The following is a 48,220-nucleotide window of genomic DNA, read 5'->3' on the forward strand; positions in this document are numbered from 1 at the left end:
TCCAAATAATACAAACCTGTCTTCTAAATATAATGGCTTAATAAAGTAAAAATGGCTTAACACCTGAATTAAATCTGCAAAGTTGCTATTTTCTACCAGTTCGGCAAACATTCCCCATTCCCTGTTTTCTCCTTTAAGCGACCTCTTATACCGAATCAATGTTTCAGGAAAATCGTCCTTGTCCGACGGCTCAAGCGAATCAAATATTGCCCTTACTTGGGAAAATACTGCATACTGATAAATAGAAATAAACTCTTTTATAGCTAAAGCATCCATCTATTGTAATTTATTTGTAAATGTGTTGTGTACTTTGTTTGTCGGCATTTCCTCCGGTTTTACCATTTCGATAACGTTTACCGGAGTAAACCCTTTTGATCCATTTTGCTGGAAAAATATCACTGCATGTGTCACCGTCTTATTAAGTTTTGCGGACGCCTGTGAAGCATCCTGATAGTAAGCATTCCATCCCCCTACAACAAATGTTGCTGGATCAGCTTTTGAGAGGTTGAAAAACTGAAAATTGGCCATCTCACTCTCTGATGCGTAATAAATCCCAACGGTCCCTGGACGCATTGATCCCGTTCTGGAATTATTCCCACGAGCAAAACGAACTACCTGTTGATAATCCTTCTGACCAAGCCCTGCCTCAACCATCATCATTTCATCTTCTTGCCATTTCGCATCAGTTAAATCACCTACCAATAAAGGATCCTGTCCATATGTTTGCTGGTAAACGGTTAACATCATTCCTAAAATACTGGTTGCAGCCCCAAATTTATGCCAAAGAGATGTAAAGCCTTTTCCAGTATGTAATTGTTGCGGCAACGCAATGCCTATCTTGTTCTCCTGATTCAGGTGGTGCATATGTAGTATTTGTCCCTTAAAATCTCTGAACGCTGTAAACTGGTCCACAAATATTTTATCAGCAACCGGTGATAAACCATTATCCAAAGCATATTTGTTTGAATTACTCCAGATGATTGATGGATCATTATTACGAACCTGATCCCAATACCAGGAAGGATTATCAAGTATACCATTTGCCCTAGTTTGCGTATACTTTATTTTACCATTAGCTAATGTATGCTCCTTTGGCATCTTTGTCAGATCAACCTTCAACTTATTATAAATATACTTCTTACTACCGGGAGGCGTGCCTGTAGAGGCGCCATTCTCATCTATGAACCTAATAGGATTGTTTGACGCATATGAATAGGGACTGAGCCACGCAAATTTGTTCATGTAAGGATCTAACGAGGAAAACTTACCAATCCTAGGATCATAAATTCTCGCACCAAAATCGATCTGATTCCCTTCCCCCTTCACCTCATTATCATTCTCCTTCCCATTAAACCCATACCTATACCCTCCTAAACTCCACTTCCTATCCCCCATCCCCATCCCAAAAGGATAATAATCCCCCGCACTCATCACCTCCGCAACATAATGATCCCCTTCCGGAAGACCCTTATCACTCACCGTCACCAACACATTCCCCAAATGATTCACCAACTCATACCTCCTCACTCCCACCTTATTCCATGTCGAATCCACCTCTCCCCCTACTACCAATCCCGGCTCCCACAATCCCAATCTACTACTCCCATACAAATGCTGCTCCTTCCAGTACTGATCACTCCCTCCTCCAACATTCCCATACACTGCCAGCACATTCCCCGCCGCATCACGCACATACCATGTCTTATCCGTCACTCCGCCATGCGTATAACCCTTATACACCCTATTCCCGCCCGCATCATACCTATATTCCAAAGAACTCCCATCCCCCTTCATAATCCCACTTATCTTCCCATACACCGTCCACTTTATAGTAACTACACTATCCCTAACATTAGCAATCAGGTTACCAACATTATCATAAATATAATTATTTACCCCCTGACTTGAAACATCCTCCGTATATGGATCACCCGCAATACTATCCAACACCTGCGTTAATCTGTTACTACTCAAATACCCCTGACCATCCCGCGCATACACATACTTCAAACTATCCATCTGCAACTGCTTGCCGCCAGCTCCACTCCCATACCGCGTATACCGCAATATATTCCCATTCCCGTCATAACTGATATCCTCCTTATAAGCATTACCAACAGATAAAACATTCCAGCTGGCAGCTCCATTAACCAGCGAATGCTGACGCATCGCCGTCAAACGGTTCAACTGATCATACCGGTAAGAATACCCAACAGGATTCCCGGAATTGATTTTTGAAAGTGCTAATGTACTCCTGCTGATATTCCCATTATACAAATTACGCCCCATCACATCCCCCGTCTGTCCAACCCATTTCAAACCTAATGAATTCGTATCAACAATCGCCTTATAATCCCCCGCATAATAATCCAGGCTATATGCATACGCATCCCGCGCTATTGCCCCTCTTATGCCCCCTATCACCCCATCACGACCCATATCAGTACCTGCTGTCAGATAGTTCCCATTCACACCCTTTAACCACCCCTGCAAGGTATACGCATAATCTACCCCCTGCACCAGCTCCATATCCCCTAATTCCATCCTTGCCAATGGCCCATGCAGATAATAACGATACCCCGCATCTGTCTTCGGATTCATAATCTCCCAGCCATCTGCCGATACACTATCTATTCCACTACCCGCCTTCGTCAACCGGTTCTCCGCATCATACTGATAATTATAATAAAACCGATCTGCCCCACCACGCTGATAACGAACCTTATTCACCTTGCCACTTACAAGGTCATATTGATAATCTACCCGTTTCACCCCCAGATCCTGCACCTGCTGCCACAACGTCTTTACATTCCCTATCTGGTCGTAACTATAATAGCTCGCCTGCAATGGCGTACTTCCCGCATCCTGGTAAGTAGTGGCCGCCACACGCTTACGCAGGTTCTCCTGGTTCAACCCCGCTGCTGCATACGCCTCATCATAAAATGTTCTCGTTATCTGTGCATCACTTCCCGCACCCAAAAATACCTCCGGAGAAGACATAAATATCTCTGATCCTGTAAGGCTAGCTCCACTCTTCTCTCCTACCTCTATCACTCTCCCCTGTGCATCATACTTTGTATAACTATACCTCCCTGTAGCCCCACCATTCACAGCCACCACCTGCTCCGCATTCTGCGACGTCACCAACCTACCTAACCTATCATACCAGTAACTACTCACTCCCGCATCCGGCGTACGCTGTTGCGTGATACCATTCAACGACTGGTAACCATAAGACGTCGCCAGCGTATGCCCCGGATACACCGCCGAAAACTGCATCTCTACCGTACTGCCCCCTGCTCCAACAGCAGGCAGATTATAACGACCCCAATAACTTAACGACTTTGTAAGCACCGTATCATACGCCGGACTTAACCCCAGACAAGGTACCGCCGCATTCGCCGCTATCTCTGCCCCCGACAACAACCTATTGTATAACCGAAAATGCTTCAGCGTACTCAAATTCTCAGGATAGATAAACCCCGACCCCGTATTCGTCAACGTCCACCCACAACCACCTGCCGGGGCCCCTGCACTCAATGGACACAATACCCCATTCACATACACCGCCAGGTCTCCACTGTTCAAACCCTGACCCTGCAATACCACATGGGTCCACTGCCGTAACGGTAATATCGCCTGCAGATCTGCTACCAGGTGCTTTGATATCGCAAAATCTATAGTCGCTCCATCCACCGCCGGTGCCATCGTATAAATGGACATGTACAAATAACGACCACTGATACAGGTATTAAACAGGTATTTATTTCCCCCCGTCGTTGCCAGTACCTGGTTATTGTCCATAGCAGGATTATACAACCACCACTCCATTGCCGAATTGGTACCCGCCTGCAATACCGTACTTAACCTGTTTAAAATCGTATCCTTATTGGCCGCTACTACAGGACCGCTATACGTACACGCAGATGCTACATTATCCCGTGCATCCCATACCTGTTGCTGATAAGACGCATCCAGCAGGTGTACTCCCTCCGGTGGTATCGTGCGCACAAGGTTACCTGCCTGATCATAATAGTATAATGTAAAATGGTACAATTGCTGTAAAGCCGTCAGTTCCAACCTGGGCTTCACACTGCTGCAATAAGCGATGTACCCTTTCCTGAACTGCCGCTCTTCTTCTGCTATATATTCTTTATAAAGTACAATCCCACTTAATGCCGCATGATTGATCAGCTGCTTCATACAGCTATATGGATCCTGACTCACGGTCGAAAATACAGGCTGATTCGTTAATACAGCCGATGAATTCACCAGCAGCTTTGCCTCAAAATCCTTATAATCTGAATAAGACAAAGTGAACCCCCAACGGTGATTCAGATAAGTGGCATAAATGCTTTCATAATTAGCACTGGTCGTATCAAGGGACATCTCAGATTGCATGGCCGCTACTCCCTGTTGGTAACCAAAGCCGCTAACATAACCCTGTGCTCCAGGGTCCATAAACACGGGCAACTGTATCTCATCCGCCAGTAAGTAACGACAATTGTTACAGCTATTCTGCAAACTCATAAGTTCTGCCTCTGTCAGCGTCATCGCAGCACCAAACTTATTTACAAGGAACTGATAAAATCCGCCCGCTGCGTTATTATATTCCTGCGTCAGTGCTGCCAGCCTTGCACAGATACTACTATCTGTCTTTTGAACAGAGACATTCGTCGCCTGTAACTTTACATTGTATGGATAAGGTGCATCCAGTAACCACGGGTTACAAAGCATATCCAGCGAAGTAATACCCAATACCCCTTTGATCGCCTCTTTAAAGGATACATAACCGCCGGAAGGCGCCGATCCGGGTAAAGTACTCGCTCCATTCAGATGATCCACATCACCACCCGCCTTACATACCTGCAATAATTTTGTACGCAGTAAATCCGCCTTTGCAGCATAAGCTGCATTGCTGTTTAAACAACCCGCCAACTGTTGCATCCAGTAATCTGCCTGCGCTTCACAATTTTCACTTACAGACTGCGTAACCGCTGCTGATACCTGCGCCGCTAATGCGGTCGTATCTGTTGATACTCCTGCTGTACTGTAAGAAACACTGTTGATACGGGAAACTTTATTTTTTAAGGCAGCCGCACAATTGTTTGTGACAGGTGTAGCAGGGTTGGGATTACTACAGCCCGAACCTTCTATCGTTCCTCCCGCATCACTTACACTCTGCAATACATACGTCAGCGATTTTGTACTACCTGTAAAAACATAACTGTAAATCTTCGCACCCGGATTCTCATGAAATGAAAACTCCACGCCCGCTGTTACACTCGCCCCCGTCGGAATATCAGGCCCGGAATAATGCATGATACAATTCCAGTTGGCAATACCTGTGGCCGGATCATAGGTAGTATTATCCCGTTGAATGCTCAGCGTGAAGTTTGACAAACTCTTCGCCACATCACAATCAAATGTACTTCCACTGTCATCAGGACGACAGGAAATTCCCTTCACCTGAACGGAACCCGTGTTGATGGCACTTGAAATACAGATAGCTGCTTCCGTCTGACCAGCTGCAAATGCCACCGAATCCACCTGTGTCAATCCAGCATATTCGTCAGGATAATACAAAGACAAGGTAACTGCACTCGTCAGCCCCGCACCACTGTATGTAATTTTCAGGGATTGTAAATCAGTGCCACAGGTGGCAGTTCCCGCCTCTACATTAAAAGCAGACAACTCCGGACAGGTGGTTACGGCATAACTCAATGTATCGCCTACCACACATACTCCTCCACAATAAGCCGAAGTGCCCCGCGCTGTTGCGTAGTATCTTTCCTTCAACTCAAGATACTTATCACGATACATCCGCCACTCCAGGTCTGCTATCCGGCAACTGGTTACAGGCGAACAGGAAGACCAGTTATTTGCATTCGGTAACGGGTTATTATTTGTGTTCGTACTCCCTGTATTATCCGCACAATACAACAGGTAATCTACATAGTCCGGTAAATTTTTAACAGCATATCCCGAGGCATTAAAACCAACCACATTTTTGCTATAATCGGTAAGATCTGCTATAAAACTGGTCTTATAACTACTTAACACACCACTAAATGCGGTATCCTGTGCTACCAGCCAACTGATATTACTCTTATTATAAACAGCAGCTGGTAATACACCCGTAATACCTGCTACCGTCTGCACCTGCTTTATCTTATCATCCCACTGGTACGCCGTACTGTTATCATAACAAAACCTCAACGCACAATACTCCGGATGATATTTAATAAACCGTGCCGCCCATTCTGGCTTCCAATAACGCAATAACATCGTCAGCGTAAAATGCGCATCATAGGGAGACATCACCGAACCATCCTCCATCTCAAACTGCTCTTCAATATATTCACTACTGGTCGCACTCTTTATAGGGAACTCATCCCGCCAGTGATTATACAATACATTTATGGTTCTTTCCAATGCAGAATCTCCATCAAATAATGCATACTGCCCTCCCGGACTTACATCCAGTTTTAACGTATTTTCCAGATCTTCACACGGCGATGATTGACAAGAAACCTGCAAACGCTGACATTGTGCCAACAACGAATCATACAATGTATTGGACCAGGTATTAATCGCAGTACCCGTCACCCCATTCTGTGCTAATCTGGACACCACAGCAGCCGTAAAATCTGTCTTTGCACCCAATGATGTCAGGCAGGTACTGCAATCGCTAAAACATCCTGAAAAGTCCTGACCTTGCAAGGCCTGCTGTACAAACTGCCACTGCGTCTTCAGATTGGTATTCCTCTTTATAAAATCAGCCGTATAATTAGCGATGGCTGAATCATTCAGCCCTAATTCAAAAGACACGTAATACTCGCCGATCTGGTCAAAATTCAAATTGATTCCCCCTGTCAAAGCATTCACATCATTACAATTGCTGACCAGACTTCCAACAGGCCTTGCCCCTGCACTATCATACAAGATCCTGTTACAGTTGTCCGTAACCCGGATCTTTAAGTCATAATAACAGTTACTATATATTGTAACGCCACTCTCACTATAGGTTTTTATCAGCTTGTCTATATTATACCTGAGCGTAGCAGGACCAGGTACTGCCGATGAATAGGTCGTGGTTGCACTCAGCTTCAGCTTTGCAGGATCAAATGTATACTGACTGGATTCTATTAATAAAAATGTCTCTTCGGTAGAATCAGGCTTCGAAGGTAATCCATCCAAATTAGCAGGCGCCCCACCCGCCAGTGCCGTCGCTATCGTCTTACCCGCTGCGTTCAGGTAACTGACACTTACCTGTCCATTTCCATCCATTACCATGTTTTTCAGGTAATGAGATGCATAACCTACATCATTGCCAAACATCCTGTCTAATTCCCATTGTGCAGGTTTCCCATAATATAATTTCGTAGCTTTATTTCCCGGCTGAAACAACTCTCCTACTCCCCCCTGCACACTCATCCTTCCTGTATTATCAGGCGTATAAAGATTTACAGCAAATGGATACCCATTCGCATCCGGAATAAATTTATTCGTACTGTCACTTAAAAACGGATTCAAAGGAGAATAATAACGTGCCGCACCCGAATCATTACTCATCTTGCCTGGAACAGGAATACAGTCTGTCGTATTTCCATACACATTTGCATAAGTATAGTTTCCACCCCCTAATGCATGATGCATGCCCGGGTAATAATTCAACCTGCTCTGTGTAATTGGTGCCGGCAATATATTCACCAACGGACGCCCAAATTCATCATACAGGGTCTCCTGGATCATTGCCCGCTGATCGGAATTATTGACCGTTACTGTCTGCCGGGTACGAAGCGTACCATCAAAATAACTGACCACCTCCTTCTTCATTCCGCCCTCTGCATACACAGCACTATACTGCCAGTTCAAATCAGACCGGTGCCTGGCAGAATCCAGTAATATTACCGACGGTCCTGCAACCCCACCTTGTTTCAACTGGTAAAACCAGTCTCCTTCCTGCCTGAATCCGTCATCAGTATACTGAACAGGCCTTATCCTCACTGGTAAATACTGGGATATATGGATAAGTGAAATCTCAAAATACTCCCGCGGAATCGTTACCCGCGTGGCATTATTGCGGAACAAACCAGCCAGTGTAGCAGCAGTCACACTACTTCCCTGCTGCGCCAGCAACCTGCCATTATCTGATAACTCATCGATAAAAGTCCATTCCAGGTCATACTCCTCCGCTCCTGTATATTTCTCCCAGGTAAGCATCACGGCAGAAGTATCTACTGTAGCAACGGGTACAATTGTTTTGGTGAGATCCCAATCGTATGACCGCTCTACCACTACCTGCCCCATCAACCGGAATATGGTTGGCAATGTCGTTCCTAACTCCGCACTGGTGATGCTGTTGACCGTAAGTCTTACCTTATACCCGTTCAGGAATTTATATGTATCTGTCGCCCTGTAAGCAACTCCCTCCGTCGGCGTATATGTAACCTGCAATTTCACATGGTCATTCGTAATTGGATCCGTCTGACTGGGCTGCGACCAATATTCCACCTTCAGATCTATCTCACATTTGAAGGCTGAAACAGGCATAGTCCCCCCATCTCTATACAATCCAAACGTGATGATATTCGTCACTGTCCGGTTATGTATCTTTGTCCAGTCAACATTACTATTCAAAAACTTCTCATCTTTTATTTCCAGTACATCTCCCTGCTTTAAACCTCCCTGCAGCTGGTTCTGATAAGATTCAATCGCAGTAAAAGCCTTTGCTGTGTGCAAAGTGCATAACATGACTGCCAGTAACATGATCTTCTTAAAAGCGGAACCCATATAAAAAGATTAACGATCTTTAATTAATTCATACCCGGAAAGCGCCACAGCCAGGCCATTGCTGATTTTAATATAACGGTTGCTGTTCAGCAACTCCTTGCGCACTACACCCGGTTTACAACTACTGATGCGGATACCGATAAATTTATCTCTGGTGGTATCGATAGGATGAGCTTCATCCGTCACTCTCATATAAGTCTGCTTTATCCACCCTGTACTGTCAAATGTGATATCATAAGCACGGCAGGTAGGATGCCTGTGGTTTAATAAGGAAATATGTACGCCCGCTTCATTCACACTACGCGTGATTGCATACCCCTCCTCCGCCAGTAAGGTAGCTTCCTTCCCCACTGATAATTTCATCGGGTTCACTACCTCCCTCGGTGGTGAAAGGAATACCTTATGTATATCATGTGCCACTACGATATAGGCGTTCTGCAATGAGATCATCTCCTGCCGGCCAACCCGGTAATATGCTTCCTGCCCATTTCTGGTATAACAAAAAGTCGTCTCCATATTCCGCGTACTGTCTGCCAGATCCCTCGCCGTAATAGTTCCCTCTATCGTGAGCACGGTCAATGTGTCCATTTTATGTAATACAGTACTCAGCTCCTGCAAAACACCTGTCTGATCAGAAGCAACAGGTTTGCTTTCTGCATATGTAGCAGGTTTAATCATACCATAACCACCCGGTCTGATTACCGCATAACCAACAGCCCCCAATATCAATACAGGAATCACCAGCAATATTTTTACCTTCATAATCCAGCAATTAATTTTTTCTTAATGCAGAACGGTTTTCTTTAATAGTCATAATACCACGCTCGGTTTCCTTCTTCACGCGTATCAATGATCCTTCATCATCATACTCATAGAAGGTGGCATAGTTATTCTCATCTAACTCTGCCATCACCCGCATATTTTTATCATCATAAGTAAAAGTCTTCAGCTGTCCGTCATAAGGAAATATGCGGATGTCATCTATCGACACATTAGCACCACCGCTCAGTGTTACATCCACAGCAGCCATATCACCCGTACCTATCCAGGTGGGAATCTCCAGATTACCTTCTACCAGTTTCCAGCCTTCCACTACAGCTTTCTTTTTAAAGACGACTGTATTGTTATTCACTGTAAGCGTAATGCCCGCACTGGCACTTGCCGGTTGTCCATCTCTTACCCATGCTGTGAAAATATACCGGCGATTGGTTACAGGGCAGAACCCGCGCAGGCCCAGCCATCCTTCTGGTTTACGGAGATACTCTCCCCACTGGTTATTGTTCAGGTAAATACCTGGCGTATGCTCGTAGGTATATACATATGTTTTCAGGTTAATCGGGCTGCTTAATTTCAGGCTATAATTACCACTATGCGCATTGACACTATCCAGCCGGCTGACGTAATTATCGCCCAGGGCCTTGCGGATATCAAATTCATCCGGCTTACAGGGTAGCACATTCACACAGGATGCGTTGAATTTATAATCATCAAACCCATCGTAAAATATCTCTCGCTGTCGCATATTGGCACCTATAGCCACTGGCAGGGAAGATTTAAATCCAAAACGCACGGCACTATATATCCCAAGTGCATTCTTCGTTTCCTGCTCCTGTGCGTATTCATCATATAAACCAATTGTATTGGATACGACCCAACCATTATTGGTAGACATCCCCCAGCCATTGTTATAGAACCAGTAGGCACTAAACTGCTGATAGGCTCCATTATTCCGTATATCTGCCTTCACGGCATTATTTGCAGGTAACTCCTGCCCGGTGCGGGAGGTGAGCCATACCATTTCCTTCCAGGGAAGCCAGTTACCCAGGTAACCGGTTACATAAGGATTCAGTACCTGGCCATTAGGAATGGCAGGACAACCAGCCACACTATCACATAAGCTCACAGGTCCGCCTGAGCAGGTGAACCGCTGGGCTTCGATGACACCGTTCACATTTTTCACATAGGAGTTATATGGCTTGCCGGTCAGCAGATCATTGGTGGAGAAGATCCTGTTTAAATTGGGATAGTCTGTATTCAACTGCGCCAGCGTATTATTATATACTTCCACACCTACGGCATGCTGAGCAGCCGAATTATAGGCTTCGATGGTGATGATATGTTGTCCCTCCGAAAGATATACTGGCCGTACATTCCACAATACAAATGGTTTTGAATCTGTAGCACTTTCCATCAGCTCTTCCCGCCACAACATTCCATCAATATATATCCTCACCATATTATCCGCCCCATATCCTATATAGCACCATTTGCTTTCCGGTACTTTCAGACATGCTTCAACACCTATCCACTTCAGGTCATAAGCTTTACTTAACCAGATACCTGTCGCATTCAACATACCACAATAACCGGATGATCTTGCAGCGCTGGTCTCTACAGAGTCTTCTATTGCCGATGCACCGGTCACCTGACCTACCCTCGAAAAAGTATAGATCTGACAGCTATCGGTACCCCACATAGAACTTTTTCGCCGGGTATCTTCTGTCCCCGCTACGTTATAAAATACAGCTCCTTCTTTCGAATAAACACCCGTCTGGTTACCTTCTGCTACCAGCAAACCTGTATCGGCACTTACGGTGGTGGAGTTAGGTATACATGCCTGTCCATCTGCCGTATTGGTATAACCATCCGGACATGCACCCTTAGGTTTGAATCCACAGTTGGGCGTACCATCGCACATGGCAGGCGTCGCACCATTCGAACACCTGTAATTGACAGATTTTTTTCCGCCTGAAGGATCCAGGTAAAATGCCAGCAGGTTATTGTCAGTCGCAGCATTTTTAGTAGAGAAAAGAGTAATATTATTGAGCGCTGCGGCAGAGTTGACTGCCCGCAATGTAGCCGAATCCGTATTATAGATCTCTATAGCAGCAGCCTTCTGGTAGTACAGGTTCAACGCATCCATGCGGATCACATGCTTACCGGCGGGTAACTTTACCTGACGGATATTCCAGATCTGCTGGTTATTCTGATCCTCACCTGTAAACTCCTTGATCAACCTGCCGTCCACATAAATACGCATCAGGTCATCCCCGGCATGACCGATGTAATAATTCTTAGTGACCGGTACATCAATGCACTTTTCAATTCCCCACCAGGTATTATCCTTTGCCTGTTTTAGCCACACACCAGCCGTTTTAAGACGATTCTTCCAGGTAGTATCGCTAAGGATCAATTTCTGATTATTACTGGTGCTATCATACCAATAAGCCCCTTTAATGCCATAGGTTTTATAATAATCACCAGGTATAAAATCAAACCCACTTGCCGCAGGCGTAGCTGGCAACATACAATCCCCGTTCGGTCCCTCTATATACCCTTCCGGACAACTCTTTATATTACAATCAGCCGCCTGTCCCCACGCCTCTGCATACAGCATGGCAGAGGCATTTAATACCTTGTAGGCAGACAGGTCTTCATTACTTACCATCTTCAACACATTCCCTGAAACCGGGTTTTGTAAGGTGGTCATGCCTGCAGCCGATGCCCCCAGCAGGTTGCGATAGCCGGACCGGCATATCTTCACTGTTCCCCGGTAGTACTTCACAATTCTGCCGGAAGCCTCTATTACACGCAGCTTATTTACGGTGGAAGTATTTGTTGGTGAATTCACTACCCACATACGCATTCCTGTCATTACATCGATCAGTTCATCGCCGGGAGACAAATAATTTAAATAAGAAGAACCCGGGAGCGCATTTTCATCCGTTGTAAAACTATCCATCAGCAAACCGAGGTTCTGGTAAGCCATCCCCATCTGCTTATACATCCAATAAGCCGGAATATTGGTAGTATACACAGGATCATTGAACTCATTTTCACTTTGCGTCACCACCGGACCACCCGTATTCTTGTCGAACAAAACATTCACAGATGTAATACTTGATCCATTTATTCGCTTCACTACTTTCGATACCACTCCAGTATACTCGATCGTTTTTACAATAGATGCAGACCGGAACAACCTGTAATCATCATTCTTAGACCAGGGGAAATGCGGAAGTGGAACTACCCACGGTCCAAAAGGGATCACATCTATACCAAGATTAATACTCTTGCCTGTATTGTTCATCTCTGACTGACGCATATCTGCAAACATTTCTATCTCCCGTCCAATCACCTGATCTTTGGTGATCTTACCTGTTTCATCAACAACATCTACCACGTTTGATAAGCGCATAGTTCCACCTTCCTCAGTAGCATTATAATAATATTCAGTAGCGGAGATCTCCTGACCGGATTGGTTGAACACTCTTTCTGCCTTAGCCCTGCCATGCATGTCATTCAGGAAAATGGCATAGCCCTGTGACATAGTCAGTTCATAAATAGATTTACCACCAAAGAAATTGGCCCAGGTTTTAGGATTATTCAGCACCTGTTCCGGCATGGTCTGCTCTATTCTAACCGGGAATTCTTTTGCTGTATAGAATTCATAAGTTAGCCAACCGGTTTTATTCGCTTCGTCTGCCACACCATTCGCCCCGAGGCTTTTCACCTTCACTTCGCGGTATACCACCTGGGGCGCCGGGAAGAAAGATTCCCCCATCGGTTCTTCCAGGTAGAAATAATTATTAAGTCCCCACTTTACATCCTGGGTATATGCTACCGGCAGACGCATAGGGTTTTCATCGCCACCCACAGCCGGTTCATAAGAGGCTACACCACTACTGATGCGCTGACCATTCTGTATAGTCGTATATTCATATTCCTGCCCATAAGCAGCGGCTTGTTCTGCCCATTCGTCCTGCAGTTTAATCCGCTTTACACGAACACCACCTCCCAGTTTCGGTTTATCCTGTTTTGCAATTCGTACAAAACTTTTATTCAGGTTTATTTTAGCAGCAAACTTTTTCCGGTAAGCTTTCTTATTAAAATTCTCCCAGAGTTCAGAAAGGTTTTTAATGGAATTACCCAAGGCTTTTACCGCGGCAGTGACGGGTCTGTCATCATTGATACGATTATTATAACCTGGATAGGCATAACGTGGCAGCTCCAGCCGCATGCGCTGCCAGGCAGCACTGATAAAAGGATTAACACCAGGGTTGCCTTCTGTATCATTTTCCATCCCGATGATAGCGGTATTTCCGTCAAATTTTACGGAAGCTATCTTTCCATAGACAGGTACGAACTCAAACTTATTTTCTGTTGTTGCATTTACATCATCTGTCAGGTTAACATATACCTTCGCATAGAGATAACCAGAACCATTCAGGTATGTGTTGATAAACCACTGCTTTAATAGATCCGGATCATTCGCTACTGATACATCCGGTATCTTTGGAACAGTTAATTGAAACAACTTAGCATCCCGGAGTGAGGTGGTAGCATTATTATCACCATCCAACATTCCGGCTATTTTCACCATTTCCATCGCAAGCCGGTTCTGTACATAAGCATAATCATCTGATTCATAAGTGACCTTAATCACCCCTCCTGATGGTAGTTTGATTTCAGACAAATGCCACATGGAAGCATTTTGTGCTGCCCTGGCAGAATCCCGGGTAGTATAGGGGAATTCATCATTCGCTAACCCGGAAAAATTATCCAGGCTATTCGCGTTAGAAGGTTTTAAGGTTCCCCAGCGGTCTGACGACAGGTAGGCATATGTCTGGCCATCGTTGTAGTTAAAGGAGTATGCATTCTGTTCTCCTTTCCCTGAGCTGGCATATTTGAAATAAACTTTTTTAAGCGTCAGTTTTCCCCAGCCATGTATACTATTCGGTATGCCCTGACACAGAGATGAATCATATTCAAACACAACCGTTTTTACGGGGGTTTTCAAATTACTTCTCGCATACAGCCTGATCTCTTTCAGGTATTTCTGTTTGACGGTCGTATCCATATTTCCATACAGATCGCAGCCCAGGGCATCCATTCTGTCCGCTGTGATAAAATAGGCGATCATATTTTTTGTTTCAATGGAGTGCAGGTATCTCAGTTCTTTTTCTCCATATACAAAAGATGCCTTATCATCATCAGGATCCGCATTGAGCGAACGGTTGTAGTTGGCCGTTCTCGTGCCGTAGGGGGTACGCCAGTGAAAGTCCTTATTGACCTTTGAATAGTTAAACTTTATAGCAGTGCCCCTGTCATCCTCACTCACACCATCACCTGTTACGTCTACATAATCAGGAGACAGGATAGCCGTCAACAAATAGGATGTTGCATAAGCGGGCTGCACTTCTTTATGGAAATATTCATTGGTAAGCGATGACCCTCCGGATTTTGGTACATGACCTGGTTCTCCCTTTTCAACAGGGAATTTCACAATATTTTTGTCTGCCTGCAGTGAATCTTTATTGGTGGCAAATGAGTATTCCACCTGTTGTTTGTTATAAACCGGCAAGCCATATACCATTCGTTTTCCATCACCACCGGTAATCATCATTTCAGAAATATGATGATCCTTTCTGAATGAGTTCACTCTTTCTTCTTCAGTATACGATAGCTCACTACAGGACGCGGTGGCGAAACTATTATAAACGTTAAAAGCGTAATTCCTGATCTTCTTATCCAATGCAGCCTGCGCAGCTTCCCCGGCAGTCAGGTACATCACCGGTGCATTTCTGATCTGCCTGCCGGAACGTTTATAAGGTGCGGAAGGAGTAACTATCCCTGCACTGTCCCTCAGTTTTCCCTGTGCACTCTTCCCATCCAGTGGTACGCTGACAGCTCTTTCTCCCAGGATACGGTTAAAAAATGCCGGATCCTCCAACTGCTGTTCACCGGTATGTTTGAAATATGCTTCCTCCTCTCCTACATTACTTCTTTGTACAAAGTCGCCCTTCGCCAAAAAGTCATTTGCTGCCTGCCATTTACCATTGGTGCTGCTGATGTCCTGGTTATAAATAGAAACACCTCCATGAAAATAGGCCCCGGCACCGTATTCCACACTGGCAGATGTATTGTCTGTTACGTCCTGCGTGCGGTTATCAAAGAATACCCCGCTGTGGTTCCGGTACAGCCGGATCTGTCCACCACCAGCCTGACTGGTATAAGAGAAAAGATCAGGAGTAGCCACGGGTAAAGCCAGGTTATGCATAGATGTGTCCACCGGATTATCTTTTTCACGCATAAAATCCATCATGGCTGCTGGTACATCTTTTCCTTTTTCTGCGTATAAAAACCCATATGTCGGGTTGTATTGTAACTGGTTTTTAACTTCCCTTTTTGTTTTGTAGCCAGTCACACCTACACCGCCGTATACTCCCCATGCCGTGCCACCAATATCACCACTGAATGTATAATTGGCGGATTTAAAAGAGATTTCAGATTTAGGATAAAAAGGAGGAGTATTATAATTTTTGGTAACACCTCCTACATACATACTGGCACTTTGACCTTTTCCATCCTCGTCCTGATCTTCTTTGCTTCCTTTAAACGAAAAGGAAGAACCTAATGTCAATGATTTCAGTCCTTCCCGGGTATTATATCCCAGGTTCATGGAAAGCGAGGAGGATGTGGAACCATATCCTGCCATTCTGTGGGATAATGATAAGGATACGGAAGGAGTTACCGATACCCCATCGGATGTATTGGAATTCACACCCAGTCCAAGGCCAATTCCGGGGGTATAAGCAGAAGAATTTGTCAATGATAGGCTGAGACCAGCGTTAGCACCCACTTCTGCGCCTATCCCTGTATAGTTATCACTGAAGATACCGACAGATAAGGAGCCTTCCAGGCCTACAGAAGAGTTACCAAAGAGCTCTCCCCGCACCGTCAGCCGCGCACCCACCGTGATCTTGGGCTTCATATAATTTGAAGTCAACACACTGTCTCCATAGCTATCATCAGGCAGACCGCGCAGCTGTCTGTTTACCGCTCCTGTGTTCAGGTTCCACCCCAGCCCCACCCAGCTGGCTTCGTCATCCATCCCAATGCCTGACTGGTAATTGAGATTGATTGGATACCCCTCAACGTCCAGCAGCGGGATATTATATTTGAAGTTACCTGTTGAAAGGTCTACCATATCACTGGTACCTGCCTGCATAAATTGTTTGGCTTCCGGCTGTGCAGGACCAGAGGTCAATGCCCATGCAACAGAGGGGTATATGCTCTGTATGAAAAGCAAAGCGAGGAAAAAACAGGCGATTCTCTTACGGCTACTAGTATTGCTGATAATCATATCTGCTGATTGAATGAATCTACATGTGCAATAGCGCTACCCTCTAATGGGAAACTCATTAACTGATTGGTAAAAAGCCAGTCTTTAAATACCAACTCACAGTTTACCTGGGAAAAAGCATTGGGGCGGTTAAATAACAGCAGGTATTCAATCCCGTTCATATTCCCATTGGCCACCCTGATCACGTCTACCGGGTGCAGGGTATCTTTTACATTAACAAAAGAGAATAGGGTATCCAGGCCATAATTAAACCTGAGATGATCTGTATTTTTCAATGGAGAACCGTTACTGTTGTTAATATTCAACCTGAAACGAAGCAGGTCTTTGTCATCAGATGGCAAATACTGCAGGCTCAGTGAAAAGCCATTAATATTTTTTTCCTGAACCAACAGCTCTTTCTTTCCTTTTTTACAGGCACAGCATATCAGCAACAAGGCTGTGATGATCACTTTATTTCTCATTCTGCATTTTTGTAGATAAACCTTAATTGTTTTTCCTCTCCATCAGGCAACTTCACATTCATGATGTAGAAATAGCTATCAGTGAATGATTTATTATCAGAAAGATCAATCACCACCTGGTTTCTACCTCTTGTTACTTTTACCTTTGGCAGTTTTGTTACCTGTTGTTCTGGCTTAGTCAGGCAACGAATAGTGTATTGAAGAGTGGTCGCTTCATAAGTATTGTTAAATGCAAATAGCAACTCCCCTCTTGCTATATAAAAATTGCCTTTGGCTAAATCTTCTATGTTTCTGAATGCTTCTCTGGATGTACTTGTAGAATCTTTTTCGCAGTCAATATTGAAATCCCATATTTCAGATTCAGCAAGGATTAGATCATTCCTATAAGCGGCTACCTGCCATGCATATTTCTTTCCTTCCACCAGTTCATTCGTTATAGAAGGATATAATTGCAGGGGCATGGGAATGTTCCGTTGATTAATTATTGCGAGGTTGCTCCTGATAGCTTCTACGGGTTGCTGACCATCTTTCACTTCTACAAGGATCATTCTGTATTGCACACCGTTTATAGCTGGTATAAGAGGTTGCCAGGAAAAGGCCGGGCGTTTGTCACATATCTTATCACCATCATAGGGCTGAATGAGTTGCAGACTGCTGAATGGCTCCAGGTTATAGTTAAAGCATTGATCGCCTGATAAGGAACCATTATGAGATACACCTTCGTATAACTGAAAACAATAATCATAGTCTCCTGCCGGGAAAAAACCACTCTGACTAATGACAGTAGCCAGCTTATTATTGGCGAATGCTACCGATGCATTATAGGCCGCACTGGCAGGTATATTGTTGACACCTGGTAATAGTTCAAAAGGTGGTGTTTGAATGGTGAGCACAGTACCAGTAGATGCCTCTGTGATTATTATTTTGAGATTAACTGTTTGCCGGGCGCCATTATTGCCAATGCGTGCCTTCCAGACACCATCGATCGTGCGCCCCTGCACCTCCGGCATAAAGGCAATAGTCAGCTGTGCCTTTACGACTATACATAAGCAGGTAAACAATGCTGTGAATATTACTCTTTTCATGGTGCTAGTTTATCTGGTAATGCAAAGAGGTGGTCGTATTAAATCTGCCATAGTAGAAATTGGCAGGCGTATTCTTCAGGTTCTTTCTGCCATCTGCGGAAAGGGCAAGACTCCACCGTTTGAATAACTGTGCAGATACCTGCTGACGCAATCCTATTTGCCGGACTACATCCTTACTATCCATATAAATAAGCGCACTGCCACAGGAGATTTTTTTCATTAGTATATATTGATAACCTGCATCTATATTTAAAAGGTTATTATAAATAGCAGCATCATGTACATATCTGTTGTAATAGATATTTGTTATTACCATACCCGGTCCTGCCATAAAGGTGTGCATGCTGGATAGGTTTATAAACAGGCTCTTTAAATCCTGGTAATTCATTTGCTGGATGCCTAAAGAAGAATTATTTGTAAATGGTATGCCGCCTAATTTGCCATTTGCCTGAGACATGACAGAGAGTTTCCTGTTGAGAAATGCGGTCACTCCATTTTCCCGCAGTGTATTTTGTAGCAGGTTCATACTGATAGTCAGTTTGCGGGTAAAACGATAACGGGCGTCAGCAGAGAATTGCAGACTCCTGCGCCTGTCATCTGTCAGGGGCGAAACTGCCTGGTTTCTCATATCCATTCTTATGGTGGCGGCGGCTTTGTTTTTTAGCCAGTTGCGGCGCAACATCAAACCATATTGCAGTACGCCCCGGCTGCCAAAGGGGCTACCGGGATTTACATAGCCTAACCCTGAATAGTTCATATATACTTTTTGTGAAAGCCCCCATTTGCTCACATCTCCGGAGTATGCCAATCCAATAGAAGCGGTTGCCCAGAGGTCATCCATAAAATGTGAAGCAGCCGATTTTGATACAGCCGCAGCATCATTAAAACTGCTGGAGGATTTTGAAACGTCAATATCAATTTTACCCAGGCTGCCGAGATCACATTGTTTAGAAATGGATCCAACGAATACATTCCTGCTGATAACAGCCGTGTTAAATCCATTATTCGACTGGGCTTTTGCATTTGCATTCAGTACGGAGACATGGGTTTGTTTAGCGCCAACATCACCACGCCCCATTCGCAGGTATTGCATCGCATATGAACTATTCCCGGTAGATGATTGCATGCCCACATCCTGAATACCTAATTCGTTAGCTTTACCAGCCGCCAGCATAATAAACCTGTTATTTTTAAGGTAGGAACCGGCTGCCCCTGTCATAAATACATCTGACAAGGTGCCAATGCTTCCTGCTTTCAATTCTTTTACACTCATCATAAATCGCTGTAGCGAACTCATATTAAGTAGATCAGGTGCTATGCGGGATGCATTTTCAGGATGCTGTAATACAGATGCAATACGCTGCTGTGCTGCTTTTTGTGCACCTGCCAGCTGGTTCATTTCTTTCACATTTCCCAGTTGCTGTTTCAGTGCCATCACTTTTTCCTGATATGCCTGTGGGGTATGCTGTAATGCATTCACTAATTGTGAACTATCCAAAAACATCACCTGATCAGGAGATATATGCCCTTTCAGACTATCATAGGCAGAGAGCTGAGTGGTCAGGTAAGATTGAATGCTGCTTTTGATGTCGATATCATCAAGGAAATATTTGTTGAGGTCATAAGATTGCTGTAGTTGTTGATTGACTTTATCCAGGTAGGCCTGTTTGTCAAAATTCAGTTTCAAAAACTGTGCATCTTTTAGTCCGTCGTTATAACCAGAAATTGTAGAATAATTAAATTGCACCGGGATACTTCCTATAGTCACCTGATCCTGGATGATCCCTTCATTCCACCAGGGAGATAACATAGCAGTCGTATCGCTATAGATCGTTTGCCAGCTGATACCCTTGAGTGTATGCTGGGGTATACCCGGCAGATGTACGGGTGATTGAGATTTCAGCGCATAGAATCCCCTTAGTTTATTATCAATAAATCCGGCCAGCTTCAGGCTGTCATGAAAACCGGTGAACATTCGTTGCATCCGGTTAATGCCAGCTTTCCCATTGCCGCCATTCAGATATTGCATAAATTCCTGACGTGCACCTGGTTGAAGATTGTCCAATCCCAACCGGCTAAAGGGCAGGCTATCAGGAACAAACTGGTTATGTATACCAGCATATCTCGTATTCAATGAGTCCATCACTGCCTGCTTTAATACGACCCCTTTCAATGGATCGGGTAAGGTATCCGCAGCAATAGCACAGGTACTAATAAAAAGTACCAGCAGACTGACCTCTTTAGGGATCACATGCATAAGAAAAGATTTAATTCTCCTGAACGATTAAACCATTGATGTAAGAAAAAGAACCATAGGTGGCACTGGTTGGTGCATGCACAGACAATTTGATCACACCACTGGCATCAGGCGAAACACTTGACACGGTCGTTTCTCCTGTTGTATTTCCAAGAGCGTTTTGTAGTATTTCAGAACCTCCGTTTACTCTCCATGCACCATATCTTGGAGCAGAAGCAGTGGTATTGCGGGAAGCATACAATTTGATCGTATAAGTTTTGCTGGGGTTCAGACCTTTAATGAGCAGGTTGTCCATGCCCGCTGCATACTTCAGGCTGTAGTTATACCATAAACCCTGTAATACGATATCCGGAACGACACCGCTATTATTGCCTGTGGTAGAGCCATCTGTATTCGATGAGCTATTGCCGGCGTATGGTGCCCAATAAGTGGTGGCATCACTAACGTTATCAATCGTCCAGTTCGTGACAGTATCGGTAGCTATGATATGGGTACCAGCCACCTGGCCATACACATTAAACCAGCCGGGAATGCTGGATACGGCAGTTTTACTGAAGTGTACTCTAAGTGTCTTTTTGCCACCATTATTTGGGTATACCTTCACAGTAGCGTCTGTGCTCAATACTTTTCCGGAAGTATCAGTACCGGTAACCCTATAAATAAAGGTACCGTTGGTCAGACCAGAGATACTGGCGGTAGCGCTGGTAGTGGCTGCAATTGTAGAAGTATTAGGCCCTGATATCTGGCTCCAGTTAAACGAAGCGATGCTTGCTCCATTAATAGGATTCGCAGTAAGAGTGAGTGTACTGGCGGTTGTACTGGTATCTCTCAGTTTTATCTGGGGGATCAGTGGCAATGGGCCAACTACGCCAATATCAACGATACTAACGTGTGCAAATGTACTGGTGCCGCCTGTGCGGAGATTGATATCTAATGAATCCAGGCCGGAGATGTAATTAAAGGTGACTGCCCGGCTGTATTCACCTGTACCGGTAGTGGCATATTTAGTATCAACAGATTGAGCAGTGGTCCATGTTTCGGATCCCAGTTTCGCCTGCAATGTTCTTGGTGTAGACGCATCATCCAGTCTGGCACCCCATAATTTTATATAATAGGTATTGTTTTTTGCAAGGCCCTTTATTCTCATAATAATCCCATCCGGATTGACGGAAGAATGAATAAACATATTGTCATAAACAGCCTGGGATGGATAATCTCCAACTGCGACATTGAAACCGTTATAGTTGATGGATTTAGTATCAGAGGTTCCAAATGTACCCTGCGGTAATCCAATGATCTGCACGCTCATGGCAGTCGCCTCATTGGTAGTAGTTCTCAATGCATTGAATGCGGATTTATCAGCAAACCCGGCTACGCCGCCTACTCCATACCAGTTATTCCAGTATTTACCGGCATTATCAGGTGATGGTGTTGGTTTACCATCCACCTGGTTAGAGCCATTGAGGGTAGTCAGACCATCACCTCCCAGGTCTATCAATAACCTGTAGGTGTAATCGTTCACACCGGGTAGTGTAGGATTATTAATCTGATCCAAAGTGGCAACATTGGAATATGAGGTATAGGTGCCATCCTTTAGCTCAGCCCTGACCCGGAAATACTGTTTGTTATCATTAAAACGGGCGTAGTTGTTTTTTACAATATTGGGTTCTGTTTCTATTTTAAACTGGGACCAGGCAGACTTGTCCAACGATGAATCTACGAGATATCTTTTTACAGTTTTTACCGGCTGAAAATATTCCAGCCATCTATCGAACAGGCTATTGGCAATAAACTGATTACCGGCGCTTGTCAGGTGTACACCATCGCCATTGTTATATTGTGGCAAAATAGCTGCGGTGGTAGCAGGGTCTACGACATCTTTAAACCCTTCAACATAACGCTTGGGCCAGATGGTCCTGATACTGTCGGCCAGTTGTTTAAGCATGAGCTGCTGGGCTTCGTTGTAGGTAGTTCTTGGCTGGGTTGTTTCAAAGAATACAGGAACACCCTTTGCAATAGCCAGCGAATCTACTTTCTTCAGATTAGCAATACTCTGATTAACAGATATGCCTGCAGATGGATCATTTGTAGGCAATGAAACAAATATAAAATCCGGGTTTGAGGTTAAAGCGGATTCAATATTATGCCCCAGTACTCCGCCATTAGCAACAGGCAGCACATCAGTACTGGAATAGCCTGCTACAGAGAGGTTTTCCCATACAGCGCCATATGTATTGTTTGTCAGCCATGCTAATATTTTATCGCCTAACCTGTCTGGTGCAGTCAATCCATATCCGGCCAAAGTGGAAGAACCTATGCCTACTATTCTTGGCCCAATATATAATGACTTGGCATTTGTAAGCCAGCGAAGCGTGAAAGTTATATTCCCGTTATCGAATATTCCTGCATTCAATTTTAACGAGTCAGTGTTACTTACACTACCATTTGCAGCGCTGCCATTGAGAGAGAAATCTATACCGGTTAGCGCTTCTATATAAATAACATCATTGGTTTGCAGTACGGGGTAAAATGTAATCTTACCCGTGGTTTCATCTACTTTTACGCCTTGCGCAGTATCCCTGTATTGAAGTAACCCATTGCGTAAAACTTTCAGGAAATAGTTGGACAATGCGGTATTCTGATAAATACTGTCACCAGCTACCGGGAAGCCTGTAGCGCCAACCCGGAACTGTATTCCTTTCCCTAATTTTCGGAATACGGTTTTTCCATTGCCGGTATTATACAGGAAACCGTTTATATCCTTTGTATTGTTTCTTAATACAAGTTCAGTATTAACAAACTTGACAGAGTCAGGATCTACTTTAAGTGAGGTCTGGGCAAGAGCTGCAATAGAAAGCAGCAGGAACGGGATTATCAGCAATTTATTTCGCATACACATGACAAATGTTATAAAGAGAGATCTACACTATTTAAGGCTTCTATATATATTCTTTCCTTTAGCGTAAGCGCAGGACGGAAAATGACCTTTCCTGCCAGCGTATCGATGCTGACGCCACTTGAGCTATTGGCAGGTTGTAACAGGCCATAACGCCATACTTTGACGTTTCTTTTAACAAGCTCACTGCTGGTATAAATAGAATCGCCCGCAGCAGGGAATCCGGCATTACCGACTGTAAACTGAATAGCTTTCCCTGTTATTTTAAAAGCCGTAGTACCATTTCCGTTATTATACAGATATCCGGGAATATCCTTAGTTGCATTACGAACAACGACTTCTGCATTTGTTACTTTTATGGAATCTGGTGTTACGCGCATAGGAGATTGCGCCATGACTTGGTGTGCAGACACAAGCAGGCATGCAAATACTAAATAATGTCCCATGTTTAAATTTTTAAACAATAAAACCCCTTCCCCCTGCTATGCAGGAGCTAATTAGTCCCTCTTAAATGGATAAATGAAATGACTGAATACAGAATATTTTATTCAGTACTGCTACGGAATAATAAGTTCACACATATGGGTATTTGATTATTTTATTACGGGATTATAAAAAATTTCGCATTCTGACGCTCACGGGTATTTACTCACAGTAACGGGATATAACGTCAACAACAATACTCAAGGTTACGGTGTAAATATAGAGTAGAAAAAATTGACAGCATATAACACATTGATGTGATAATTGATTAATTATCAGATAGTTAATTTCTTTCAATTATTTATTTTCAAAATAAGTAGTAAACAGGGTATTCGTGGTTTCTACAAAGTCCCGGCTATGATAAGTAGAGAACTTTAAATTTTACTGAATAGCGTTGCACCCAACATAACCAATCAGCATTACTCCAAATAGTTAATGAAGCTATACCATGAATATAATTCTATAAGTACACCATAAGTACATTAAAAGGGCACTTCAATATCAAATCGATATTGAAGTGCCCTTTTAATGATGTATTAATACTCAATTAGTGATATAGTAGTACTATAATCCGGAAGAAGATTTTACCTTTGTTACTGTAACCTCAAAATGTTTGTTATGGCGCTTGTAAAAGACAACCTACTCCTTCATGCCGTGCGGGGCACCCTCGGCAATCAATTCACGATTTACGAACGGAATGACCAGATTATCATTGCCAAAAAACGCGGCCCGTCAAAGAATAAGCCAACGAAAAAGCAACTGGAAGCCCGGTATAAGATGAAAGTAGCCGCAGCTTATGCAAAGGCGATCCTGCTGGATCCGGATATTAAGGCTTATTATAAGTCATTGGCAGGGCCGGGGCAGAATGCCTATAATATGGCTGTGAAGGATGCTTACAAATCTCCTGAAGTGCAAAATATCCGGTTCGAAGATGAGACTGTAGTGGTAACTGCAAAAGATGAATTCAGGGTAGCAGAAGTGACCGTGCGGGTACTCGATGGCGATGGTGTGATACTGGAAAGAGGCCCCGCTGTTGTAGGCAGGAACGGCGTGGATTGGTATTACAAGTTGGCCAGCCGGCCGCCGGGTGGTAAAATTATAGTCGTGGCGGTTGATCTGCCCGGGAATGAAACAGTGAGAGAAGTGAAGTTAGAATAGCGCAGATTTTTGCTTATGCCGAAGCGATAATATTGCTTTTTACACTCAAAATAAATTTGAATTTTGAGTAGTCTGATTTGCCCTGGAAAGAGCAACTTTTTTTATATTTGCGTTACCCAAAACAAGTATGAAAAACTAAACCTTAGTTTATTAAATAATGAGCAGTTTTGCAAAATTGGTAATTTTGAGAAATTCACCCCAAATAGCCGATGCGCATATTTATTCCATGAAGTGATTAATGCAAAAGCATTGGCTTCGATGATGAATGACTCTCCATCTACAGCTTACTGAATAAGGCGAAGATATTTCTTGAAAAACCTTCAACTTATAAGTTAACCCTTGGGGAATTTTGTACTTATTACAGAGATCAACGACCTGAGTGGTTAGCCTGGCGCTTCTGGCTATACAGAGGAGAATGGTAATTCCTATTTAAAATCATACATGTATATCTTTTGATTCGGAAAACCAGACAGGCTTTTCACGAAGAAGGATAGTCGTGCAAAAAAACAAATATACACTATGGGTATAAAAAAAATATCTGATGAATTACAGCAATTACAAAAGGCGCTTTTAGTTAAAAGGCGTTGGGAAGAGCTGCCACCTGATGGTTTGCCTGCCATTAAACATAGCAAATCGGGCAAATCAGGAGATTTTCCGACCTACACACAAAACAACGAGGAAGAATACGAAAAACAGGCTTTAAATGAGCCTACCGAAAACGTCAATTATATTTTACATCTCAATACCTTTCATGAGTATGCTTCGAAGGATTCCCGGTTAAAGGTGCACCATATCAGTTTGTACATGACACTCTTTCACATATGGAACAAACTTTATTTTAAGAACCGTTTCCCGATTGACCGTAAGCAAGTGATGCAACGCAGCAAAATCGGTTCCAGAAGTACCTATATCGAATGTCTGAAGATGTTGTCTGATTATGGTTACATTACCTATTTCCCATCTGCGCGCCCTTATGCGCCCTGCGAGATAAGTATCACCCCTTTCATGGATAAAAGCATCTCACCTCATACGTCCGGTAGTAAAAAAGGTACCCATGCAAGTATCAAAAAAGATACCTATGATAATAAAAATGGGCCACATACAAGGCCCGAAAATGTACCACATACTAATACCAAAAATGATACCGCATCAGGCCCAAAAACGGGCCACTTTAATTATAATAAACTAAACAGGGGTAAAACTGAGAGTAAACAGGCTCACACACCCCCCAATTTAATTAATCATAAAAATGAAATTCCAACAATGGAAGTAGTTGTCCATTGGTTTGCACAAAAAGGTCAGGCAGATAAAGAGGGCCGCAAATTTTTCTATCATTACGAGGCTGTTGGCTGGGCAATCAACGGAGAACCGATTACGAATTGGGAGGCGGTCGCCGCGAAATGGGTAGAAAGAACTAAAAACTATGGGAATAAAAAAACCGAAAAATGCTACCTGGGTAGAGATAAATCTTATGACGAACCTTTGTAATTATCTCACACCGCATAACTGCCCTTTTTCGCAGTCACCTTCTGGTATAAAAAATTAAACCCTACCGCTGCTATCAAACAAAAACCTGCTGCTACATACCACCATACCTTAAACCCGAAATGGGCGATCGTAGCAGACCCGATAGTCGGCGACAGGATCGTGGATACCGCAAATGATACGGTATACAATGCCGCATATTGTCCGCGGTTATGCTCTCCACTCCTGCTGATAAAGAAGGCTGTCATAAACGGAATACTCAGCATCTCGCCTGCAGTAAATAAAACGATGAATACAATGCTTACAAAACCTGCTGCAGGCAGGATATTAAAACTCAGGTATGCCAGGCTGGCAAGTGCCACCCCACGGGTCATGAATTCCAGTGGGTGCTTCATATTTTCAATTTTATAGATCAACACCATTTCAATAGCAGCGACAAGCAGACCATTTAGCCCTAAGACCATCCCGATCTGTGCTTCTTCCAGGTGGAGGACTTCTTTGAAATATAAAGCCACCATGGTGGAGAGTTGTAAAAACCCAGTGGTAAATAAAATACTGAGGGCGATAAAAGCAAGGTAAATTTTGTCTTTGTAAACGCTATCACGTTTAGGTTGGTTTACGCGCGCCTGTTTACCTTTGTTTATGCGTCCGGTTTCACCATTGTCTACATGTTCAATTTTGCCATTGTTTACACTACCGGATTTACCATTGTTTACACTTTCGCCTTCAGCACCAGCCGACTCACCATCGTGTCTTTTTACCGCCACATGTACTGGCGGAATCATCAACCGCATCACGATTATAGCAACCACACAAGTCAACCCATCTACCCAAAAAAGCAGGTGATAACTATAACTTGCCACTATCCCTCCCACTGCCGGCCCTATGGACCAACCCAGGTTAGAAGCCAGCCTGTTCAGGGAGTAAGACCTTGTCCTGTTTTCCGGACTGCTGTAATGTGCAGTAGCAGCTGTGTTGGCCGGACGAAATGCATCGCCCACCGCACTCAGGATAAATATACAGATACAGAATTGCAGGAGTGTATGCATCTGCCCCAAAACTAAAAAGATCAACCCCTGCAACAGCAAACTCCAGAACTGCACCGGATAAAAGCCATAACGGTCAGATAACCGCCCGCCGCTAAAAGCACCGACAATGCCACCTATACCATAACAGGTCATGACCAAACCGGCCTGTTGAACGGAAAAGTGTAGCTGCTGTGTGAGGTACACAGTCATAAATGGGATAACCATCGCACCACAGCGATTGATCAGGAGTACAACAGCCAGTATCCAGGTGGAGGTCGAAAGGCCAGCGTAGGCTTTTTTATAAAGAGAGAACAAGAGAATGCGGTTTTAAAGGGCAAAATTCTGCGCAAATGTAAATAGAATTTTAATGGTTCTACTATACTGCTCCGCAACATACAACGTTATTCTCCGGGAGTATGTAAGAAACCTTCGGGATGTATATCGCCCTGCGTGGCGCCACATTCACGGATATATCAGGCAGACATATACATTCAGTGATATTGGAATGGTTTGTGTTATTAGAATGTAAGAGGCGAAAGCCTTGTTATTGAGTGAGGAAAGCAATGTGAAGGAGATCAGTGAGTGGATCGGCTAAATGTATCCCGCACACTTTAATACGGCATTTAAGAAGAAATTCAGGCGCAACCGGGTAAGAACTTTCATGCAGGGAAAAGCCTTCTACTGGCCTCCGTATAGCGAAACTTCCTGTCGGGTTAAGTTCCTCCCTGCACATAAGACGAGTAATTCCATCCGGCGGTAAAAGGGATTTTTCCGCCAGCTGGCAAAATGGCTTGCTTACAGCAGGTCGAACGTATTAGAAAATATCTTATTTTTGACCTATGCAGCAAAAACAGAACGATAATAATACCGATAAAAATATAAAAGCAGTAGGTGTCACTATTGCTGTGCATGCATTAGTTTTATTAGCATTGATCCTGGGCGGTTTCAACGCACCACCCCCACTCCCTAACCAGGACCTGGGTATGGAAGTGAACCTCGGTACCTCCGACGATGGTATGGGCGATGAGCAACCACTCAACCCCAACCCACCCAGCGCCGACGCTGCCAATGCTTCTACCCCTCAGAACGAGCCGGTACCAACTCAGGACAATTCTACCCAGGAAGATATTGCTACTCAGGACAATGAAGACGCTCCTGAGGTGAACAAACCGGAAAAACCGGTTGAAAAACCAAAGGAAGTAGCCAAAAACCTGGATACCAAGCCTACTAAAACGACCAAGAAAACTTCTGAAAATAACCCGGTTGCAGTAGAAAAACCACAAAAAGCGAAAGCCGTATTTGGTGGTGGTACTTTCACCGGCAAGAACAGTGGTAACAACGCCAACGGTTCTAACAACTCTACCGGCGAAGGTAATACCGGCAAACCCGGTGATCGTGGCCAGATCAATGGTGACCCGAATGCCAGCGGTTATACCGGCGGTGGTTTAGGTGGCGGTAAGTCTGATTTCCGGCTGAATGGTCGTAGCCTGATCAGCAAACCATCCCTCACTTACGATGGAGACGAATCTGGTTATGTAGCTGTCAATATTAAAGTTGATAGAAATGGCAATGTGATCGATGCATCTCACTCACTGAAAGGATCCACCCTGAACAACCCAAGATTGATTGAAATTGCGAAAAGAGCAGCCAAAGAATTGAAATACAATACCAATTCCGATGCACCTGAAGTACAATATGCAGTGATCCGCTTCTACTTTAAAGTACAGTAACAAGAGATTATATATAGAAAATGAATCCCTTCCCATACCCGGGAAGGGATTCATTTGTGCATGCCTATTAATAGCTCATTTCATCGTCATTTATAATAACATAATTTAATAACAATAATATATTTAGATATATTTGCATGGGAAATTCTTTTGTAGCGCTTGCCAATATATAGGTATGTTTTGCGTTATAAGGGAGAAAAACCCATCTGCCAACTAATTAGATATATGCTGTTTAGAGTAATTCGAGTCTTAAGCCTTGCAACTGTCATTGCCATATCTTTAATCGAGCCGTACAAGGCAAAGGCCCAGATGAATATGAACATGGGCGGGTATGCAAATAGTCATTATGCCGGGATTTATGGCGTACCATCCAACCCTGGAATGGCTGCCGGTACGCACTACAAATGGGACGTAAATGTGGCTGGCGTAAGCGCCGCTTTAGGAAACACTTATGCACGCTTTCCAAAGTCACTGATCTTCCATCCACCAGATTCCCTGGAAAGGCTGAAACGTAACAGGGACTACTTCCTGGATACCATGTCTACAGGAAAACAATTTGGATGGGGCAATATGGATATCATGATGCCATCCGTACTCTACTCTATCGACGAGTCGAGATCCATTGCTTTCGTATGGCGTGTGCGTGCACAGGCAAACGGTGGTAATATGAGTACCGACGTGGCAAACTTCTTTGCGAACAACTTCCCGAATGCAAGTTATAATAACCAACGTTTTGATATGCAACTGGCAAATGCGAGTTTTCATATGTGGAACGAATATGACTTTACCTACGCTCAGATCATTAAAGACGATGGCATGCACCTCCTGAAAGGTGGTGTGACCCTGAAGGTACTGAATGGTATCGCTGCTGGTTATGTACAGGTAGAAGATGCGAGTTTCTATATGAACTCCACGACCGATGCTAATATTACCAGTGGTACACTGAAAATGGGTTACAATGATGGTATCAACAACTGGAAAAAGCCCAATACCAGCAACTACAGACCGTTTACCGGCAACTGGGGCGTAGGTATGGACCTCGGCGTGGTATATGAGTGGAGAGCCGAAATGGATGGATTGCAGAGTTATGGTGATAACGACTGGAACCCTGAAGGCGATGATTATAAAATGAGACTGGGTGTGAGTATCACTGATATCGGTGGTATCTCTTATAAAAAAGTAGCTTCCAATACAGACCTCAATCTGGTGGCTTCGAATATCAACCCGAATGAGATCAAAATGAGAAGAGGTGAAGGGTGGCAGGCTTACTACCGCCGCCTGCAGAACTACTTTACACCAATTGCCAGCGACGAAAAGTTCCGTATGAACCTGCCAACTGCATTGAACGTAGCGTTCGATTACAATATCGATGCCCGCTTCTTTATCAATGGTAATGCAGTAATGTCGCTGAACAGCGGTCGCTACGATGCGAGCAAGACATACATGGTATCTCACTTTACATTGACGCCAAGATATGATGCCCGTAATTTTGGGGTGTATATTCCAATCGATGTCAATAACCACAGCCAGTTTGATATGGGTGCTGGTTTCCGTCTGGGTCCGCTCACGATTGGTTCTAATACCGTGTTGTCTAACCTGTTCCAGAAGAATAAGAACAGGCTGGATGGTTTCGTAGCCATCCGGTTGATACCAATGAACTTTGGTAAGACACTGCTGGGTTGTCCTGCTACACAGTTCTAAGTAAAGGTTAATTTTTCCAAAATAAAAAATTCATGAAAACGGGGACTCTCCAACGGGCATGAAATCTATTTCCGAATTAAAAGAGCGTGTATCTTAAATGGTACACGCTCTTTTTAATTCTGACACCTGATGGAGCCTTGTTTCCATTTATGCGGTTCTCAGGAGTTTCATTTATTTATGATACGCCCTCTTTTTTACTTTTTCGGAAATGTGAATTTCATTTAATTTTGGGCATGAACTACCAACAAACTCTGGACTACCTTTATGAGCGCCTGCCCATGTTCACCCGTGTGGGGGCCAGCGCTTTCAGAAAAGACCTGCATAATACCATCGCTTTATGCGAACAACTGGGCAATCCCCAACGCCTGTTCAAAACAGTTCACGTAGCCGGTACTAACGGCAAAGGCTCTACCAGCCATATGCTGGCAGCTATTTTTCAGCAGGCGGGATACAAGACCGGATTGTATACCTCTCCGCACCTGAAGGATTTCAGGGAGCGGATCCGTATCAATGGTGAGATGATTGACCAGGAGTTTGTCGTAGAGTTTGTACAACAAACACAACCATCTATTGAACAACTTGATCCTTCCTTTTTCGAGCTGACAGTGGCCATGGCATTTCAGTATTTTGCACTGGAACAGGTCGATATCGCCATTATTGAAGTAGGCCTTGGTGGCCGGTTAGATAGCACAAATATTATCACGCCCGAATTGTCAGTGATCACCAATATCAGTTATGATCACATGAACCTGCTGGGCAATACCCTGCCTGAAATAGCCAGTGAAAAAGCAGGCATTATCAAACCGAATATACCGGTGGTAATCGCGCAGACACAAACTGAAGTAGAGCAGGTATTTATTGATAAGGCAAAAGCCATGGAAGCCCCCATTACCTTTGCAGACCAGTATTGGCTGGTGCAGGATAATGACTTGCACAACGGACATTTGCATCTGCAATTAAGACCACATCAGAGTGAACAGGTATGGGATATCAAACCAGATCTGAGCGGCCAATACCAGGTGAAAAATATCATGGGAGTACTGAGTGCCGTGAAAGTATTGCAACAGGCAGGTTGGGAACTACCGGATGAAGGCGTAAAAACCGCCCTGAGCCATGTGAAAAAATTAACCGGCCTGAGAGGCAGATGGGATGTGGTGGCACACAACCCGCTCACCGTATTTGATGTAGGACACAATGAGGCAGGCATTGGTGAGGTCATGGGTCAGCTGGAACATATGACATACAGACACCTGCATATAGTGACAGGTTTTGTGAAAGACAAGGAAGTGAGTAAGGTATTAAAACTGTTTCCACCGGCAGCAACCTATTATTTTACAAGGGCACAGATACCCAGGGCACTGGATGAACATGAGCTGGCAGAGATGGGTGCAGCAGCGGGTTTGAGAGGCAAGGTGTATGCGAATGTACAACAGGCTTTTTCAGCGGCAAAGCAGCATGCGCATGAGGAAGATGTGATATTGGTATGTGGTAGTTTCTTTATAGTCGGCGAAGCAATGTAATTAGAACTCATTTCACAAATAGGCATTTGTAATTGATAATCAATACTTAAATGATAATTATGAAATGAGTTCTGGAAACATTCATGAAAGAGAGAATTCACCAACGGGGAATGAAAAGCATTTTCAAATGAAAAGAGCGTGTATCTTCAAAAACAGATACACGCTCTTTTCATTTCAATGCGCTTTCTATTATACAAAAGTCAGTTCTTTCAACTTTAACAATGCATAGAATATGCAGGTCACATGCAGACTTTGCAGCAATTGATTATCTTTCAGCATCGCTTCCAGTTCCTCCATTTCAAGCAGCACGATTTCAATTTCCTCATTCTCATCCAGATCCTGTTCCTGTACCTTCTTCCCTCCTGTTGCCAGGAACATATGCGTGAGATTATTACTACTCGCAGGGTTCGGCGCGATCTTGCCTAAGCTGATCAACTGATCAAACCCGTAGCCTGTTTCTTCCAGCAGTTCACGACGCATGGCATATTCAGGAGAAGGATCGTCGTTATCCATGGTACCACCGGGTATTTCCAGCAAAGTCTGTCGGATACCATGACGATATTGTTTCACCATAATCACCCGCCCCTGATCATCCAGGGCTACGCAATTCACCCAGTCATTGTATTCCAGTACATAGTACGGAGTTACAATCTTGCCTTGTGGTGTCTCGCATTTATCTTCGCGGGCTGTTAACCAGTTACTTTTAAAAAGATACTTTGATTCAAGCAGTTTCCAATCTAATGCAGACATATATTCAGTTTATAGTTTATTGCCAGTTATTCCGTTCTTTCAGCCTTTCGATGTGAGCCAGGTGATGTTTTCCATGCCAGGAATAGGTACCTGCTACTTTTTTCAGGAAGAAAGTTTCACCATGTTCCGGGTGGGTAAACACGCGTTCCCATTGTTCAGGGGTCATGTTATCCATCAGGGAAACCCAGCGGGTATGCAGGGAATGGAGCAGGGTGAGGGAGATATTGATGGGTGTTTTTGTAACATCCGGGAGTTCGGCCCAGGCGGCTTCGTCGTATGGCTTGATGACAGGGTTGTCTTCTGTCAGGGCCAGTTTGAAGCGGGTGTAGGCATTCATATGACTATCTGCCAGGTGATGCACGACCTGTACCACTGTCCAGCCACCGGGGCGGTAAGGCGTGGAGAGTTGGGGTGCATCGAGCGTCTGCACAGCTATTTCTACCAGTGATGGCAGAAAGCGGATATCATTGATATAGCTCTTTAACTGAAGGTCAGAGATGTGCGATGGGGCCTGGAACCGGCCGATTGGGTATTTGAGATCTTCCATGATGATGTTTCGACGATGAAGGTTGGCGATACTTAGATTGTTAAAAGACTTCCCTTGTTTAAAGCCCCCTTATTAAAGATTTCCTTTGTTAAATTACGCCTCTCTCAGCGCCTCTCCTGTCAGATGAATAAACACATCTTCGAGGTTTGCTTTCTTCACTTCTTTTTTCTTTTCAAATCCGCCCGCAACTAATTTATCAATCAGCGCATCAGGCGATTCCAGTGCAATAATACGGCCATGGTCTACAATCGCACAACGATCACAGAGTATCTCTGCTTCGTCCATGTAGTGCGTGGTGATCACCACGGTAGTACCCTGTTCGCGTACCTGCAGGATCAGGTCCCACAGATTACGACGTGCCTGCGGATCGAGACCGGTAGTCGGTTCGTCAAGGAAGATGATCTTGGGTTTATTGATGAGCGTAGTCGCGATGGAGAAACGTTGTTTCTGGCCACCGGAGAGCTCTTTAAACTTATTTTTCGCTTTATCTTCGAGATTGAAGAGTTTGAGTAGTTCTTTGGCGTCGGCTTGCTGGTTATAGAGACCGCAGAACAGGTCGATGAGTTCTACCAGGTTTAAACCGGGGTAATAACCGGAGCTTTGCAGCTGCACACCGATGACTTTTTTAATCCTCTCAGGGTCTTTGTCAAGGTCGATTCCATCTACGAATACCTTTCCGGAAGTCTTTTCGCGGAGGGTTTCGATGATCTCGAGGGTGGTAGATTTTCCGGCACCGTTGGTACCCAGCAGACCGAATATTTCATTTTCGTATACGTCGAAACTGATACCATTTACTGCTGTAAAATCACCGTATTTCTTGACAAGGTCCTTTACTTCTATGATCTTCCTCTTTTCCATAGGACTAAATTAGGATAAAAAAATTGCTGTGAAAGAGAAAATCTGCATTCCCTTTCGCTGCCTTCATTTTCTACAAACCACCAAAAAAAACGCTCTTGCCTATGGCAAGAGCGTTTTTTTGTGAATAGCCTGCGGCCGCCTTTATTTCTAAGGGCCTGCACCCGGCTCTATTTCTTTGGCGCCGGCGCCTCCTTATGTACTATAAACACTTGCGTAAAGAATATAATCCTTGGATCTCTACTTGAATGTGCGGATCCAATCCCGATCCGGTCAAAATCACCCAGCATATTTTTTCTATGCCCGGGACTCTTGATCCAGCCATCCACTACCTGCTGCGCATCCAGGTTACCATAAGCTACATTTTCAGCTGCACCAGGTATACGGCCAAACACAGTGGTCAGGTTGTCCACACGCTGCTCAAAACCGTCGTGGCCAAAGGCGGTCGCACCTGTTGCCATAGCTTTACTATGCTTGTACGCCTGCCCGCTACACGTGGCATCCAGCAATAACGGTGGTTTACCCTGAGAAGCCCTGAATTTGTTGGTGTAGTAAAGGATCTCCTGCTGCATATCCTTATTGTTCTCATCCACCCGGGTAGAATCTCCCGGTGTTATACTACGTGTACAGGCCAACAGGTTCAACGACAGGATACCGAATAGCGTCAGTAATGTAAGTTTGCGTGTCATATGTTTTCGAATAAATAAAAGAAATTCGTAATTAGACTAAAATAACTGATGCTGGTTTAGCAATAGTTATACCAAAAACTTACATGTTAGTATTTTTTTAACTATTCACTATTCTTTGCCAAACCTCCATCATGTTCTTAGAGCCCAGGAACACTGGTACCCGCTGGTGCAGTTTGGATGGCTTCAGCTCCAGCAACCGCTGTCTGCCAGTAGCCATCGCTACCCCTCCTGCCTTTTCCATAATGAATGACATCGGGTTGCACTCATAACATAAACGTAAACGCCCCCCTGCATATTTTCCAAAGGCCGGATACATAAAGATACCGCCCTGGATCAGGGTTCTGTGTACCTCTGCCACCATACAACCTACAAAGCGGTGGCGGTAGATCTTGCCATGCTCGTCTTTGGCCAGCCAGTAGTCGATAGCCTTGCGAACGCCGGTTTCGTAAAGGTGGTAGTAACCGATATTAACGGAAAAAATGTCACTTTCGGTTGGACATTTCAGGTTCGGGTGTGACAGGCAGAACTCGCCGATGCTTGGATCGAGGGTAAAGCCCTGTACGCTTCTGCGGGTAGCATAAACCAGCATGGTGGAGGAACCGTAGATAATATAACCTGCCGCGATCTGCTCGTAGCCGGGCTGTAAGAAGTCTTCCAGCTCGCACACGCTACCCACGGGGGTCAGACGGCGATATACAGAAAAAATAGTACCGATGGATACATTTACGTCGATATTGCCGGAACCATCCAGGGGGTCTATCAATACCACGTACTTGGAAGCTTTAGAAAACTCGTCGGTAAAGGCAATGAAGTCTTCATTTTCTTCAGATGCCACGCCGGCACAGTAAATACTGCCTCCCAAGGCGTTGATAAACTGGTCGTTAGCAAACACATCCAGCTTTTTCACATCTTCACCCTGGATGTTAACCTTGCCGGCCTCGCCCAGGATATCGGCTATTCCAGCCTTATTCACCTCCACATTTACGCGCTTTGCTGCCAACCCGATATCGCGCAATAAACCTGATAACTGTCCTGTTGCGCCGGGGTAATTCCTCAATTCCTGGATTGTAAACTCGTCCAGTGTCATTACTTTTCTGTTGATACTCATTCTATAATGGATTAGTGAATATTCATTGCATAAGGTTACACTAATGTAACAGATTTCGCCCTATTTTAATGGAACTGTCATTTTCATCGAAACAAATTTTAAAACATATTCAAAGTTGATTTACTTTGCCCCGAATTTTTTTAACGGAAGATAAACTCACATATGAAGGTTTTCAAATTTGGCGGTGCAAGTTTAGAAAGTATTGAACGAATCCAACAAGTAGCTGCGATTGTTCAGTCATTTCCTGATCAACAGATCCTGATCGTTATTTCTGCCATGGGCAAGACGACGAACGAACTGGAAAAGGTAGCCGAAAACTTTTATCTCCGTAAGCGCGAAATTGCGGCACAGTTGCTTTTCAATATCGAAAAGTCGCACACAGAAGTGGCAGAAAAGCTGCTGGGCAACAGGACTCACCCTGTTTTTGATCAGCTGCAAACGTTCTTTACAGAGGCCGAATGGACGCTGGGCGAGAAACCTGGCCGCCCTTATGACTATTATTACGACCAGCTGGTAAGTCTGGGTGAACTGCTCAGTACTGCCATCGTAAGCGCTTACTTCAACCTGGCAGGAGTACCTAATATCTGGATGGATGTGCGCGATGTGTTCAGAACAGACGATACTTTCCGCGAGGCGAATATCGACTGGGAAGTAACGGCGCGTCAGGTAGAGCAAAAGGTACTGCCCCTGTTCAAAAAAACCAATATTGTGGTAACACAGGGTTTCATTGGCAGTACGGATGAAAATGAAAGCGTGACATTAGGTCGTGAGGGGAGTGATTACTCCGCAGCCGTGTTTGCGAACCTGCTGAATGCGGAGAGTGAAACGATCTGGAAGGATGTGGAAGGACTGAAAAATGCAGATCCAAAGTTATTCCCGAATACGATCAATATTCCTGAAATTAGCTTTAGTGAGGTGATTGAAATGGCATATTATGGTGCGCAGGTGATTCACCCAAAGACGATCAAGCCTTTACAGAATAAGCAGATCCCTTTGTATGTGAAAAGCTTTTTGAATAAGGACCTGGTGGGCACGGTGATCAGGGAAGATATTGATGTGAAACAGCTCCCTCCTATTATTGTGGTGAAGAAAAACCAGGTGTTGCTGACAATCACGTCCAAGGATTTTGGGTTTGTGACAGAGGATAGGATCAGTGATATTTATGAGCTTTTTCATAAATTGAAGATCAAGATTAACCTGATGCAGAATGCGGCGATTAGTTTTAGTTGTTGTATAGATAATAGTCCGGAGAAGATAGAAACGTTGATAAAGGCACTGCATGAGGGGTATAAGATTGATTATAATGAGGGGTTGGAGTTGCTGACGGTGAGGTATAATAAGGATGGGGTGATGAATGAGTTGATTGGTAACAGAACAGTATTGCTGGAGCAAAGGTCTCCGGTTACGATACAGGCATTATTGAAATGATCAGAAAATATATTGAGATATTAAACTCCCTTAGGTCGAATGAGATCGGCTTGGGGGAGTTTTTGTATTTGGAGGGGAAGGATGATGATGCTGCCGGAAAATCGTGTGATGTGAATTCTTTCAGGCGATACCAGATCTTATTAGCGATGCAGTATAGTAACCGGTTGGCAACAGACGAACCTATATTGTTGGAGTTATTTAAGGCAGAGATTGAAGCCCGGAAAAATTTCGGAGGAGGTGTTGGCGAGTCATTGAATTTGTGTTCGTATTTGCTTTCTACTTACCGGCAGCCGGCGTATGCGGAACTATTTTACCAGGCCAAGTTTGCCGACTTTGATACGTATTGTGGGTATGACAGCGAGTATATTATTTCAGCCGGTATACGGGAAACTTATGAATATGTAAAAAAAGTGCAGCCTGCATTTTCCAATGACTTTTATGAATGGTTTGGTACTGAATCTGAATGCAAGTATACTGAAGAAGATTTGCAGGAATGGAGAAGGTGGAGGAGTGAATATTTTCCGGATCAATTAGAGACAAGAGAGATAAAAGACGAGATCCTGCTGGCCATTGAAATGAATGAGAAGGAACGCATGGTCCCATTAATAGATCAATGGGAGGCCGGTATCACTGACTGGACGGAAAAGAACCTACAGCAACTGGAATATTATAAAGAACAAACTGGAGATGTGGCCGGGCAAATCTGGGCCAATGAGCGATTATTTCATTTTAAGAAAACTGACTGGGAAAAGGCTTCTATATTACATGAATTAGCAAAGTTATATTTAGCATTGAATGACCGTGACAATGCATGGTCAAAGCTGCAACAGTTGCCGGTGTACCTGGAAAAGATACCTGAATGGAAAACTGCTAATTTTGGAAACTTTGTTCTGGAAGCGTATTTCGATCTGATCCTGCTGATCAATAATCCTGATGATTCTGTTGCAAAAGTAGCTTATAAATGGGCGTCTGCCAATATTCGGGAAACGAATCACCTCTCCTGGAGTTTGATGGAAAAGGCGGGTAAGAGCGGAGAATTAATGCAGGATTTGAAGTTTAGCGAACGATTTTATAAAAAATTAGAAAAGGCTAAACTGGCCTATGGGAAAAGGAATCAGCCTAATATAAAAAGCCGCCTCATATCATTTATGAGACGGCTCCTTCGTTATTGATAAATATTATTAATCCAATCTTTCAAGATAATACCAGGTACCACTATACCAGGAGTTATACAAAACCAGATAACCATTCTTTGTTTCCAACGGACGCAAGTCAAAATCATCTGACTCACCTCCTGCCACACCACTCAAATTCATCCTATAATAAATTTGTGTCTGTTTCTCAACATCATATATCCATTGCATCGCATAATTAGATACCGTGTCATTCTTTGACCAGATCAGAGAATCAGCCGTAATACGAATGTAAAAGTTGGTATACAATGTAGTATCCTGCAAAGAAGGCATTGACCCGGGACCATAAATTGTTTGTGCCACCTTAAAAGAACCGGTTGAATACTTTTGAATTACATCGAGGCTTTCCTTGGCAAAAGAATGGTTATCCTCAATTACAAACGGCGTATCTTTCTTGCAAGAAGCCATTACGAACACTAACAGGCTAATAATCAGACATCTATTCATAAGGGTATAGGTTTTCAAGGATATATTGAACATTTTAATAATACAAATTTATTAAAATTTTTAATAATTCCTTACAAAATGGCATTCTGTGTGAAAATTGATGTTTTGCCCATTTTACTCCCGGATATTTTTAAAAAAAAGAACGACCTTCCTGCAACCTTTTTTCACCCCCGTCGTCTTTCTATAAAACAACCTATATGAAAAAGGTATTCATATTCACCATTATAACCCTGGGTATGCTTACCATCATCGCGCTGGAAGGCCGTTCCCTACATGACCAACAACTAAGGGATCACTGTTATGACCAAAAGATCTTACCGGTGTTCCTCCTAAACTTTGGATACGAATGGACGAAACCCATAGGTCACGACCACAGCCATCAACTAGAGATCTGATTGTTTATGAAAAAACTCATTTTGCTTATTCTGCTTACCTACGTAGGCAACAGGGAATGCTTTGCCCAGAATGTGAATGGGAAAATCACCGTCAAAGTGATTGACGGGAAAGGGCAACCCCTGCCATTTGCCAGTGTCGTATTGCGGCAATCGAAAGATTCCACCCTCGTAAAGGGGGAGCTGAGTGCAGCAGATGGCAGTGCCAGTTTTGAGAAAATCAACACAGGTCACTACTTTATACAGTCCTCCCTGGTAGGTTACCAAACAGCTTATACACCGGCTTTCTCCATTGATCCCCAACATACAGCTATACAGTTTGCAAATATGACATTGTCCAGCTCTTCCAAAAATTTACAGGGCGTGACCGTCACAGCTCAGAAACCTTTTATTGAGAGAAAAGAAGGAGCGACTGTATTGAATGTAGAAAGCAGCGTGGCCGCCGCAGGCAGTACTGTACTGGATGTACTGCGCCGTGCACCGGGTGTACAGATTGATAAAGATGATAATATACTCTTAAAAGGAAATGGTGGGGTCACCGTCATGCTCGACGGAAAACTCACCTACCTGAGCGGCGAACAACTCGCCAACCTGCTGAAAAGTTTGCCGGCAGAAACGGTCTCACAAATTGAGATCATGACTTCTCCTTCCGCCAAATATGATGCTGCCGGCAACAGTGGGATTATTAATATTAAAACAAAAAAAGGAGTCGCAACAGGTATCAACGGCTCCGTAAACGGTAGTGGAGGTTTTGGCCGGTATGGATTCTGGAATACCGGCTTAAACCTAAACTGGCGAACTGAAAAGTTCAATGCCTTTGGAAATTACAATCATGGAGACAGGCATTTTTATAACCAGCGCCTGGCCACACGGGTGGTGAATGGAGATAATAAGGAGGAAGCACAGTACTTTTCGGCCCCCCAGTTCGGGAAAAGGAACTTTATCAGTAACGGGTATAAATTAGGGTTTGATTATTTCATTACCCCTAAACATACGGTGGGAGTGTTGCTGAATGGAAATAACAATTTCTTTCGCAGTAATATTTTCAATACAACGAATATTTATCAATTGGGTCATTCCTCATTGGATTCTGCCCTTTATTCGGTAACGAACAATGACCACAACTTTAACACCAATACCATCAATGTAAATTATAAAGGTCAGTTGGATACACTCGGTACAGAAGTGAGTATAGATGCGGATTATGCGAAATTCGGTTACCACCGCAGGGTGTATTTGAATGATAGCATGTACTATCCTGAAGATCCGCTCAATAAGAATCCCCATGCGATCAGGAACTTCACGACGACCAATATTACGATCAAAAGTATTAAGGGGGATTTAGTACTGCCTTTCAACAAAACGACCAGATTGGAAACGGGTGTGAAGGGCAGTTTTGTCACGACAGACAACGTACTGCTGTACGACTCATTATATGGGGGCAAGTATATACCGGCGCTCTCGCAAAGCAATCATTTTATTTATACGGAGAATGTGCTGGCGGCATATGGGTTGATTAAGAAATCATTTAAGAACGGTACAGATGCGCAACTGGGCTTGCGGGTGGAAGGGACGTCGTCAGCAGGGAATTCGGTGACTTACAATTCTGTTGTGAAGCGGCGTTATGTGAGTTTCTTCCCGAACTTTTCGGCGGATCATACTTTTAGTAAGGACCATAAGCTGGGGGTGACGTATGCAAGGAGAATCAACAGGCCGGAGTATGAGGATCTGAATCCGTTTATATTTTATTCTGACAGGTATACGTATGGCAGGGGAAATCCTTATCTGCAACCTGAGTTTACGAATATCGTGGAGCTGACGTATTCATTTAAGCAGAAGTATATATTGAGTTTGAGTTATGACAGGACAGAGAATTTTATATCGGAGTTTTTAGAGCAGAACGATTCCACCAAAGTGACGACGAGTTATGACAAGAACTATGATTACAGGCAGGGGTGGCATGTATCCCTGACAGTGCCGGTCAATCCAACAAAGTGGTGGAGTATCAATAATAACCTGAACATGAACTATAATTACTATGCACTGAAGGATTCGGGGATGAATATTGTGAATTCAGCTGTCGGGGCACATTTTGAAACGACATCTACGTTTACATTGCCGGGGGACTGGAAGATAGAAGTGAATGCGTATGGAGGTACGCCTTTTCAGTGGGGAGTATGGAGAGGCAAGGCGTATTATGCAATCGGTGGCGGCGTGCAGAAGACGCTGTTTGATAAAAAACTAAACATGAAGTTGAACTTTACGGATGTAACGAATGGGGATCAGTTCAGGGGTGCAGCGGTGTATGGGAATGTAGATTTTCATATCCATAATCAGTGGCAGAACCGGACGGCGACGTTAAGTGCGACGTATAGTTTTGGGAATAGTAAGATCAAGGGGGCGAGAGAAAGGCAGACGGCCACGAGTGCGGAGGCGAAGCGATCAGGAGGTTGAGGATTTCTTGCCTGGATAGGCGGGAAGGTGGTTGAGGATTTCTTTGCCTGAAGAGGTGGTTTTAAGTGCTGAAGAATGAATCGAAACGGCAGTCTTTGCTTGCTGGCAGAAAAGTTTCTTTCATTCAGACTTCATTCAGACGGATAAGTTTTTTTTAGGTTTTGACATATAAAATAAAACGGCTGTCCCTTTTTTACCGGGCAGCCGTTTTTACTTTTACCTGGTACCTTTTATATAACCTTCAAGGTTATTTATAATATACTTTTGCTCATCAATAACGTGCTTGACCACATCCCCTATGGAGATCATGCCTACCAGCCTGTTTTGATGGTCAATGACCGGTAAGTGGCGGATGTGCTTTTCCGTCATTTTTACCATACAATCCTCAATCGAATCATTTTCGGTGACGGAGTAAGGGTGTTCTGTCATGATCTCCCTGATAAGGGTTTCCCTGGAGGCGCGGCCTTTTAAGATCACCCTGCGGGCGTAGTCACGTTCAGAGAAGATACCAAGGAGTTTTTCATTGTCTAAAACAATGAGTGCGCCAACGTTTTTGTCAACCAGCACACTGAGTGCATCGAAGACGGTACTATCGGGATCGATGGAGTAGACTGCATGGCCTTTGACCTGCAGAATGTCGCGTACTGTTCCCATAACGAGGAGTTTTTGGAGGTGAAGAAAAGAGTACTGCTTTATTTCCAAGTTAAGAATTTTGGAGCAAAAAACCGCCTTCAAGGTTAAATTCCGTCCTTAACGTAAATTTCGTTGACAAAATATTGCATTACAAAATTTTAAATATTACTTTACGCCAATTTTACATCAAAATCTACCCTATAACATTCATCATATATGAATTATCGAACACAATTCCGGGTTTTGATCGCTACGTCAGCGTTGTTCGTGAATCTGGGAGGGACATTTGGCCAAAAAATATTCAAGGAATGGCCCCTTGGCAATGAACCGGCCGTTATTGGTCCTTATGTAGCTAATCACTATGTAGCATCTAACTTTGACAACTTTGGGTCTTCTGAGGCCCCTACTTCCATTACTTATCCTGAAGTACTCACCTGGTACGGCGCCCTGCAACTGGCCAAAGTAACGGGTGATAAAGCCCTTGCCGAAAAGCTGGCACTCAGGTATGAACCACTCGTGGCGCAGGCACACCATATGATGCCTACTCCCGACATGCTGGAACACAGCGTATTTGGCGCTGTTCCGCTGGAACTTTACCTTCAGACCAACCAGAACCGTTACCTTGACGTAGGTAAGCCTTTTGCAGACCAGCAGTGGGAACTGCCCGAAGGTCCTAAACCGGAACAACAGGTATTAGCCGGCAGAGGCCTCTCCTGGCAGTCACGTATGCAGGTAGAAGATATGTTCCTCTTCACCCTGTTGCAAACACAGGCTTTTCGTGCGACCGGTACCAAAGAATATATCAACAGGGCAGCGACTGAGCTGGCCGTGTACATAGACGCCTTACAGCAACCAACAGGTTTATTCAACCAATCGGCAGACGTTCCCATTTACTGGAGCCGTGGTAATGGTTGGGCAGCAGCAAGTATGGCATTAATACTCAATTACTTACCTGTTGAAAATCCAAACCGCGCCCACATCCTGGATAGCTATAAGAAAATGATGGCCGCCCTGAAACAGTATCAGACACCTGATTTTAAATGGGGACAGATCATAGATGATGAAAAGAGCTGGACGGAGAATTCCGGTGGGGCAATGTTCACTTATGCACTCGTAATGGGGGTGAAAAGGAAATGGCTGGAAGATGAGGCGTACGGTACAATGGCCAGAAATGCGTGGATGGCGGTTGTGAAAGGGCTCAATGAAGCGGGAGATCTGAAGGATATTTGTGAAGAGACAAAGAAGCGGAATGATCCAAATTATTACCTCAACAGGGAGAAAGTAACGGGTAGCCTGGTGGGTCAGGCGCCGGTGTTATGGACTGCCGCGTTGTTGCTGGATAAGTAATGATCATCTAATTGCATATAGGCCGCTGTTACCACGGGTAGCAGCGGCTTTTTTCTGAAAATGGTTTTCATTCCCCGTTGGTGAATAACCTTTTTCATAAATGTTTTTTCTGAAAATGGTGTTCATGCCTGTTTGTGAACTTCCTTTTTTATGAATGTTTTTTTGGAATGGGGGTTCCTCCCTTGGGATAAATCCCCGGCAGTAGCAGCCGATTTTTCTGAAAATAGTTTTCCTCCCTTGGGGTAAATTATCTCTTTCAGGATTGTTTTTATACCTTTAAAAAAACTCAGGTCTATTTATGAAATTCCACCCATGGCTTGCATGCGCCTTCCTGTTAGGAAGTGCCTCCGCCATTCATGCACAACAAAAATTTACTCTACTATCACCCGACAAGTCTATTACCTTGTCCGTATCCGTAGGCGCCAATATCACCTACAGCATATCGCAGGATAACAAGCCTTTGATCGGTAACTCGGTGGTTTCCTTCAACAAAGGCAACTGGAAAGTGAGCAAATCAAAACAAAGCTCACACGAAGGGCAGCTCACGCCCATCGTAAAACAAAAAACTACCACCATTGAAGATCGCTACAATGAGCTGCATATTGATTTTAACAACGCATTGTCGCTGGAATGGCGGGCATATGACAATGGAGTTGCCTGGCATTGGATAAGCCGCGAAAAGGGCCCTTATAAGGTCACAGACGAGCAGGCAGAATTCAATATGGACAAGACAGGCAAAGCGTGGTATCCGCAGGAAGAAAGTTTCTATTCTCATAATGAACGGAAATATATTCCTTATGGGGTGGGTGAAATAGACGAAAACAAGTTGGCTAGTCTGCCGGCATTGTTCGAAGTCAACGGTACGAAACTCCTTATCACAGAATCAGGTTTATACAACTACGCAGGTATGTGGCTACGTGGCGGCAACAGTATCCATGGGGTGTTTCCGCATTTTCCAAAAGCAGTGAAAATCACCAGCGACAGAGATGAGCAGGTCGAATCAAGGCAGGATTATATTGCAGAGCTGAAAGGTCCGCAGGCGTTTCCATGGAGAATAGTCATGATCGCACGCAAAGACGGGGACCTGCTTACCAACCAACTGGTCTACCAGCTGGCACCCGATGCCAAAGGCGATTTTAGTTGGGTAAAACCCGGTAAAGTACAGTGGGACTGGTGGCATTACAACAATGTATACGATGTAGATTTCAGGGCAGGTATTAACAATGATACGTACAAATACTACATTGATGTGGCCAGCAAATATGGTATTGAATATGTATTGCTGGATGAAGGCTGGTGCAGTACCCGCGACCTCTTTAGCCTGGCGCCGGATATCAATGTAAAAGAACTGGTGGCATATGGAAAGAAACGTCATGTAGATATATTGTTGTGGAGCAGCTGGATGGTGCTGAACCAGCAGATGGATATGGCACTGGATACCTTTGCAGCATGGGGCGTGAAAGGGATTAAGGTAGACTTTATGCAAAGAGATGATCAGCCAATGGTACAGTACTATGAAAAGGTGGCGAATGCAGCTGCTAAAAGGCAGTTACTCGTCGATTTTCATGGGGCGTACAAACCTGTTGGATGGCTGCGTACACATCCGAATGTATTGACGTCAGAGGGTGTGATGGGCAATGAGATCAGTAAGTTTGCGAACCTGATTGATCCGGTACATACCACTACCCTACCCTTCATCAGGCAGGTAGCAGGGCCGATGGATTTTACGCCAGGCGGTATGATCAATGTACAGAAAGACCAATGGAGTGCACAACCGGCAGAGCCGATGACATTGGGTACGAGATGTAATCAATTAGCCATGTACATTGTATTCGAAAGTCCGTTGCAGATGTTGTGTGATATACCCACACATTACCTGCATGAGCCGGAGGCAATGGAGTTGTTGAGTAAGGTGCCGGTGCAATGGGCAAAGACGATTCCTTTGCAGGCAAAGGTGGGGGAATATGTGGTGATGGCGAGACAGGCGCTGAATGGAGATTGGTATGTGGCAGGGATGACGAATTGGGATGCGAGAGATGTGGAGGTGGATTTGTCTTTTTTACCGGCAGGTACTTATCAGATGCAGTTATGGAAGGATGGGGTGAATGCGGATAAGAATGCGAAGGATTTTAAGTTGGAGAAGAGAGCGATAGGAAGTGGTGCGAGGTTGCCGCTGAAGATGGCACCGGGTGGTGGGTTTGTGGTGAGGTTGAGTGGGGCCATGTAGCAAGATGGAGTGTGGATTTGTGATAAGGTTAAGAGGAGCGATGTGACACGATCGAAATAAGTTTTTCATAAAATTAAAAAAGGAGTTTCTTTAATGAGACTCCTTTTTTAATTCAATAAGGGTTGTATCAGTTTTTGCATGAATGGTGATCACAGCATCATTTCATCTACTTTGGTGTTGTACCCCCCACTCTTCCAGTTGTTTCCATATTGGCGCCAGACTCCTGGCACTTTCAGTCAAACTATATTCCACACGTGGCGGCACTTCTGCATACGCTGTTCTGATAATCAGGCCATCCTTTTCCATCTCCTGCAAGTGTAAGGTCAGCATACGATCAGAGATATCCGGTATATGCTCTTTCAACTCTCCAAACCGCATGGTACGCTTTTCCAGCTTATACAAAATAACCAGTTTCCACCTACCGCCAAGCACACTGATCGCATAAGTCGTAGCGCAAAACGAATTTAGATTTTTCTGGTTGATACTATTCGAAGAACTTTCCTTACGTTTTCCCATTACTTACAAATTTGTGTGAAGCACACAATTAGCTTCACTATTATTCATTCCACCACTGCCATTTACTTTTGTAAAAAGCTACATAAAATTATGAAAATACTGATAGTTTTAGCGCATCCGGAATTACAGAGTATGAATGGCGCGATGTATCATACTGCAATCGAGACCTTGCAGGCAGAAGGACATGAAGTAAAGGTAAGTGATCTTTACAGACAGGCATTTGATCCGGTGTCGGACAGAAGGAATTTTACGACAGTGCATAACCCTTCCTATTTTAAGCAGCAGCTGGAAGAGAAGGATGGCGTTTTCTCTCCTGACATTGAAACAGAGCAGCAGAAAGTAGAATGGTGTGATATGATGATCTGGCAGTTTCCTTTGTGGTGGTTTACTGTACCGGGGATATTGAAAGGCTGGGTGGATAAGGTATTTGCTTATGGTCGTTTTTATGGAGAGGCAAAATGTTATGAGAATGGGGTGCTTAAAGGCAAGAAAGCTTTGTTGTCATTGACCACCGGTGGTACTGCCGAAAAGTATGAAAAAACAGGGGAGCATGGAGATATAGATGCGATATTAAAACCGATAAACAGAGGGATGTTGGAGTTTGTAGGGTTTAGTGTGTTGGAGCCGCAGGTGGTGTATGCACCGGTGAGAATGACTGAGGAAGAGAGAGAAGGGGTGCTTCGGAATTATGGAGAAAGATTGAAAGGGATATTTGAAGAGGAGTTGCTGAGTGTAGGAAATTATTAGATTATAATGCTCGTAATAGGAATTTATTAGATTAGCTGACTGTAAGGATTTATTAGCTTAAAAACCTGATTGAAGACTTTTCTTAAATTAAAAAGAGCGTGTATCAAAAGAAATACACGCTCTTTTTCTTTGAAAATAGTT

Annotated in this window: 30 protein-coding genes; 12 read left to right on the top strand and 18 right to left on the bottom strand. The window is 44.1% G+C overall.

Going from position 1 to position 48,220, the window contains the following annotated elements:
• The 9 genes from BW716_RS36950 to BW716_RS26560 form a co-directional block, all read right to left on the bottom strand.
• A partial coding sequence (locus tag BW716_RS36950; RefSeq protein WP_179091282.1) for a hypothetical protein occupies positions 1–276 on the bottom strand: 276 nt, incomplete at its 3' end.
• Positions 277–8,796, bottom strand: a complete 8,520-nt coding sequence (locus BW716_RS26525) for an RHS repeat-associated core domain-containing protein (protein WP_083727803.1) — start codon at positions 8,794–8,796, stop codon at positions 277–279. It lies immediately after the preceding gene.
• Positions 8,797–8,805: 9 nt separating this feature from the next.
• The gene (locus tag BW716_RS26530) at positions 8,806–9,558 is read right to left on the bottom strand and encodes a hypothetical protein (protein WP_083727805.1); all 753 of its coding nucleotides are present in this window, start codon (positions 9,556–9,558) and stop codon (positions 8,806–8,808) included.
• A 10-nt stretch (positions 9,559–9,568) separates the two neighbouring features.
• The gene (locus tag BW716_RS26535) at positions 9,569–16,942 is read right to left on the bottom strand and encodes a hypothetical protein (protein WP_083727807.1); all 7,374 of its coding nucleotides are present in this window, start codon (positions 16,940–16,942) and stop codon (positions 9,569–9,571) included.
• Positions 16,939–17,403 (bottom strand): hypothetical protein, encoded by a 465-nt coding sequence (locus BW716_RS26540; RefSeq protein WP_083727809.1) that lies wholly within the window; start codon positions 17,401–17,403, stop codon positions 16,939–16,941. Before BW716_RS26540 ends, BW716_RS26535 begins: the two co-directional genes overlap by 4 nt.
• Complete coding sequence (locus tag BW716_RS26545) at positions 17,400–18,488, bottom strand: hypothetical protein (protein WP_083727811.1); 1,089 nt, start codon at positions 18,486–18,488, stop codon at positions 17,400–17,402. Before BW716_RS26545 ends, BW716_RS26540 begins: the two co-directional genes overlap by 4 nt.
• Positions 18,489–18,492: 4 nt before the next feature.
• Positions 18,493–20,745, bottom strand: coding sequence for a hypothetical protein (locus tag BW716_RS26550; protein WP_083727813.1), 2,253 nt, complete (start codon positions 20,743–20,745; stop codon positions 18,493–18,495).
• 10 nt (positions 20,746–20,755) lie between these two features.
• Positions 20,756–23,638: an SGNH/GDSL hydrolase family protein gene (locus tag BW716_RS26555; protein ID WP_179091283.1), complete on the bottom strand. Its 2,883-nt coding sequence runs from the start codon at positions 23,636–23,638 to the stop codon at positions 20,756–20,758.
• A gap of 14 nt (positions 23,639–23,652) precedes the next feature.
• Positions 23,653–24,087, bottom strand: coding sequence for a hypothetical protein (locus tag BW716_RS26560; protein WP_143709053.1), 435 nt, complete (start codon positions 24,085–24,087; stop codon positions 23,653–23,655).
• Positions 24,088–24,742: 655 nt separating this feature from the next.
• Between BW716_RS26560 and BW716_RS26565 the strand changes: the two genes are divergently transcribed.
• A complete protein-coding gene (locus BW716_RS26565) occupies positions 24,743–25,282 on the top strand; it encodes a hypothetical protein (RefSeq protein ID WP_083727819.1) in 540 nt (179 codons plus the stop codon).
• A gap of 519 nt (positions 25,283–25,801) precedes the next feature.
• Positions 25,802–26,770, top strand: coding sequence for a hypothetical protein (locus tag BW716_RS26570; RefSeq protein WP_083727821.1), 969 nt, complete (start codon positions 25,802–25,804; stop codon positions 26,768–26,770).
• A gap of 5 nt (positions 26,771–26,775) precedes the next feature.
• On the opposite strand, the gene BW716_RS26575 is transcribed toward BW716_RS26570, so the two are convergent.
• Positions 26,776–28,110 carry an MFS transporter gene (locus tag BW716_RS26575; protein WP_083727823.1) on the bottom strand — a complete coding sequence of 445 codons (1,335 nt, stop codon included), beginning with the start codon at positions 28,108–28,110 and terminating at the stop codon, positions 26,776–26,778.
• Between the two features lie 524 nt (positions 28,111–28,634).
• Here BW716_RS26575 and BW716_RS26580 point away from each other — a divergent pair.
• The 3 genes from BW716_RS26580 to BW716_RS26590 all read left to right on the top strand — a co-directional run bounded on the left by BW716_RS26580 (position 28,635) and on the right by BW716_RS26590 (position 32,746).
• Positions 28,635–29,525 carry an energy transducer TonB gene (locus BW716_RS26580; protein ID WP_083727825.1) on the top strand — a complete coding sequence of 297 codons (891 nt, stop codon included), beginning with the start codon at positions 28,635–28,637 and terminating at the stop codon, positions 29,523–29,525.
• Positions 29,526–29,750: 225 nt separating this feature from the next.
• A complete protein-coding gene (locus BW716_RS26585) occupies positions 29,751–31,226 on the top strand; it encodes a DUF5723 family protein (protein WP_143709054.1) in 1,476 nt (491 codons plus the stop codon).
• A 233-nt stretch (positions 31,227–31,459) separates the two neighbouring features.
• Positions 31,460–32,746: a folylpolyglutamate synthase/dihydrofolate synthase family protein gene (locus BW716_RS26590; protein ID WP_083728705.1), complete on the top strand. Its 1,287-nt coding sequence runs from the start codon at positions 31,460–31,462 to the stop codon at positions 32,744–32,746.
• A gap of 189 nt (positions 32,747–32,935) precedes the next feature.
• Here BW716_RS26590 and BW716_RS26595 read toward each other — a convergent pair whose 3' ends face one another.
• From BW716_RS26595 to fbp, 5 genes are all read right to left on the bottom strand, one after another.
• A complete protein-coding gene (locus BW716_RS26595; protein ID WP_083728706.1) occupies positions 32,936–33,496 on the bottom strand; it encodes an NUDIX hydrolase in 561 nt (186 codons plus the stop codon).
• A 16-nt stretch (positions 33,497–33,512) separates the two neighbouring features.
• Complete coding sequence (locus tag BW716_RS26600) at positions 33,513–34,043, bottom strand: YfiT family bacillithiol transferase (RefSeq protein WP_220388838.1); 531 nt, start codon at positions 34,041–34,043, stop codon at positions 33,513–33,515.
• A gap of 93 nt (positions 34,044–34,136) precedes the next feature.
• Positions 34,137–34,901 (bottom strand): ABC transporter ATP-binding protein, encoded by a 765-nt coding sequence (locus tag BW716_RS26605; protein WP_083728710.1) that lies wholly within the window; start codon positions 34,899–34,901, stop codon positions 34,137–34,139.
• A 167-nt stretch (positions 34,902–35,068) separates the two neighbouring features.
• Entirely contained in the window at positions 35,069–35,587 is a 519-nt protein-coding gene (locus BW716_RS26610; RefSeq protein WP_083728712.1) for a CAP domain-containing protein, read from the bottom strand.
• A gap of 97 nt (positions 35,588–35,684) precedes the next feature.
• Complete coding sequence (gene fbp, locus BW716_RS26615) at positions 35,685–36,695, bottom strand: class 1 fructose-bisphosphatase (RefSeq protein WP_179091284.1); 1,011 nt, start codon at positions 36,693–36,695, stop codon at positions 35,685–35,687.
• Between the two features lie 162 nt (positions 36,696–36,857).
• On the opposite strand from fbp, the gene BW716_RS26620 reads away from it, so the two are divergent.
• A complete protein-coding gene (locus BW716_RS26620) occupies positions 36,858–38,123 on the top strand; it encodes an aspartate kinase (RefSeq protein WP_083728714.1) in 1,266 nt (421 codons plus the stop codon).
• Positions 38,120–39,295 carry a hypothetical protein gene (locus BW716_RS26625; RefSeq protein ID WP_083728716.1) on the top strand — a complete coding sequence of 392 codons (1,176 nt, stop codon included), beginning with the start codon at positions 38,120–38,122 and terminating at the stop codon, positions 39,293–39,295. Before BW716_RS26620 ends, BW716_RS26625 begins: the two co-directional genes overlap by 4 nt.
• Before the next feature lie 9 nt (positions 39,296–39,304).
• On the opposite strand, the gene BW716_RS26630 is transcribed toward BW716_RS26625, so the two are convergent.
• A complete protein-coding gene (locus tag BW716_RS26630) occupies positions 39,305–39,763 on the bottom strand; it encodes a hypothetical protein (protein ID WP_143709055.1) in 459 nt (152 codons plus the stop codon).
• 197 nt (positions 39,764–39,960) lie between these two features.
• Between BW716_RS26630 and BW716_RS26635 the strand changes: the two genes are divergently transcribed.
• The gene (locus tag BW716_RS26635; protein ID WP_083728719.1) at positions 39,961–40,158 is read left to right on the top strand and encodes a hypothetical protein; all 198 of its coding nucleotides are present in this window, start codon (positions 39,961–39,963) and stop codon (positions 40,156–40,158) included.
• 6 nt (positions 40,159–40,164) lie between these two features.
• Complete coding sequence (locus BW716_RS26640) at positions 40,165–42,609, top strand: outer membrane beta-barrel family protein (protein WP_083728721.1); 2,445 nt, start codon at positions 40,165–40,167, stop codon at positions 42,607–42,609.
• A 216-nt stretch (positions 42,610–42,825) separates the two neighbouring features.
• Here the strand turns inward: BW716_RS26640 and BW716_RS26645 are convergent, their stop codons facing one another.
• On the bottom strand, positions 42,826–43,263 hold the full coding sequence (locus tag BW716_RS26645; RefSeq protein WP_083728723.1) for a CBS domain-containing protein: 438 nt from the start codon (positions 43,261–43,263) through the stop codon (positions 42,826–42,828).
• A gap of 195 nt (positions 43,264–43,458) precedes the next feature.
• On the opposite strand from BW716_RS26645, the gene BW716_RS26650 reads away from it, so the two are divergent.
• Positions 43,459–44,589: a glycoside hydrolase family 105 protein gene (locus BW716_RS26650; RefSeq protein ID WP_083728725.1), complete on the top strand. Its 1,131-nt coding sequence runs from the start codon at positions 43,459–43,461 to the stop codon at positions 44,587–44,589.
• Positions 44,590–44,887: 298 nt separating this feature from the next.
• Positions 44,888–46,816 (top strand): glycoside hydrolase family 97 protein, encoded by a 1,929-nt coding sequence (locus tag BW716_RS26655; protein WP_083728727.1) that lies wholly within the window; start codon positions 44,888–44,890, stop codon positions 46,814–46,816.
• Positions 46,817–46,978: 162 nt separating this feature from the next.
• On the opposite strand, the gene BW716_RS26660 is transcribed toward BW716_RS26655, so the two are convergent.
• On the bottom strand, positions 46,979–47,332 hold the full coding sequence (locus BW716_RS26660; RefSeq protein ID WP_083728729.1) for a helix-turn-helix domain-containing protein: 354 nt from the start codon (positions 47,330–47,332) through the stop codon (positions 46,979–46,981).
• Positions 47,333–47,422: 90 nt separating this feature from the next.
• On the opposite strand from BW716_RS26660, the gene BW716_RS26665 reads away from it, so the two are divergent.
• Positions 47,423–48,079 carry an NAD(P)H-dependent oxidoreductase gene (locus tag BW716_RS26665; protein ID WP_083728731.1) on the top strand — a complete coding sequence of 219 codons (657 nt, stop codon included), beginning with the start codon at positions 47,423–47,425 and terminating at the stop codon, positions 48,077–48,079.
• Positions 48,080–48,220: the final 141 nt, after the last annotated feature.

It is taken from the genome of [Flexibacter] sp. ATCC 35208, assembly GCF_001975825.1.
Taxonomy (GTDB): domain Bacteria; phylum Bacteroidota; class Bacteroidia; order Chitinophagales; family Chitinophagaceae; genus Chitinophaga.

Bases quoted from the DNA above. Each gene is read 5' to 3' on its own strand.
- BW716_RS26525 (WP_083727803.1), bottom strand. From the start codon at position 8,796: ATGGGTTCCGCTTTTAAGAAGATCATGTTACTGGCAGTCATGTTATGC.
- BW716_RS26530 (WP_083727805.1), bottom strand. From the start codon at position 9,558: ATGAAGGTAAAAATATTGCTGGTGATTCCTGTATTGATATTGGGGGCT.
- BW716_RS26535 (WP_083727807.1), bottom strand. From the start codon at position 16,942: ATGATTATCAGCAATACTAGTAGCCGTAAGAGAATCGCCTGTTTTTTC.
- BW716_RS26540 (WP_083727809.1), bottom strand. From the start codon at position 17,403: ATGAGAAATAAAGTGATCATCACAGCCTTGTTGCTGATATGCTGTGCC.
- BW716_RS26545 (WP_083727811.1), bottom strand. From the start codon at position 18,488: ATGAAAAGAGTAATATTCACAGCATTGTTTACCTGCTTATGTATAGTC.
- BW716_RS26550 (WP_083727813.1), bottom strand. From the start codon at position 20,745: ATGCATGTGATCCCTAAAGAGGTCAGTCTGCTGGTACTTTTTATTAGT.
- BW716_RS26555 (WP_179091283.1), bottom strand. From the start codon at position 23,638: ATGCGAAATAAATTGCTGATAATCCCGTTCCTGCTGCTTTCTATTGCA.
- BW716_RS26560 (WP_143709053.1), bottom strand. From the start codon at position 24,087: ATGGGACATTATTTAGTATTTGCATGCCTGCTTGTGTCTGCACACCAA.
- BW716_RS26565 (WP_083727819.1), top strand. From the start codon at position 24,743: ATGGCGCTTGTAAAAGACAACCTACTCCTTCATGCCGTGCGGGGCACC.
- BW716_RS26570 (WP_083727821.1), top strand. From the start codon at position 25,802: ATGGGTATAAAAAAAATATCTGATGAATTACAGCAATTACAAAAGGCG.
- BW716_RS26580 (WP_083727825.1), top strand. From the start codon at position 28,635: ATGCAGCAAAAACAGAACGATAATAATACCGATAAAAATATAAAAGCA.
- BW716_RS26585 (WP_143709054.1), top strand. From the start codon at position 29,751: ATGCTGTTTAGAGTAATTCGAGTCTTAAGCCTTGCAACTGTCATTGCC.
- BW716_RS26590 (WP_083728705.1), top strand. From the start codon at position 31,460: ATGAACTACCAACAAACTCTGGACTACCTTTATGAGCGCCTGCCCATG.
- BW716_RS26595 (WP_083728706.1), bottom strand. From the start codon at position 33,496: ATGTCTGCATTAGATTGGAAACTGCTTGAATCAAAGTATCTTTTTAAA.
- BW716_RS26600 (WP_220388838.1), bottom strand. From the start codon at position 34,043: ATGGAAGATCTCAAATACCCAATCGGCCGGTTCCAGGCCCCATCGCAC.
- BW716_RS26605 (WP_083728710.1), bottom strand. From the start codon at position 34,901: ATGGAAAAGAGGAAGATCATAGAAGTAAAGGACCTTGTCAAGAAATAC.
- BW716_RS26610 (WP_083728712.1), bottom strand. From the start codon at position 35,587: ATGACACGCAAACTTACATTACTGACGCTATTCGGTATCCTGTCGTTG.
- fbp (WP_179091284.1), bottom strand. From the start codon at position 36,695: ATGAGTATCAACAGAAAAGTAATGACACTGGACGAGTTTACAATCCAG.
- BW716_RS26620 (WP_083728714.1), top strand. From the start codon at position 36,858: ATGAAGGTTTTCAAATTTGGCGGTGCAAGTTTAGAAAGTATTGAACGA.
- BW716_RS26625 (WP_083728716.1), top strand. From the start codon at position 38,120: ATGATCAGAAAATATATTGAGATATTAAACTCCCTTAGGTCGAATGAG.
- BW716_RS26630 (WP_143709055.1), bottom strand. From the start codon at position 39,763: ATGAATAGATGTCTGATTATTAGCCTGTTAGTGTTCGTAATGGCTTCT.
- BW716_RS26635 (WP_083728719.1), top strand. From the start codon at position 39,961: ATGAAAAAGGTATTCATATTCACCATTATAACCCTGGGTATGCTTACC.
- BW716_RS26640 (WP_083728721.1), top strand. From the start codon at position 40,165: ATGAAAAAACTCATTTTGCTTATTCTGCTTACCTACGTAGGCAACAGG.
- BW716_RS26645 (WP_083728723.1), bottom strand. From the start codon at position 43,263: ATGGGAACAGTACGCGACATTCTGCAGGTCAAAGGCCATGCAGTCTAC.
- BW716_RS26650 (WP_083728725.1), top strand. From the start codon at position 43,459: ATGAATTATCGAACACAATTCCGGGTTTTGATCGCTACGTCAGCGTTG.
- BW716_RS26655 (WP_083728727.1), top strand. From the start codon at position 44,888: ATGAAATTCCACCCATGGCTTGCATGCGCCTTCCTGTTAGGAAGTGCC.
- BW716_RS26660 (WP_083728729.1), bottom strand. From the start codon at position 47,332: ATGGGAAAACGTAAGGAAAGTTCTTCGAATAGTATCAACCAGAAAAAT.
- BW716_RS26665 (WP_083728731.1), top strand. From the start codon at position 47,423: ATGAAAATACTGATAGTTTTAGCGCATCCGGAATTACAGAGTATGAAT.